The 57671-nt window shown below is 49.6% G+C and carries 48 protein-coding genes (1 of these 48 running past the window's edge); 22 read left to right on the forward strand and 26 right to left on the reverse strand.

Going from position 1 to position 57671, the window contains the following annotated elements; genetic code table 11:
• Window positions 1–131 precede the first annotated feature (131 nt).
• The 6 genes from BZG82_RS07210 (at window position 132) to BZG82_RS07235 (ending at window position 10308) form a co-directional block, all read left to right on the forward strand.
• Entirely contained in the window at window positions 132–2294 is a 2163-nt protein-coding gene (locus tag BZG82_RS07210) for a TonB-dependent receptor (RefSeq protein ID WP_077765489.1), read from the forward strand.
• 112 nt (window positions 2295–2406) lie between these two features.
• On the forward strand, window positions 2407–5073 hold the full coding sequence (locus BZG82_RS07215) for a GNAT family N-acetyltransferase (RefSeq protein ID WP_077765490.1): 2667 nt from the start codon (window positions 2407–2409) through the stop codon (window positions 5071–5073).
• A 10-nt stretch (window positions 5074–5083) separates the two neighbouring features.
• Window positions 5084–6403, forward strand: coding sequence for a lysine N(6)-hydroxylase/L-ornithine N(5)-oxygenase family protein (locus tag BZG82_RS07220; RefSeq protein WP_077765491.1), 1320 nt, complete (start codon window positions 5084–5086; stop codon window positions 6401–6403).
• On the forward strand, window positions 6403–7608 hold the full coding sequence (locus BZG82_RS07225; protein WP_077765492.1) for an MFS transporter: 1206 nt from the start codon (window positions 6403–6405) through the stop codon (window positions 7606–7608). Before BZG82_RS07220 ends, BZG82_RS07225 begins: the two co-directional genes overlap by 1 nt.
• Before the next feature lie 240 nt (window positions 7609–7848).
• Window positions 7849–8667 carry a phosphate/phosphite/phosphonate ABC transporter substrate-binding protein gene (locus BZG82_RS07230; protein WP_077662659.1) on the forward strand — a complete coding sequence of 273 codons (819 nt, stop codon included), beginning with the start codon at window positions 7849–7851 and terminating at the stop codon, window positions 8665–8667.
• A gap of 3 nt (window positions 8668–8670) precedes the next feature.
• The gene (locus BZG82_RS07235; protein WP_077765493.1) at window positions 8671–10308 is read left to right on the forward strand and encodes a HAMP domain-containing sensor histidine kinase; all 1638 of its coding nucleotides are present in this window, start codon (window positions 8671–8673) and stop codon (window positions 10306–10308) included.
• Window positions 10309–10320: 12 nt separating this feature from the next.
• Here the strand turns inward: BZG82_RS07235 and BZG82_RS07240 are convergent, their stop codons facing one another.
• The 7 genes from BZG82_RS07240 to BZG82_RS07270 form a co-directional block, all read right to left on the reverse strand.
• On the reverse strand, window positions 10321–11931 hold the full coding sequence (locus BZG82_RS07240) for an EAL domain-containing response regulator (protein WP_077765494.1): 1611 nt from the start codon (window positions 11929–11931) through the stop codon (window positions 10321–10323).
• A 5-nt stretch (window positions 11932–11936) separates the two neighbouring features.
• The gene (locus tag BZG82_RS07245) at window positions 11937–13244 is read right to left on the reverse strand and encodes an ATP-binding protein (RefSeq protein WP_077765495.1); all 1308 of its coding nucleotides are present in this window, start codon (window positions 13242–13244) and stop codon (window positions 11937–11939) included.
• Between the two features lie 79 nt (window positions 13245–13323).
• A complete protein-coding gene (locus BZG82_RS07250; protein WP_077662663.1) occupies window positions 13324–14466 on the reverse strand; it encodes an HDOD domain-containing protein in 1143 nt (380 codons plus the stop codon).
• Between the two features lie 268 nt (window positions 14467–14734).
• Window positions 14735–15742: a sphingomyelin phosphodiesterase gene (locus tag BZG82_RS07255; protein ID WP_077765496.1), complete on the reverse strand. Its 1008-nt coding sequence runs from the start codon at window positions 15740–15742 to the stop codon at window positions 14735–14737.
• 164 nt (window positions 15743–15906) lie between these two features.
• Window positions 15907–18180, reverse strand: coding sequence for a response regulator (locus BZG82_RS07260; protein WP_077765497.1), 2274 nt, complete (start codon window positions 18178–18180; stop codon window positions 15907–15909).
• 142 nt (window positions 18181–18322) lie between these two features.
• On the reverse strand, window positions 18323–19408 hold the full coding sequence (hppD, locus tag BZG82_RS07265; protein ID WP_077481002.1) for a 4-hydroxyphenylpyruvate dioxygenase: 1086 nt from the start codon (window positions 19406–19408) through the stop codon (window positions 18323–18325).
• 305 nt (window positions 19409–19713) lie between these two features.
• A complete protein-coding gene (locus BZG82_RS07270; protein WP_069586709.1) occupies window positions 19714–20058 on the reverse strand; it encodes a hypothetical protein in 345 nt (114 codons plus the stop codon).
• A 233-nt stretch (window positions 20059–20291) separates the two neighbouring features.
• Here BZG82_RS07270 and fabG point away from each other — a divergent pair, with 233 nt between their 5' ends.
• Window positions 20292–21023 (forward strand): 3-oxoacyl-ACP reductase FabG, encoded by a 732-nt coding sequence (fabG, locus tag BZG82_RS07275; protein ID WP_077662666.1) that lies wholly within the window; start codon window positions 20292–20294, stop codon window positions 21021–21023.
• A gap of 31 nt (window positions 21024–21054) precedes the next feature.
• The gene (locus BZG82_RS07280; RefSeq protein WP_077481006.1) at window positions 21055–21762 is read left to right on the forward strand and encodes an SDR family oxidoreductase; all 708 of its coding nucleotides are present in this window, start codon (window positions 21055–21057) and stop codon (window positions 21760–21762) included.
• 38 nt (window positions 21763–21800) lie between these two features.
• Here BZG82_RS07280 and BZG82_RS07285 read toward each other — a convergent pair whose 3' ends face one another.
• From BZG82_RS07285 to BZG82_RS07310, 5 genes are all read right to left on the reverse strand, one after another.
• On the reverse strand, window positions 21801–22490 hold the full coding sequence (locus BZG82_RS07285; RefSeq protein WP_077481008.1) for a hypothetical protein: 690 nt from the start codon (window positions 22488–22490) through the stop codon (window positions 21801–21803).
• 386 nt (window positions 22491–22876) lie between these two features.
• The gene (locus BZG82_RS07295) at window positions 22877–24085 is read right to left on the reverse strand and encodes an acetate/propionate family kinase (protein ID WP_077765498.1); all 1209 of its coding nucleotides are present in this window, start codon (window positions 24083–24085) and stop codon (window positions 22877–22879) included.
• A gap of 8 nt (window positions 24086–24093) precedes the next feature.
• Window positions 24094–25512, reverse strand: coding sequence for a bifunctional enoyl-CoA hydratase/phosphate acetyltransferase (locus BZG82_RS07300; RefSeq protein ID WP_077765499.1), 1419 nt, complete (start codon window positions 25510–25512; stop codon window positions 24094–24096).
• A gap of 46 nt (window positions 25513–25558) precedes the next feature.
• A complete protein-coding gene (gene fabI, locus BZG82_RS07305; protein WP_077765500.1) occupies window positions 25559–26332 on the reverse strand; it encodes an enoyl-ACP reductase FabI in 774 nt (257 codons plus the stop codon).
• 325 nt (window positions 26333–26657) lie between these two features.
• Entirely contained in the window at window positions 26658–27245 is a 588-nt protein-coding gene (locus BZG82_RS07310; RefSeq protein WP_077765501.1) for a nucleoside triphosphate pyrophosphohydrolase family protein, read from the reverse strand.
• A 224-nt stretch (window positions 27246–27469) separates the two neighbouring features.
• Here BZG82_RS07310 and BZG82_RS07315 point away from each other — a divergent pair, with 224 nt between their 5' ends.
• A complete protein-coding gene (locus BZG82_RS07315; protein WP_077480336.1) occupies window positions 27470–27979 on the forward strand; it encodes an outer membrane beta-barrel protein in 510 nt (169 codons plus the stop codon).
• Here BZG82_RS07315 and BZG82_RS07320 read toward each other — a convergent pair.
• From BZG82_RS07320 to BZG82_RS07345, 6 genes are all read right to left on the reverse strand, one after another.
• Complete coding sequence (locus BZG82_RS07320; protein WP_077480337.1) at window positions 27947–28723, reverse strand: NRDE family protein; 777 nt, start codon at window positions 28721–28723, stop codon at window positions 27947–27949. The two genes, BZG82_RS07315 and BZG82_RS07320, sit on opposite strands and share 33 nt — an antisense overlap.
• Entirely contained in the window at window positions 28711–29259 is a 549-nt protein-coding gene (locus BZG82_RS07325) for a hypothetical protein (RefSeq protein ID WP_077765502.1), read from the reverse strand. Before BZG82_RS07325 ends, BZG82_RS07320 begins: the two co-directional genes overlap by 13 nt.
• A gap of 90 nt (window positions 29260–29349) precedes the next feature.
• Complete coding sequence (locus BZG82_RS07330) at window positions 29350–30462, reverse strand: hypothetical protein (RefSeq protein ID WP_077765503.1); 1113 nt, start codon at window positions 30460–30462, stop codon at window positions 29350–29352.
• The gene (locus BZG82_RS07335) at window positions 30449–31045 is read right to left on the reverse strand and encodes a DedA family protein (RefSeq protein ID WP_077765504.1); all 597 of its coding nucleotides are present in this window, start codon (window positions 31043–31045) and stop codon (window positions 30449–30451) included. The genes BZG82_RS07330 and BZG82_RS07335 overlap by 14 nt, the downstream gene beginning before the upstream one ends.
• Window positions 31046–31117: 72 nt before the next feature.
• The gene (locus BZG82_RS07340; RefSeq protein ID WP_077480341.1) at window positions 31118–31864 is read right to left on the reverse strand and encodes an SDR family oxidoreductase; all 747 of its coding nucleotides are present in this window, start codon (window positions 31862–31864) and stop codon (window positions 31118–31120) included.
• Between the two features lie 16 nt (window positions 31865–31880).
• The gene (locus tag BZG82_RS07345; protein ID WP_077765505.1) at window positions 31881–33479 is read right to left on the reverse strand and encodes a methyl-accepting chemotaxis protein; all 1599 of its coding nucleotides are present in this window, start codon (window positions 33477–33479) and stop codon (window positions 31881–31883) included.
• A gap of 278 nt (window positions 33480–33757) precedes the next feature.
• Here BZG82_RS07345 and BZG82_RS07350 point away from each other — a divergent pair, with 278 nt between their 5' ends.
• Together BZG82_RS07350 and yddG are read left to right on the forward strand one after the other, a co-directional pair.
• Window positions 33758–37513 carry an EAL domain-containing protein gene (locus BZG82_RS07350; RefSeq protein WP_077765506.1) on the forward strand — a complete coding sequence of 1252 codons (3756 nt, stop codon included), beginning with the start codon at window positions 33758–33760 and terminating at the stop codon, window positions 37511–37513.
• 60 nt (window positions 37514–37573) lie between these two features.
• Window positions 37574–38485, forward strand: coding sequence for an aromatic amino acid DMT transporter YddG (gene yddG / locus BZG82_RS07355; protein WP_077765507.1), 912 nt, complete (start codon window positions 37574–37576; stop codon window positions 38483–38485).
• Window positions 38486–38526: 41 nt separating this feature from the next.
• Here yddG and BZG82_RS07360 read toward each other — a convergent pair whose 3' ends face one another.
• The 4 genes from BZG82_RS07360 to BZG82_RS07375 all read right to left on the reverse strand — a co-directional run bounded on the left by BZG82_RS07360 (window position 38527) and on the right by BZG82_RS07375 (window position 42202).
• Window positions 38527–39315, reverse strand: coding sequence for an iron ABC transporter ATP-binding protein (locus BZG82_RS07360; RefSeq protein WP_077480345.1), 789 nt, complete (start codon window positions 39313–39315; stop codon window positions 38527–38529).
• 5 nt (window positions 39316–39320) lie between these two features.
• On the reverse strand, window positions 39321–40268 hold the full coding sequence (locus BZG82_RS07365) for an iron chelate uptake ABC transporter family permease subunit (RefSeq protein ID WP_077454880.1): 948 nt from the start codon (window positions 40266–40268) through the stop codon (window positions 39321–39323).
• On the reverse strand, window positions 40261–41208 hold the full coding sequence (locus BZG82_RS07370) for an ABC transporter permease (protein ID WP_069586726.1): 948 nt from the start codon (window positions 41206–41208) through the stop codon (window positions 40261–40263). The genes BZG82_RS07365 and BZG82_RS07370 overlap by 8 nt, the downstream gene beginning before the upstream one ends.
• Window positions 41209–41287: 79 nt before the next feature.
• Complete coding sequence (locus BZG82_RS07375) at window positions 41288–42202, reverse strand: siderophore ABC transporter substrate-binding protein (protein ID WP_077765508.1); 915 nt, start codon at window positions 42200–42202, stop codon at window positions 41288–41290.
• Between the two features lie 517 nt (window positions 42203–42719).
• On the opposite strand from BZG82_RS07375, the gene BZG82_RS07380 reads away from it, so the two are divergent.
• The 5 genes from BZG82_RS07380 to BZG82_RS16385 all read left to right on the forward strand — a co-directional run bounded on the left by BZG82_RS07380 (window position 42720) and on the right by BZG82_RS16385 (window position 46389).
• Window positions 42720–42890, forward strand: a complete 171-nt coding sequence (locus BZG82_RS07380) for a XapX domain-containing protein (RefSeq protein WP_069586728.1) — start codon at window positions 42720–42722, stop codon at window positions 42888–42890.
• A 22-nt stretch (window positions 42891–42912) separates the two neighbouring features.
• Window positions 42913–43623 (forward strand): purine-nucleoside phosphorylase, encoded by a 711-nt coding sequence (gene deoD / locus BZG82_RS07385; RefSeq protein ID WP_069586729.1) that lies wholly within the window; start codon window positions 42913–42915, stop codon window positions 43621–43623.
• A gap of 18 nt (window positions 43624–43641) precedes the next feature.
• Complete coding sequence (locus tag BZG82_RS07390; protein ID WP_077765520.1) at window positions 43642–45108, forward strand: lactate dehydrogenase; 1467 nt, start codon at window positions 43642–43644, stop codon at window positions 45106–45108.
• 105 nt (window positions 45109–45213) lie between these two features.
• Window positions 45214–46068: an HTH-type transcriptional regulator HdfR gene (gene hdfR, locus BZG82_RS07395; RefSeq protein WP_077765521.1), complete on the forward strand. Its 855-nt coding sequence runs from the start codon at window positions 45214–45216 to the stop codon at window positions 46066–46068.
• Window positions 46069–46212: 144 nt separating this feature from the next.
• On the forward strand, window positions 46213–46389 hold the full coding sequence (locus BZG82_RS16385) for a hypothetical protein (RefSeq protein WP_157893189.1): 177 nt from the start codon (window positions 46213–46215) through the stop codon (window positions 46387–46389).
• Between the two features lie 200 nt (window positions 46390–46589).
• On the opposite strand, the gene nagZ is transcribed toward BZG82_RS16385, so the two are convergent.
• Complete coding sequence (gene nagZ / locus BZG82_RS07400; protein WP_077765509.1) at window positions 46590–47594, reverse strand: beta-N-acetylhexosaminidase; 1005 nt, start codon at window positions 47592–47594, stop codon at window positions 46590–46592.
• Window positions 47595–47908: 314 nt separating this feature from the next.
• Here nagZ and BZG82_RS07405 point away from each other — a divergent pair, with 314 nt between their 5' ends.
• Complete coding sequence (locus tag BZG82_RS07405) at window positions 47909–49021, forward strand: anhydro-N-acetylmuramic acid kinase (protein ID WP_077678076.1); 1113 nt, start codon at window positions 47909–47911, stop codon at window positions 49019–49021.
• 46 nt (window positions 49022–49067) lie between these two features.
• Here BZG82_RS07405 and BZG82_RS07410 read toward each other — a convergent pair whose 3' ends face one another.
• On the reverse strand, window positions 49068–51644 hold the full coding sequence (locus BZG82_RS07410; protein WP_077765510.1) for an EAL domain-containing protein: 2577 nt from the start codon (window positions 51642–51644) through the stop codon (window positions 49068–49070).
• 268 nt (window positions 51645–51912) lie between these two features.
• Between BZG82_RS07410 and BZG82_RS07415 the strand changes: the two genes are divergently transcribed.
• The 3 genes from BZG82_RS07415 to tkt all read left to right on the forward strand — a co-directional run bounded on the left by BZG82_RS07415 (window position 51913) and on the right by tkt (window position 56155).
• Window positions 51913–52944, forward strand: coding sequence for a sugar-binding transcriptional regulator (locus BZG82_RS07415; protein ID WP_077765511.1), 1032 nt, complete (start codon window positions 51913–51915; stop codon window positions 52942–52944).
• A gap of 182 nt (window positions 52945–53126) precedes the next feature.
• Window positions 53127–54077, forward strand: a complete 951-nt coding sequence (gene tal / locus BZG82_RS07420) for a transaldolase (protein WP_069586735.1) — start codon at window positions 53127–53129, stop codon at window positions 54075–54077.
• 83 nt (window positions 54078–54160) lie between these two features.
• The gene (gene tkt, locus BZG82_RS07425; protein WP_077640904.1) at window positions 54161–56155 is read left to right on the forward strand and encodes a transketolase; all 1995 of its coding nucleotides are present in this window, start codon (window positions 54161–54163) and stop codon (window positions 56153–56155) included.
• Window positions 56156–56246: 91 nt separating this feature from the next.
• Here the strand turns inward: tkt and BZG82_RS07430 are convergent, their stop codons facing one another.
• Window positions 56247–56435 carry a hypothetical protein gene (locus BZG82_RS07430; protein WP_077481892.1) on the reverse strand — a complete coding sequence of 63 codons (189 nt, stop codon included), beginning with the start codon at window positions 56433–56435 and terminating at the stop codon, window positions 56247–56249.
• Window positions 56436–56532: 97 nt separating this feature from the next.
• On the opposite strand from BZG82_RS07430, the gene soxR reads away from it, so the two are divergent.
• Together soxR and cspE are read left to right on the forward strand one after the other, a co-directional pair.
• Window positions 56533–57009, forward strand: coding sequence for a redox-sensitive transcriptional activator SoxR (soxR, locus tag BZG82_RS07435; RefSeq protein ID WP_077765512.1), 477 nt, complete (start codon window positions 56533–56535; stop codon window positions 57007–57009).
• A gap of 205 nt (window positions 57010–57214) precedes the next feature.
• Window positions 57215–57427 carry a transcription antiterminator/RNA stability regulator CspE gene (gene cspE, locus BZG82_RS07440; protein ID WP_069586739.1) on the forward strand — a complete coding sequence of 71 codons (213 nt, stop codon included), beginning with the start codon at window positions 57215–57217 and terminating at the stop codon, window positions 57425–57427.
• 153 nt (window positions 57428–57580) lie between these two features.
• Here the strand turns inward: cspE and BZG82_RS07445 are convergent, their stop codons facing one another.
• Window positions 57581–57671 carry the final stretch of a tetratricopeptide repeat protein gene (locus BZG82_RS07445; protein ID WP_077765513.1) on the reverse strand. The gene runs 1082 nt beyond the window's last position, so only the last 91 of its 1173 coding nucleotides appear in the window; the start codon falls outside the window, past its right edge; it ends in the stop codon at window positions 57581–57583.

The raw sequence follows: 57671 nt of genomic DNA on the forward strand, positions 1-57671 counted from the left end.
GGCGGCAAATATCAATAATCATAATGATATCCATTATCATTTAATGATAAGTGATTAGGTAGTGACGTAGACGTATCTGCAGGGACGCAGGCTCGCTGAGCCCTGCAGCTTTATGTTGTATAAGGATAATTATGAAGTCTAAAAAAGTAGTTGGCCTCTCACTGACCCCACTGGCCATAGTGATTGGCGCACACCTTGCCCATGCCGCCCCTTCTGCGGCCAATACCGAAACCATCATCGTAACTGGCAGTAAAATTCAGACCACGATCGCCGATTCCGCTAGCACCAACTGGGTGATCACCAATGAAGAACTAACCCGTGAAATTCAAGGCGGTGAGTCATTAAAAGGCGCGCTCGGGAAGCTGATCCCAAGCTTTGACTTTGGCAGCACTAACGCGCGTACCAATGCCTCACAGAATTTGCGTGGCCGCAGCGCGCAAATCATGATTGATGGCGTGGCGTTGAATGCCGCTCGCACCATCAGCCGCCAACTGGATAGTATCGACCCCTTTAATGTCGCACGCGTTGAGGTACTATCAGGCGCGACCTCCATTTATGGCGCGGGGGCAACCGGCGGTATTATCAATATCATCACTAAACGTGGTGAAGCGGGCGATGCGCAACTTGAGGTTCACACCGGTGTCACCTCTGGGTTTAACAACAGCGACGACCTGACCAAAAAAGCCGCGATTGCGGTATCCGGCGGCAGTGATAGCTTGCAAGGGCGCTTATCCGTGGCGTATGAAGGCAAAGGTGCGGCCTACGACGGCAATGGCGATCCTATTTTGCCCGATGTCACCCAAACCGATACCCAATTCAATGACAGCATTGATGTGATGGGTAGCTTAGATTACAGCCCTGACGACGAACAGCACCTCTCCCTGACTGCTCAATACTATGACAGTCAACAAGACAGTGATTACGGGATCTGGTTTGAAGATACGACCGATCTAAAAAGTGATGTTGAGCGTCGTAAAGGGCTCAAACTTGATGAGCAACCATTCACTGAACGTTTGATGCTCAACACCCAATATAGCCATACCAATGTGCTAAATCATGCCTTACTCGCGCAAGCCTATTATCGAGAAGAAACCTTCGGCTATTTCCCGTTTCCGCGTAACGGTCTATTTAGCGGCTCAGAGCAAAGCAACGATGTTTACGGCCTAAAAGTCTTACTGGAGAAAAACTGGGATAACCTCACGCTGAACTATGGGTTGGATTACAGCAAGGAAGAGTTCCGCGCCAAGCAATACGTCTATGATTCAACAACCAGTGCAACAAGTCATGGTTTAGAGTTTGAGAAAAAGGGCACGATCGGTCGTTATCCTGACTTTGATACCCAAAATGCCGGTGTGTTTGCTCAAGCAGACTGGGCCGTTAATGATAAGTTAAATGCCTTTGCCGGATTGCGCTACCAGTACACCAAGTACAAAGGCAGTGATTTTATCGGCTTTACCCAGCAAGCCTATATACTCCTCGGTTTATTACCCGATGCGGATGCCATCCCTGGCGGCACCACAGACAAGGACATTTGGCTCGCAAATGCGGGACTCAAATACGACCTGACCGACAACCAACAAGTTTGGGCCAACTTTAGTCAAGGCTTTAATATGCCGGACCCAGGCAAATTCTACGGCAAAGGCAAATATTCAGGCGGCACCCTCACCAATAGCGTGAGTGTTCAAAACACAGAATTGGACGGCGTAAAAACCAACTCCTTTGAGCTAGGCTGGCGAACCCAGCAACAAGACTACAACGCGCAAGTCGCCGCGTACTACTCAATTTCGGACAAGTCGTACAAATACAACAGCGATCTCGATGTCACCTTAGATAGTGACAAACAGCGTATCTATGGCCTCGAAGGGCAAATCAAATACTACCTCACTGACACTTGGTATAGCCGTGCACAGGGCCACTTAGTGCAGAGCGAAATCAAGAATAGTGGCCATTGGGATGAGCTGAGTATCTACAATGCGAGCCCTTCTACCGCGATGGCGGCAGTGGGTTACGATAACTTCGATTGGGGTACAGAGCTCAACCTCCAACACGTTGGCGATCTATCTGATGAAGATGGCGACCGCCTTGAGGGCTATGAGCTTGTCGGCCTCAATGGTTACTACACGTTGCCGGTCGGCCAAATTAATTTCGGCATCCAAAATCTGTTTGATAAAGACTATCAAACGATTTGGAGCCAAAAAGCTCAGAAAGTCTATAGCGGCCTCGCTAGCGCCGACATGTTTGACTACGCCGGTGTGGGGCGCACCTTTAGCTTAAGCTACAGCGCCACGTTTTAATCATATTCCTTTTCGCGCCCAGTCCTCGCTGGGCGCATTTTCTCCTAATTAGTTTCACCCATAGTTGCACCACAACATTGCCTTAGTAAGCCCGTGTCTGTAAGGAGTTGTCATGACACACCCCCTGAGTTTGAATGCGTTTTTCAATGCGTTGTTTGTCGAGCACCCGCACACGCGGGTGATAAAAGGTCGGCCTGACCACGCCAGTTTCCCGTGTGAGCAGGGCGAATTATTATTACCGCTTACCTACACCTCCGCTGCCGGCCGTCATCGTTATCAAGGGGCAATATTGTGGCGCGGTAGCGACGGTGAAACTGCCCCTACTACCTTTGCCGATGCGGTTTACCGTATAGCGCAATCAGTGCCTGAGGTTAGTGGCGAACGTCTCGACCGCTTTGCATCACGTGTTAGCCAGTCTGACGCCTATGTACAGCGAGCAGAAGCACATTGGCAACATACGTTCTCCGACCGCTGGCCACAGCGTTTTATCGAATCGGAGCAGTCTCTGACCGGCGGACATAGCATGCACCCAGCCCCCAAAAGCAATGAACCACTAACGCCTGAACAGCAAGAGGCGTATCTACCCGAATTTGCGCAGTCATTTGCGATTGAATGGTTTGCGGTTGCGCCGGGGCAATGGACAGGTGAAGGGGTTAACCATGATGTACGCGACACCTTGCAGTCGCTGTTTGTAGATAGCGTGGGCTTAACCCATGCGGCCAATTTGCCACGAGGCTGGCTTCCCTTGCCCATGCATCCTTTACAGGCGCAAGCGTGGCGTGACAGTGACGACGCACACACACTCAAAAACAGCGTGATTGATTTAGCCTTGACCAGTAGCGGCTGGCTGGCCACCTCATCGTCACGCGCCATCTATCATCCCGACCATCAGTGGATGTTAAAAGTCTCTCTGCCTGTCAAGCTCACTAACTCGGTACGACTATTAACCGCCACTGAAGCCAAGCGTGGTACCTTACTGAGTAAAATGCTCAACGCAGCCCCCGGAAAAACGCTGCAGCAGCGAACCCCCACCACGACCTTTATCGAGGAGCCGGTCTGGTGCACCATTTTGTCCGAGCAAGGTGAACCTTTATCACTGCCTTTGGTGAGCTTGCGCGACAATATTTTCGCCCACCAAGCCGATCAAGATGTCCACCTGCTCGCCAGTATCAACCAGCCACATGGGCAAGGCAGCCAAATTGGCGCACTGATCGCGCAAGCCGCACGACATCATCAATGGACACAGCACGACGCCGCGCATCATTGGTTAGCCGCCTTCTTGGACCATATTCTGTATCCCTTGTGTTTGGCACGCAGCGATTATGGCATCTTGCTACTGGCCCACCAGCAAAATATCTTGCTGCGTACCGCGCACGGTTTGCCTAGTGCCATGATGTACAGAGACTGCCAAGGTATTTGGGTCACCGACCCGGCCCCGACGCTGTTCCCCGACGCATTCAGTGAAGGGTTACCAAGCTGTTACGTCACAGCCGACAAGGTTGACCCATATCTGAGTTACTATCTGATCGGTAATACGCTAATCAATACACTTTCCGCGATCAGCGAAGCCACCGGTGTCACCGAGAAGCGTTTGTGGCAGGTCTGCCGTCAAGCTTTCGCAACGTGGCGAGCGAGCCATCCTGTGGATAGCCGCCTGTATGACTATCTTCTCGACTCGCCGACCCTGCACTGGAAACGGAACTTTCACACTTTCCTCGCCGATCACAATGAAGCGACACTGGCCGATCCCAGCCAAATTTACACGGATATCGATAACCCATTTTATGGTGATAACGCACTGGGCTCATGGATATTTAAACCGATCAATCTTAATCGCACCGTGGGACTTCGCAGCCACTTGCTCGACGCGTCGTATCACCTCATCGACGTGATGGAGTATGGTCAAGCCAAAGCGACCTTCGTACTGCACCAACCGGACAATGACACCGCGACACTAACCACGCGCTATTGCAATGATGAATCACTCTGGTGGTCGGCCGTTGAACACGCCTTTTATCAGCATCAGTGCCAAGCACTGCATGCCAGTGATTACCCTCACGCTCTGCAATCCGTCGTCTCCCCCGGCACTCCACTGACGCTGTCGCAGTTTAAACAGCACTGCCCGATTTGGCACCAAGCTCAGGCCCCCTCCAATGAGGGATACCAAACCGCAGACAACGGCTTAACCCACCCAACGCGGCCTGAAAAGCCACAAGGTGTGTTCTATCGTCGCTACTTTTATCACCTCAAACGCACCCTGACGCTGCGTCCGGTAGAAACAGAACGTGATCTTGCATGCTTTCACGCATGGCATAACCATCCGGATATTGCCCCGATTTGGGAATTAGAGGGCTCGCTCGACTTTCATCGCCAATATCTACAAAAGGTGCACCATGACGCACATCTTATCCCCGTGATTGGCGAGTTTGATGGACAGCCTTTCGGCTACTTTGAAATTTATTGGGTAGCCGAAGACCGGCTCGGGCCTTACTACGATGTCGATGCTTTCGATCGTGGTATCCATATGCTGGTCGGCAATCCTCACTTTTTGGGACGTCAGTTTTTTAGTACTTGGGCGCAATCGCTCATCCACTACTGCTTTTTAGTCGAATCTCGCACCTTAAATGTGATGGGAGAGCCGAATGCGGCAAATTGGCGTGTGGTACGCATTAGCCGTGGCGTAGGCATGAAAAAACAAAAAGAATTCGATTTCCCGCATAAGCGCGCCGCGCTATTGCAATGTGAGCGTCACGACTTTTTCGCGCAGTACGCGCAATAAGGATGTAGTTATGACAAGGCATTATTCTGTTTTAGGTATCGGGCTTGGCCCCTTTAATCTCAGTGCGGCGGCACTGCTGGCTCCCCACACTCAAACGATTTCAAGTTTGTTTGTTGAGCAAAAGCCACGCTTTGCGTGGCATCCCGGTTTATTGCTCGATGATGCAAAAATGCAAACCTCGTACCTGAAAGACATGGTGACGGCGGTTGATCCAACCAGCCCTTATACGTTTATTAATTATCTGGTTAAAAACAAGAAATTCTATCCTTTTACGGCGCGGGGCGAACAGACGGTCTCGCGGTTAGAGTTTTCAGATTATATGGCTTGGGTGGCTCACCAGCTTCCCAATACCCAATTCGACACACCCGTCGTTAACATTACGCCACACGGCTCAGGCTTCGCCGTGAATACGCCACACGGACAATTGACCTGTGATCATTTGATCCTTGCTACCGGTATCCAGCCGTTTATGCCTGACTGTGCTGAACCATTTATGGGTGAGCAGGTCTTTCACGCCAGCGAACTGGCACTTCGACAACCAGACTTAAGGGGTAAAAAAGTCGCCATTGTTGGTGGTGGCCAAACCGGTGCCGATGTTTTTCAGCACGTCTTTGATGGTGAATTTGGCAAAGTTGCGCATATTGATTGGGTCTCTCGTCGCCCTAACCTCCAAGGATTAGATGAGAACCCATTTACTGATCAGTACTTTATGCCTGATTATGCAGAGCAGTTTCACGGTCTCGACCCCAAAGTCAAACACACTCAACTTGCACAACAAAAGCTGGCCAGTGATGGGATCACCGAGAATTGCTTACAAGGGCTATACCAACGCCTCTATCATGATAAATATGTACGCCGGTCACCGTCATGGTGGCGACTGCTTCCGGGACAAACACTCACGGGTATGCAATCGCACCCATCTGGTTACCAGTTAACCACAACAGCAACGTTGACCGGTGACTCAGCGACAGTCGATGCAGACGTGGTTATCTTGTGTACCGGATTTTCTCGTGCCCTGCCTCAGTGTATCGATACCCTGCGCGATTGTCTCGAACTGGATGACAAAGGTCGGCCTAGTGTGAATGCGCACTACCGAGTAAAGATGCGTGAAGGCTACTCACAGGCATTGTATATGATGAATGTCGGCACGCATTGTCACGGCATTATTGAGCCGCAACTGAGTCTTGCGGCATGGCGAGCCGCCACCATTATCAATGCAATTAATGGTACACCGATGTACGATATTGCCCATCACCACGGCCTGCTTGATTGGACACTGGCGGCATCCTCCCCTGCCACACCTAAAATGCAAAAAGTAGCAGGTTGGTAATGGCCCACGCACACACACAAGCGGCGAGACAAACCGCCAGATGGCAACCGCTCACCTTGACCTTGATTGCTGCCTTGATGGGCATCGGTCAGAATGGACTCTTGGTCTCGCTCCCCCTGCTGCTAGCACAAGGTGGCTTTTCACTGTCAACATGGGCAGTGATTATTGCCGTGGGAAGCGTGTTGTTTCTCCCCGCCGCGCCATTTTGGGGACGAATGAGCGACCAACATGGTCCTAAGTTTGTGGTCCTGCAAGCGCTAACCGGCATGGCGATTAGCTTCGCGTTATTGCTTACTGCAACATTGGGCGCGCAAAGCAGCGCTACCCAATGGCCTTGGTTAGCGCTTGCGTTACTGGCACGGGTGATCTACGGCTTAACGGTCGCAGGGATGGTGCCGGCCAATCAGCATTGGGCCGTGTTACTCGCCGGTGAGGCACGCCGTATGCAAGCAATTACCTCCATCAGTATTGGCTTAAGTCTCGGCCGATTAGCTGGCCCGTTGATTGCCTCGGCAGTGCTAGTGATCAGTCCCTACGCGTCACTGACGCTGATGCTATTACTGCCACTATTAGGCGCAATCGCTATCAGCATGATGCCTCACTGCGCCGGTAAAAAGGACGAACCTCATTCATCCGCCAGTCTATGGCTCGCGCCAAAAGCCATTTGGCCCTACATGGGTTACGGCCTTGCCGTGTGTGCAGCGATTGCCCTGTTGCAATACAATCTCACCCCCATGCTCAATCACCTCACCGAATGGTCCGCCGATAAAGTTAGCCAAGCCATCGGCTATTTGCTGACGTTAAGCGGTATCGCCACTTTAGCCGTACAAGTGTTAGTGGTAAAAAGACAGCGTCTGAGCACCGAGCGTATGCTAAGCCTTGGCGCAATCAGTATGGTGACAGGTTATGCCCTGCTATTAGTGCCACATTTTGCTGTGTTAGTGATGGCAATGGTGGTGATATCAGCTGCCTGTGCACTTCTTATCCCCGCCTATACCAGCCAAGCGATGCAACGGTTCGACCATGAACCGGGGAAAGTCAGTGGTTATATCGCGATGGCGCATACGCTGGGTTATGGGTTCGCCTCCTTGTTAGCAACGCTCACGCTAAATTATCCGCCCCTGCCTACGTTAACTTGCCTGCTGCTTTCTTGCACCGTCGTCATTGGGGTACTGGTAATCAAACCTACGGCTTCGCCTCGTTAACTCACTCATAGAGCAGAGACACTGCCACTGCACACACCTCCTGCCACTTTTCTCGCCCTCGGACGCGAACATCAGCTTATCACCGAGGGCGAACAATGCTTTGAGATTAGAAAGAAGACAAAGGTTCTCAGGTTACAACCTGATTTCATTGAGTTAATCACACGGAGTGGCGTGGCAAGGATAGATGCAGCTAACTACACTGTCTAATAGATCGTCAGCTACTGAGTGAGAGATGCGCAAATGAAAGGAATCTTGTTGTCACTGATACTGGGCATTGCTTTTACCAGCCATGCACACGCGAAAGACATTACCTTTGGTATCGTGCCACAGCAATCTGCGATTACATTGGCCAATAACTGGGGCCCGATTTTAGAATACGTCTCTCAACAATCAGGTTACAACCTTGTCTTTCGCACTGCCAAAGACATTCCCGAATTCGAAGGACGTGTGCTCACCGGTGAATACGATGTCGCTTATATGAATCCTTATCACTACACCGTTTTCCACCAAAAGCCTGGCTACCAAGCATTTGCGAAACAAAAAGATAAACGGATTCACGGTATTTTAGTCGTCAAAAAAGAGGCGTCCATTACCTCCCTTGACGAGCTTGATGGCAAGCGCTTAGCGTTTCCCTCCCCCGCCGCGTTTGCCGCCAGTGTGGTGCCACGTGCCGCGCTGAAGAATCAAGGTATCAGCATTACGCCACAATATGTCTCGTCCCATGACTCGGTGTATTTGAACGTTGCACGAGATTTCTTTATTGCCGGCGGCGGCATTGAGCGCACCTTTAACAATACCAATGCTGAAGTGAGCGAGCAGTTACGCGTGTTATGGAAAACGCCCGGCTATACGCCTCATGCATTCGCGTTTCATCCCGACCTTGACCCTCAAGTAGCCGACGCGATTAAAGCCGCCTTCCTCTCCATGAATGACAGTGAAAAAGGCCGAACGCTGCTGGGTAATATCAGCTTCAAAGGGATAGAATCCGCGCAAGATGAGGATTGGGACGATGTGAGAGCGTTAAACATTACGCTGTTGCAACACTTGCTGAGTGAATAACCCATGTCCTTGCGATTAAAGACCATCTTAGGTGTCGCCCTGATTGAGGCGATCCTGTTGGCGATTCTGCTGACATTAACTCTCAATTATTTAGAAACCACCAACTATCAAGGGCTCAATCAACGCGCGAGTTCCACCACGCAGTTGTTCGCCTCCACGGTAAAAAATGCGGTGTTATCGTTCGATCTCGCCACCGTCGATTCTTTTACTCAAGAGCTACTCCATAACAGCGATATTATGTATGTCGCGGTTTTAGGCGATAACGGGAGAGTCTTATCATCGGCCGGTAACCTTCCTGATTCTTTCAATACAGCCATTCTTGAGATAAATGCCCAGTCCGTCACGGATGGGCTGTATGATGTACGCGCGACCATTTCTGAGTCTGGCATTGAGTTTGGGTCGGTCTGGATTGGCTTTGATCTGACCGGCCTGCTTGGCCAGATACAAGATGCCAAAAACTGGAGCATGCTGATTGTACTGGGCGAGATGCTATTAGTAGCGTTGTTTTCTTACCTATTGGGAAGCTATCTCACCCAGCGCTTATCAGAACTTAAAAATGCTGCCGATACCATCGCCAGTGGCGAGCGAGACGTACACATTTCAACCCACGGGAAGGATGAACTGGCCAGCGTGGCCGCCGCGTTTAGCAATATGATTCAAGCATTACGTGACTCCGAGAACAAAACTGCGACCTACCAAAAACGACTAGAAGAAGCCAACCAGACACTGGAAAGTAAAGTGGCGCGACGCACGGCCGACTTAGTGCGGTCCAATGATCAACTCCGTGAGATAAATCATCAACTCAAGAAAACGCAGGAAAAGCTAGTCGAAAGCGAGAAAATGGCCTCTATTGGGACCATGGCGGCAGGGGTTGCCCATGAAATCAATAACCCCATCGGCGCAGTGAAAAGTAACCTAAAAATGTGTCAAGAATATCTCGACACCTACCAAAAGTGGACAGACATTGCCGAGCGCGTCATTCACCAATCAGAGCCGCTCGAAACCCTCACGCACTGGAAAAAGCGTCACTATGCCGATGACCTTTATGATGATTTTAGTGATAGCCTTGTCGATGCCAACGACTGTGTGCAACGCGTGATCAATATTGTTTCCGCCTTACAGCAGTACTCCAGCTACAGCCAACAAACACGACAACACTTTCAAAGCATTGAGATCTTTACGGTGATTGATGAGGCGCTGAATACTCTCTCACCACCGACGAGCCTCAAGATATCGATCGCCGCTAACGTATATCAACTGCCTCCAGTCATGGGACGCTATGAGGAGCTGGTGATGCTGTTTAAAGAAGTGCTCAAAAATGCGTTGCAAGCCTGTGAGCGGGGCAATCCAGACGTTGCACACCGTATTGATGTGGAGGGGGAAAACAAGGGTGACTCGTGCACCATCACCGTGAAAGACTCTGGACCAGGATTACCGCGTGATCAGGCTCATCGTGTCTACGACCCCTTCTTTACCACCTTGCCGGTTGGACAAGGTATGGGGCTCGGGTTGACGTATGTTTATGATATTGTTCGTCATCACCAAGGAGAAATACAACTCACCTCATCAACTCACGGCACTATAGTCGCTATCACCCTCCTCCATCAGAGGGATCACGCTGTTGCGAATCACGCCTCATAACGACCGTCCGATTTAGGAAGGTGTTTTAAAATTCGCTAAAAATTCGAAAATATTATCTAGACTCAACGGTGCGCCAATGCCATAACCTTGCACACGCGTACACCCTTTTTCTCTCAAAAAGTCGATTTGGTTTTGATTCTCGACCCACTCAGCCACCACCTCGACGTTCATCAGCCGCGCACTCTGACCCACTGAAGTCAGGATCACTTCATCCATCTCACTGTGACCAATATTACGAACAAAGCGGCCATCTATTTTTATCACATCAAAAGGGAGGTCGAACATGGACTCAAACCCCGCAAAACCAGTCCCAAAGTCATCTAACGCACAGGAGATCCCAAGGGATTTCAAACATTCCATTTGCTGGCGCGTTAATGAAAAGTCATCAATCCGATCAGTTTCTACCAACTCGACTTCAAGATATGCAATCTCATCGGGGTAGTACGGCGAAAGGTGCTGAATAACATCAACCACAAACCCAGTCTCTAATTGTTTTGCAGTGACATTAACACTCACCGTTTTCGCGTAACCCGCCTGACGTAGTCGCCCAATCGCTTCCAGCGCTTGCTCAAACATCGAGGTGGTTAGCACATCTTCAAGTCGATATTGACTCAATAACGGCAAAAACTCCGCAGGGCTTTGGTAGTGTCCCGATGCGAGTCGACGCCTCACTAGCGCTTCAAAACCATCAATTTCATTGGTTACAATATTTAACTGAGGTTGAAAGAACGCCTCGAAGTGCTTGGCCTCAATATCGCGAATCAAGCTAACCAAACTGGCATCGTCTTGATGATCCTCAGGGCAAGGTAGCCAATAGAGCGCATCGTAGAGCGGTACTTTGTCGGCTTTACGCGCCTGAATGACCTCGAAAGACAATTCCTGCCAAGAGCGAAGCGCACTGAGCATTAATTGCATTGAAAGGTCTTTTTCCTCTTTTGCAGCATGCAAATGTTCAATCAGTTCGCTTAATAACCGGTGGCCTTCTGATGAATACTCAAACAGAGCAATAAATTTGTCGGCGATCCGATACCATTCGAATACCTCCAACTCATGCACGTGTTCACTCACCCTTTGCAGACGTTGATTCCCCAGCATCACCGACCCGGTGTCATTAAGACTGCTCGTGCCTTGGTTATCAATGATCGCCACAAGCCACGGTGTTTTTGCGTCTACCGCCATACCTTGAATTTTCTGGTTGAGCGCCTCTTTTGATAAGCAAGTAGTCAGGGTGTCGTTGGGCAAAGACGCGTGTTTATGGGTCAAAATGGTTTTCACCGTGTCGCACAACACATCGCGGTCCCATGGTTTGCTCACATACTGGCTCAACGCACCAGCATTAATCGCTCGAGACACCCCCGGTAGATCGGCTTGGCCGGACAACATAATGGTGGCGATATCGGGATAACGCTGATGGATGTTAATCAGTAACTCTGCGCCATCCATATTCGGCATGCGGTAATCGGAAATCACAAGGCCAATGTGATGTTTGGATAAAATATCGAGTGCCTGCTGGCCCGACTCTGCGGTATGAATATGCGCCACAAAACGACGTAACTCTCGCTTTAACGCACGCAAAATATGTGGCTCATCATCAACCAATAGAATTTCCGTGTACGCCATCATGCGCTTTAGTCTCCTCTTATACCTTCTGCATCAGACGGGGCAATTTCGTCGGCGCAGCCATCGGAACAAGGCAGCACGATAGTAAACGTGGTCCCTTTTCCCAGCTCACTTTTAACCGTAATCTGGCCACCATGAGCAGCGATAATATCGCGTGACACCGACAACCCAAGCCCCGTTCCCTGCCCCACAGGCTTGGTGGTATAAAACGGTTCGAAAATCGTCGTCAGCGCCTCATCAGGGATCCCCTGCCCGTTATCTTTAATTTTTATCATTAAGTGCTCATCATCAAGAGGCGCAACAAGGATGTTTATTTTTCCCTCGCCCTCAATCGCTTGAGCGGCATTAATCAACAGATTGAGAAAAACCTGATTCAATTGCATAGGCTGACAAATAATGTCGGGCGTCTGTGGCGAATAGTTTCTCTCGATCTCAATGGCATACTTAATTTCGTTGTGGATAATCTTCAGTGTCGAGTCGATACCGCGACGAACATCGGTTGACACCCATTCGCCATTATCAGCACGGGAAAACTCTTTGAGATCTTTGACAATCGTCATCACTCTCGAGATACCCTCTAACGACTCTTCAATGAGATCGCTGGCATCTTCGAGTAAATAATCTAACTGAATCTTATCTTTTAGCGCCTGCCTATCAGCGCTCAACACCTTGTTCGCCGTCGCATCAATCTTTTCATCCAACTGATGGACATAAGCGGAATATTTCTCTAAGTAGTCATACAAGGTGCGGATGTTAGACGAGATAAAAGCGATAGGGTTATTGATTTCATGGGCAACCCCCGCCGATATTTGCCCAATCGACGCCATTTTCTCAGACTGAAGCAATTGGCTTTGCAGCTGCTTAAGCTCTGAAACCACTTCTTGATAGGCATCCGAGCTTCGTTTGAGTCGCTGACTATCCGACATGGTGGTGACTGAGTCTTGCTTCGGGGCCGCCAACATTGTGGGTCGGTAAAAACAAATCGCAACCTGTGTTACCACACCACACGCTGACGGGATGGGAAGAAACTCAATGTCTTGCCACTTATGTGCGGCGTCGCTCCCCACTTCCAAAGATGTATCAACGATGACAGAGCCGGAGGAAAGTAATGGCGTTCGCGTCAAGAAAACCGAATCGATGTTTTGCTGTAAAAATTGACGATGGACTGGAAAGCATGCCAATAGTGAGCGTCCGACTACTGTACTTTGGTTTGCTGGTAAGCGATCAAGGAAGCTCGCGTTTGCACTCTCAATGGTGTACTCATGATCGACGATACATATCGCTATTGATAGTTGATTGAACAATGCTAGTGACATGTCGCTATTCTTCACGTTTTCCCCCCCTATTCAGTCGACAGGGAAAACCTATAGTAACGTCGAATACCAACCAGTACACTCAGATCGTCTCCTGATACGATTGAGTAAAAAACGCGCCAATATTCGCCGACCAAGACTGTAAAAGTTTCGCTTTCTCGATATCGTTCGCCCGAATCCACTGACGGCAGTAATGTAGGAGTGCACCATCACTGGCCTGCTCACTGTCAGATAGCAAAGACGCCTCACCGCTAGCTAAAACAATTTCTGCCAATTCATAATCATAGCCCCACAAAATAATGATATAGCTGGAGACCACGAGCGCGGTATCAAAGCGAGATGGCAAATCACAGATGGGGTTTTTGCCACTGTCACGACAACCGAGCTCTCGTGCCATTAGCTCGCCCAGCGACGACAAGACAGAAGCAAGGTATAAGCGCTCAGCATGTGCTTTGTCATGCCCTAAAAAAGCACCCAGTGATTTGCTTAAATTAGCCAGTTCGATATGTTCATCGACCACCGCATAGTGCTCTTTGGTCGACAAGTGCTGAAACGCATTGTACCCAACCATAGTGGCCGCAATGGATTCCACTGATTGAATACCCAATCGATTGATCGCCGTTTCTATGGACCAAGTTCGGTTGCGAAAGCCCAGATAGGCCGAGTTAGCCAGCTGCAAAAGTCGAGCAACCAGCGGCGGCTCTTCACTCACCACCCGCGCAATTTGTTCCATGTCAGAGTTTGGATTATTAATCGTGGCACGCAGTCGGCGGACACAATCAGGCAGAACGGGAAAATCCTCGATACCGATGAGACGATTACGCGTTTCACTATCAATCGGTAATTTGTAGAGACGCTCAACACTATTAAGCACATTGGCAAAGTCGTCTTCAGAAAACGGCTTGGGCAAGACAAAATGCACGCTGGGGGTTGCCAGCTCAGTGATCTTTTGCCGTGTATCTCCGGTGATCAGTGCTCGCACCGTCCCCGGATAGTGCTGACGAACCTGTTCTAGAAGTGCATCGCCCTTCAGTTCTGGCATCAGTAAGTCACTGATAACTAAAGATAGCGATTGATTCTTTAATACCCCTTTCTCCCACTGGATAGGATTTTTTACCAGACTAATCGTCCAGTCAGGTTTCAAGCGACGAATAACTCGACCAATTGCCTTCAATGTGAGTTCGTCATCATCAACATAAATGATGTGGAAACGCGGCTTATCCATGTTTTCCTCGCATTTATCCTCAAACTGCTTATCGTGACAGTCAGGCGGCAAATGGACGCATCACCAACGCAGCAATTCTGCTCCTCGGAAGACTATCCAAGGCCGGGAGTGCTATCGAATCCTCCCTTAAGCGTAGCGCATAATGCCAAATTTTCTTGGTACACAAAGAGAAATCAATCGTCTATTAATGGAAGGGAGGATAAGGAGCAAGGTGATGGGGGCTCAATATGATTGAGCCCTATATGGCAGTGAATTACCGAGAGTCTATTTACTCAAATTCAAACTGTACCATCACCGGATAATGGTCGGAGAGCTCATTGTAATAACCATCATGGTAGGTTTGTCCGGCTTCTTCTGGCCACTCACCCTCAAGGTAATCCCAGTACCATTGATCCTTTGCGGTTAATTGCACCACCTTCATCTCAGGTTCATTAGCTGGCATGGCATGATCGCGACTCCACAAAATATAATCTAACGTGGTGTTGTAGTTAAGATCATAGTCAAAGTAATAAGCGTTCGCTTTCGTAAACCAATTGTGTTTGGCAGAAAAAGACGTTACTTCCGGTTCGGTGAAGCGCAGGGCACCATTTAAGGTCGCTTTCATGTCTTTAATTTCATCTTGGCGACTCCACTCCACATTCATGTCACCACCAATGATCACAGGCTCGTCAGCGGAAATCGCTGCTTGGTCGATAAAGTGTTTGATTTCCCCTAGCTGACCCAGACGCACTTTATGCTCTTCGTCGGACATCCCATCATGCGTGGCTTGTAAATGGGTGCCGATCAGGTGAAAAATCTCACCATTTTTATCAATCTTGGCATACGCAAAACCTTTGTTAGCTTGATAGTCCCAGCTGCCCTTTAAACTGTGATGATAAATATGGGCCTTTTGGGTCAAAATGGGGTATTTAGACAAGATTGTCACGCCACCACGTACGACAAATACTGAGTTGGAACAATCCCCGGTGAGAGCGTCCCAGCCTTCGCCACTGCAGTCTTGCCCAACGTTGGGCGTTTGATAAGGGTATACACTTGCAAGCTGATTCATCGCTTGCTCGGCCTCAGCATTGAAGGCTTCACTGATCAGAATCACATCTGGTTGAGTGTCCATATCAGCGATGGCTTGCGGCAAACGGGCCGCACGCTCTGCTTGATCCCAATCTTGAAGGTTACTCAGCTGCATAATGTTGTACGCCATGACATTGAGCTGGCCCGCTTGAGCGCTAAGGCTTAGCAGCAACGCCGCTGCCGCTGAGAGCATTTTTTTTATTTTCATGTTTCCTCTTTTCGTTTTGCTTTCTAATTATTACGGAACAAGATTCCGATAAAACATTAGAAGCCTAACGAATAGAGGTTAGACCACTCTAAAAATCCGTATGATTTTTTGATAGTTTTGTAACTAAGATCACAATTGCGACTCCCTTCTCAGTTTTTTTAGGGTTATGACTTAGTAAGAAGTTGAGTCTCGCTGGTAAAGGTATGTTTTTTAAGCATTGTTGCGAGATCGTCTTTACGAACCGGCTTAGCAATATAGTCATCCATGCCCGCTTCTAGGCACGCATCTTTATCCTCTGCAGTCGCATTGGCTGTCAGGGCCACAATAGGGGTTCGATTAAAGCGTGTTTCCTGCTCACGGATACGTCTCGAGGCTTGGTAACCATCCATAACGGGCATTTGACAATCCATAAAGATCAAATCAAACGGCTGCTTTTGCCAATAGTCCAAAGCCTGTTGGCCATTTTCTGCCACGGTGACGCGCACACCCAGCTTGGTGAGCATTGCCTCAGTCACCCGCTGATTCACTTTGGTATCTTCGACTACCAAAACGTGCAACCCGGCTAACGACGAACTTTGTCCTGTGGACCGTACGACGCCCAATGTTGGTTGACGCTGCTGCAGAATACGCACAAGGTGGCTCTTCAAATCATTGAACTGATAAGGACGCCCTAGGTAGCCTTCAATACCAGCACGTTCAATGCGCGGTTTGTCGAGGCCATCGGGCGCAGCGGTTAACATCATGATGGCTGGACTTTCCTTTCCAAACTGCGCCCTGATCTTGGTCGCCAGTGAAAAACCATCCGTTTTGGGCATCAACTTATCTAAAATCACCACTTTGAATGGATACTGACTACTGATGCGCTCTTCAATCAGCGACATCGCATCGTCTGGATGCATACAGCAAGTGACTTGACAACCCAAGTTACTGAGCTGTGCCGTAGTTATGCGCATATTTAAACGGCTATCGTCTACCAGCAGCATAGGCGCTCCGGCAAATAAATAGGCCTCTACCGGCGTGGCGAGGGGGACGTTGCTTTTGCTAAATCGAACGGTGAAAAAGAAACGGCTACCTTTGCCCGGCTCACTCTCCAATCGCAGTGTCCCACCCATCAGATGCACAATTTGCTGAGATATCGCGAGACCGAGTCCCGTTCCTTGGCTCTGTGCCGTTGGGTCATCGCCTTGCTCAAATTTATTAAAGATGCGACTTTGCTGCTCAAACGGCACGCCTGGCCCGGTGTCTTTGACTTCAAAGCGTAAAACACAGCTATCATCGCTCTCGCTGACACTCGACACCACCACCTCTACCTCACCGCTCTCGGTGAATTTCACCGCGTTACCGACAAGGTTAATCATCACTTGTCGAAGCCGAGGTGCGTCGCCGATCAGCAAAGGAGATATATCCTTGTCGATATAACAGTGAAACTGCAGACCTTTCTCTTTGACACGTAACGTGAACAAATTTTCTAAGTCTTTTCCCAATTCAAAAATATTGAGCTCTAAAGGTTCTAACTCTAACTTTCCAGCTTCAATTTTAGAGAAATCGAGGATGTCATTAATAATATCAAGCAATGAGATTGAGGAAGTCTCAAGCATCTCAATGAATTCTTGTTGCTCGTCATTGAGATCCGTGCCTTTTAGCAGTGAGGCCATACCAATAATGCCGTTCATGGGTGTGCGGATCTCATGGCTCATGTTAGCCAAGAACTCACTCTTTTTCTGACTCGCCTGCTCCGCATACCGACGATCATCATCCATGCAACTCAATCGCTCTCGACAACGCGCAATCATGGCGTTGTAACGCGTCTCTAAATCACTCCACGCGTGTCGATTCTTGGGCGTGGTGAGAAAAGTCGGTTTATTGTCAGCATCCCAAACATTAATTTGGTGGCGCATTTTCGCTAGTGGCGTGGTAAGTTCTCGGCTAATGATCCAAAGCGATATGGCAATACCGGATGCGCATAGGCACAGCCATGCTGCCACTGTCCACATTAGATGTTCACTCATACTCGCTTTTGTTGCCGTATAGTTTGAGGCAATGTTCAAATCCCCCAGCATGTACTCGTTGCCCGCGTCGCGATAAACCAAAGGCCATGAATACTCGAGAGCTTGGTCTGAAGGGGCAACACCAAGCTCTACTCGGGTCCCGTCGCTATCAAAAACGCGCAAATAATCGATGTGAGGTTGCGCAATCAAGCGCTCAACTTGCAGCTCAAAGGCAGTGCTCTCCTCCCACCATAGGTGAGAAGCCATCACACTCAAGTCTTTTTCTCCAATCATCAACAAAGCACGCTTCACATCCGCTTTATGCTCTTGATAGTCGACATACAGTAACAGCGCAGCAACCATCGCGGTTAACAGTGCCCAACACAGGGTTAGTTTGGTGATCAGCGCAACCGATAAAGAGCTACGAGCAACGGCGGTATCTGCCTTCATAGTCACCTAGTCCGTTTAAATCTCCATTAAAATTAAGCATAGAGGCATTTTCCGCTTTCAGCGAAAATTGTCATGATAAGTAGACAAAAAAGGCGCTCTCAAAGAGCGCCTACAAGACGATAGATTAAAATCAACTGTCTGGTTAATCCAACACGCCACGACGCATTTGATCTAGCTCAATAGATTCGAACAAGGCTTTAAAGTTACCCTCACCAAAGCCTTGATTACCCTTGCGCTGGATGATTTCAAAGAACACAGGACCAATGACCGTGTTGGTGAAAATCTGCAGCAAGATACCACTATCCACATCGCCATCAATCAATACTCGCGTATCACGGAGCTCGTCGATGCTTTCTTCGTGACCTTTAACACGTTCATTAATCTTTTCATAGTAGGTATCTGGCGTGTCCATAAATGCCATACCTCGTTGACGCAACGTACGGACTGTCTCGTAAATATTGTCTGTCGACAGTGCGATATGTTGAATGCCTTCACCGTTATACTCTTTTAAGTATTCCGCAATTTGCGATTTATCATCGCTTGATTCGTTGATGGGAATACGGATTTTTCCACATGGTGCGGTGAGAGCTCGTGATTTCAATCCTGTCTTTTTCCCTTCAATATCGAAGAAGCGGATTTCTTTAAAGTTCGCGATACGGTCATAAAAGTCGGCCCAGACATCCATATTGCCGATGTCAACATTATGGGTTAGGTGATCAATCACTTTTAAGCCAGCGTCAGCCTCTTTGAGACGTGATTGCCAGTCGTTGTAAAAATCAAAATCGACTTCATAGATGCTTTGATCGCCATAGCGATCAACAAAGTAAAGCAGCGAGTCACCAATGCCATAGACCGCTGGAATGCTTAACTCCATCGGACCAATGCTTGGTTCAACCACCTTGGCGCCTTGCTTTGCAGCATAGGCAATCGCATGCACGGCATCTTGGACACGAAATGCCATCGCATTGACACTCGCACCGTGCTTTTTGGCAAAGCTCTGTGCTTGTGACTCGGGCTCACCATTGACAATAAAGTTGGTGTCGCCTTGACGATACAACCAAACCTGCTTGTGCTTGTGTTTGGCGATTTCCGCAAAACCCATCAATGAAAACAGATTCTTCAGTGCATCAATGCCCGCTTGATCCGGCGCCGTGTACTCAACAAACTCAAATCCGTCCGTGCCCAGTGGGTTAATGGTTTTGACGGGCGCTTGCATAGTGGTCGTCATAATTGCTTCCTCCTTGTTCATGCCAATAGGAATAGCACCGTCAAAGAGGAAGCACTAGCATGACACCACCGACAAAAGGTTACTTAAATGTTAACCAAAGTTGTCATCTTTTATGAACAGTCATGTGCCAATGCGATAATTAGCGGTTTATCTGGGTGATACACTCTCTTTAAAGTGTAAAGAAACCCACCCACGCAAACATTTCATTTACATTTATGCAAACTAAAACGCAAACACCGCTGTCCTAAAAAGCAAAAAGGCCGCTCATGTAGCGGCCTTTGACAGCAGAAAAGAGATGAAGAGTGTCACACTTTCAAACTGTAGCTTGTTTGTTGCGCATTCGGCGTGATCGTCTTTTCAACTTGCTCCATTAGCGCTTGCTGACGCTGGTTGTAAGCGTCCATTTTTGACTTTTGTGCTTCTTGCTCAGCAACGCGATCGATCAGCGACTGATAATCACGTTTTTCTTCGCGTTGCTCGCCGGATGCTGCGGCTTCTTTTTGTTCTTCACGCTCTTTGCGGATCAGTTCAGCACGCTCTTGCACGCTCATTGAGTTATTGAGACCGCCATTGACCTGATCGTCCTGACGATCGCGCTGACGCTGCATATATTGCTGCGCCAAAGGTTGCGAATTGATTGACGTCGGCATAGGTCCTCTCTCAAACAAGGTGACATCTTGATTAAATTTTAGCCTATCCGCCCACAAATTGATATGCCAATTTATCATAGACAGAGTAGTGCATGGCCTAGTTGTTGCAGGCTTATCGAATGTAAGCAGGGCCTTAGGCAATACAGACGCCCAAGAAATTACTGATCGATACCTCACCGTTTTGCGTTGTAGCTATAGAAGACGTGGGGTGTCACCCAAAAAGGAGCACACAGATGCTAGCAGGAAAACATTGTGTCATTACCGGCGCTGCCCAAGGAATTGGGCGCGCGATTGTTGAAACTTTCATTGCACAAGGTGCGGAGAAAATCTACGCCATCGATCTCAACATGGATGCAATGACCGATTGGCAAGACCATGCGATTACTCAGCCCATCGCGCTCAATGTGTGTGATCGTGACGCTGTTTCCAGTTGGGTGCAAACATTGCACCAACAAAATGCGCCTGTCGATGTGTTGGTGAACAACGCTGGGATTACCCGCGATAACCTACTCACCAAAATGACAGAAGGTGATTGGGATGCCGTCATTGATGTCAATCTTAAAGGGGTATTCTCCATCACCCAAGCCATTGCTCCGCTGATGCTAGAGCAAGGAAAAGGCGCGATTGTGACGCTATCATCTGTGGTGGGGACGGACGGCAACATCGGCCAAACCAATTATGCGGCCTCCAAAGGGGGTGTGATCGCCATGACTAAAACATGGTCCAAAGAGCTCGCCCGCCACGGTGCAAAAATACGCGCCAACTGTGTCGCGCCTGGTTTTATCGAGACACCAATGACAGCCAACCTGCCCGAGAAGGTGATTGATATGATGAAAGCCAAGACACCATTGGGCCGAATGGGAACGGCGCAAGATATTGCTGATGCTATCTGCTTTTTAGCCAGCGATAAGGCAAGCTTTATTACCGGTCAAACACTTAAAGTCGATGGCGGATTAGTCATATAATGGTGGCAACGCCAATCATTTAGAGGTATGCATGACGCCAACACTTTTCATTACGGGCGCAAACCGGGGAATAGGACTCGCGTTAACAGAGTTGTACCTAGAGCACGGCTGGCAAGTGATTGCTTGCTGCCGTTTTCCCGGCTCTGCCCCTCATTTAATGACACTTAAAAATCGCTACACCGCGCTCTCAACCCATGCACTCGACGTGACAGACCACACCGCCGTACAGCAGCTCGCATCAGAGCTGAGCGACGTCCCCATCCATTTGTTGATCAACAATGCTGGGCTCTATGGTCCCAAAGGCTACGCATTCGGTGAAGTCGACACGGCCGCATGGCGCGATGTTTTAGAAGTGAACACCATAGCACCACTCGTCATCGCCGAGCATTTTACGCCACATCTCACAAAGGCTCGTCACAGTGGTCACACGCCCATTTTTGCTTTTCTTTCCTCCAAAGTAGGTAGCATGAGCGACAATCAATCGGGGGGCGGTTACATCTACCGGAGTTCAAAAGCAGCGCTGAATGCAGTGATCAAAAGTCTTTCCATCGATCTTCGCGACCAAGGTATCCGTGCGGTTGCGTTGCACCCTGGCTGGGTACAAACACAGATGGGCGGACCCAATGCGCTGATTAACGCTCAAGAGTCCGCTCAGGGATTGAAGCAGGTGCTGGATACCCTGACCGATAGCCAAAACGGCAGTTTTATCGATTATCAAGGCAAAGAGATTGGCTGGTAAGGCTTTAGGCGGCGCCAAAGCCGCCTTAGACAATCCCATTAAATCGGGAAGAAAGTCATCGATGCCATGCTATGCACGACTTGATTGATATGGCGATTGGTACTGTCGGCGACCATGACCGCCATCATGTCCTGAATGAGGATCATCTGACTAAACAAGCGCTCATAGCTGTAATTGGGCACACCATTTTTACCCACACCGTTACTCAGTAAAAGCTGCTCGCCATTATCATCTTTCTCGTTGTTCAATAACCAAGCCACTTTTTCGAGATTGCGTGCACAGTTGTAAAGCTTTTGCTGATCAATATCGTCAAGTAAGAAAAATTCCAGCTGATGATTGTAACTCGCACTGATCATGCCAGTAACACCCGCCATCAACGCAAATACTCGATCGCCTCTAAACTCGCTAGAGAACGCCAGTGGTAACAGCGCAATCCCATCCATGCCTCCCAGTTCACGAAAGCCGTTTTCGGGACGTTTCTCAGCCATGAGCTGAGCAACACGCTTTTCGATCGTCATTCCCGGTACTTTTCTAAGCTCTCGCGGATTACGCTTGTAGAGTTTTACGATCAATTGCTCTGTCAGATCGCGAATTTCCGCTATATGGATATCCGTGATCAGATCCATGTCCGACTTGGCGAGATTCTTAATATCGAAGGGCCTGCCCAGTTTTTGCGCACACCCTGTGAGGCTGAGCACCACTAAGCCCATCCATACCCAGCGCATCATAAAAAACATCCTTGCGTTCTGTGCCCGGCGATAGAATACCGATTTAATTTTACACGGTGCGCATCAACAAAAAATCTTGTATGCAATGTCACACTTTGGTGTGTCTTGCTGACCCAGTTTTGATTAAATCATGTAAAAACAACTAATTAATCAACGCGCCAATGCAGTCATCGGTGAGGAATACCAACTCGATTATTTGGTTAGTCGCCTCGATACCAATCGCGTGCTCGAAAAGCAGCCACTCCTCTTTTCTGAGCCGATTAACGCCTACATAGTGCTATCAAAAAAATCTCACCATGCGGAGGCAGTCGCTCAGCTCAGTAACACAATTGCACAGATGATGGATTCTGGGCAGATTGAATCGATGAAGCGTGATTATTTACGTCCTAATGAGTGAGCGTCTTTTGATACATGGTAAGGCAGTCTTCTGCGATCACTTGCTCTTCATCGGTCGGGATCACCCAGACCCCGACTCGACTCGTGGTGCTCGAAATACAGGATTGGCTGGCTTGATTCGCCTCGCCATCTAAATCCACTCCCAGCCACTGGCAATGGGCCGCTACCTGCTCTCGTACTGGCGCGGCGTGCTCGCCAATCCCAGCAGTAAAGACAATATGATCTAACCCACCTAACGCTGCTGATAAACTGCCAATCTCACGCGCAATACGATAGCAATAATGTGTGATCGCTTGCTGCGCTCTGGGTCGGTCACTATTCAGCAAGGCACGCATGTCACTGCTAATGCCAGACAAGCCTAGAAGCCCTGACTCCTTGTAGAGCAACGTCGTCACCTCGTCAGTCGTCATTCCCTCTTGCGCAATCAAATGTAGCACCAAGCCCGCATCGATTGATCCGCAACGTGTCCCCATCGGTAAACCTTCCAGCGCCGTAAATCCCATGGTAGAAGCAAGGCTAGTTCCGGCTTGAATTGCACATAAGCTCGCACCATTCCCCAAATGCGCCACAACCACACGCGCGTCATGGTTAAAATCAGGGATAATGGTTGGCAAGCGCCGCGTGATATAGTCGTAAGAAAGGCCATGAAATCCGTAACGCTGAAAGCCTCGATCGAACATCGCGTAAGGTAAAGCGAATTGTTTTGCTTCGAGCGGCTGATGAGCATGAAACGCCGTATCAAAACACGCAATCTGCACTAGATCAGGCAATCGCTCGCCAAGTATCTTAATTGGGGCAAGGCTGTAAGGTTGATGCAAAGGTGCAAGCGGCGTTAACGCTTCCAACAAAGCCACTTTTTGCTCATCCAGCTGAGTCGCTTGATGGAAGTGCTGACCGCCATGCACGACTCGATGCCCAACGGCGATAATCTCGTCCAACAGCCCTTGGCGCTCTAACCAGATGAGTAACGACGCGACAGCAGCATGATGATCTGGCGCAGAGCCCGGGGAGACCGCACTGATCCCCGACTTATGACGGGTCATGGATACATCATAGCGATCGGTCCCAAGCCCTGAAAACTGCCCCTTCACTAAAACATGAACCGATGAACTGGGCCCCGAATCCACGGGGCCCGCTGTATCAAACAATGCAAACTTTAAGCTCGATGAGCCACTATTAATCACTAGTATTTTACCCATTGCACCGCCTAGACTCGGGTCTGTAATGTCTTTCTTTGATGCTCAGCCAATAATAAAGCTAACGCACTTGATGCAATTCGGGTGAGTGCATCATCCGCACGGCTGGTGAGCATAATGGGCACGCGTGCGCCCACGACAACACCCGCGCCGGTAGCATCAGCAAGATAGCTCAACTGTTTCATCAACATATTGGCCGCTTCGAGGTCGGGTGCGACGAGAATGTCCGCACAGCCTGCCACGGTGGAGTGAATATTCTTGGTCGCACGGGACACTTCAGACACCGCACTGTCAAACGCCAGCGGCCCGTCTAATTCGCCCCCAATAATCTGGCCGCGCTCTGCCATCTTGCACAACGCCGCCGCGTCCAAGGTGGAGTTAATTTTCGGGTTAATGGTTTCAACCGCGGAGAGAATGGCCACTTTAGGGTTGGTGTTGCCAATTGCATGGGCTAGCTCAATCGCGTTTTGAATAATATCGCGCTTTTGGGCAAGGCCTGGATAAATATTAATCGCCGCATCGGTAATAAAGAGAGGTCGCGGGTAGGTCGGCACATCAAATGCCATCACATGACTCAGGCAGCGTTCTGTTCTCAGTCCACCTTCACGCTTGACCACTTCATGAAGTAACTCGTCAGTATGCAATGCGCCTTTCATTAAGGCTTCAATCTCACCAGAGCGTGCCATCGCAACAGCTTTTTCAGCTGCTGCATGGCTGTGCGGTGCGTCGACAATGTCAAACTCACTGATATCCAGCTCGGCTTTGTCCGCGGCGGCCATGATTTTGTCGTGAGGTCCCACCAAGGTAGGAATGATTAATTGCTGTTTTGCCGAAGCCACTGCGCCACGGATAGCACTGTCATCCACCGGGTGAACCACGGCCGTGCGCATAGGATCAGGATGATCCGCCGCAGTTAAGATAGCATGTAGCTGCCCGCGTTCCGTCAGACGGATTTCGGGGAGCACAGCTCGCTGGCGCCGGACTTTCTTTGTGGGCGCAAGCACGCGTGCCTCGCCATCAATCACTACATCACCACGTTGGTTTTCACATCGGCAAGCGAACACAATGTGGTGACGTTTATCGTCCATTTGATCAACACGAACGGCAACGCGCAGCACGTCTCCCAGCATCACGGGTGCTTTAAACGCCAGTGTTTGGCCAAGATATACGGTCCCCGGCCCCGGCAACTGTGTGCCGAGCACCGTTGAGATCAGTGCACCGCCCCACATCCCATGAGCGATGATCTCTTGGAAACGGCTACTTTTGGCAAAATCATCATCCACGTGGGCCGGATTGACATCCCCTGACATGATGGCAAACAGCTTAATGTCTTCCATGGTCAGGCGCTTTTCTAAAAAGGCTTCATCGCCTACAGAAATCTCATCGTACGTCTTATTCTCGATGACCTCCTCGTTACGTGTCCCTGTCATAGTGGACTCCTTCAATGAATCGAATCAGTCGGGTAGTAAACGCTAATTAAAAACGTAAGTGGTGTCCGGCGTCTACGTAATGGGTGAGCCCGGTCAAAGCACGTCCCGCATCTGAGGCAAGATAAACTACTGCGCTCCCTACATCTTGCACCGTGGCTAAGCGACGCAATGGTGAACGCGTTTCACCGTCGGCGGCTAGGGCCTCGAATTCTTTAAGTCCAGACGCAGCACGGGTACGAATCGGCCCCGGTGAAATAGCATGGACGCGTATACCCTGCGGCCCCAACTCTGCTGCTAAATAGCGGGTGGCCGATTCTAAGGCGGCTTTTACCGGTCCCATCATGTTGTAATTATCCACCGCCTTGTCTGCCCCATAGTAGGACATATTAAAGAGCGCGCCGCCTTCTGGCATCAAAGGCTCCGCGCGCTTCGCCATCCGAATAAATGAGTGACAAGAAATATCCATTGCCAGTGAAAAGCCATCGCGTGAGCAATCCACCACACGACCATGTAAGTCGTCGAGCGGTGCAAAGGCGATAGAGTGAACCACAAAATCTATCCGCCCCCATTTTTGTTTGGCACGCTCAAATAAGGCATCGAGTTGGGCATCGTCTTGGACGTCACAAAGCATCAATTCCGGATCCCCCATCTCGCCGCGTAAAGGCTCAACGAAACGCTCCGCTTTCGGTGTACCATAGCTCACCAGCACCTCTGCGCCGGCTTGCTGCAATGCTTTTGCACAGCCAAACGCGATACTGTTCTCATTGGCAAGTCCAGCAACAATGCCGACTTTACCTTCAAGTGAGAATAGATTGGTCACAGTGTTCTCCCTACCTTTGTGTTGCAAGATTGGTTTAGTGCTCACTCAGCATTGAGTAATTGCACTAAACGGACTGAAAAATTTTATTTCAGTCGCAAGTTTTCAATTTAGACCCAAATCAGCGGATGTAGCAAAAGTCACGAAGAGAATAAGACGCATTTTACGCCAAAAAGGCAGACAGGTTTGCTAATTTTTGATGACAAACAAAAACGGCCACGTATTAGAACAGAGTCAATGCTCTAGTCAGATCAAGGGTACACCATGGACTAAATACAAAAACGCCACCGACAAGGCGGTGGCGTAATAAGGATTTGCTTAACAGAATTTAGGCTAGTTCTGCCATCACACATTTTGCGAGATCGGCAGGACGGTAGTAAACCGACTTCATGACCTTACCTTCACGGATTAATTTACCTTCGACCGTGACATCTTTGGCACACTTGGCAATAATGCCATCGGCCTTAGGGCTGGCGACCACATCAATGCCTTTGTTGGCATAAAATGCTTGGGTATCTGCAAATTCACCTTCGTTACGGCAGACTTTACTCATGTTGCTGCTGTGCACTTCATCCCAACAGGTCACAAAGTCAATACCGAGACGATTAGCGATTTGCAATAATATATCAATGAGGTAGCTCACCTCTAACTGGTCACGGTATCCGCGTGAGCCCATCTGCACTGCACGGCCCATCAGTACATACACGCTATCAACAATGGCATCTACCTGTTCAACCAATGAGTCCGCTTCCGCGAGCTCTGTCATTTCTTCCACCGCTAACGCCGTGTGCAGATCGTCCGCTTTATCGTCCAATGACACAGCATCGTTACAAGGAAGATCAAACGTGTTACGAAACGCTTCGATATCACGATAAAGGTGGTCGTATAGCGCTTGATCAAGAACAGCAAATTTCATTTCTCGGACCCTTTGATAAACAAATACGCATGATAGCCATGCCCGTACACAAGGGGCCATACAATAGCACTGCTTGCGGATGGATAAAATCGCTTGATCGGAAACTTTACGTTCGTCCTCACCTAGCGCACAAAATTCATTCAAGGTTTCGATACGATTGCCGTTAGCTTCTTATAATGGTGACAATCAGGCTTAGGCTTGCAACCTGTTAAAAGGATCTGACGATGAAAAAACTGATGCCGCTTGCCGTACTATGCACAAGCGCGCTGCTCGCAACCAGCGCAACCGCTCAAACCTCTCCGCTTAGCATTGGTGCGAGTGCCAGTACGACGAGTGTAAAATATGCAGGACAGACAGAAACCGGCCATACGTGGGAAGCGAACGGCACGCTCAGACTAACGGAGTACAGCAGCTTGTATACCGGGTACGGTCAAACCACCGCAGATTTTGAAGACAGTAATGGAATAGAGAGAACACTAAAGACATCATACATTCCTCTTAGTCTCCAGTTCACCGTACCAGGCGAAATGGGCAGCTTCTATTTGCGTGGTGGTGCCAACTACTACCGCACGGAGTTTGGCAGTGAAAAAGACATTGGCTGGGGAGCGACAGGAACGGTTGGGGTCAAGCTCAATACAACCACAGGGCCAGGGCTAGCCTTCGAACTGACCTATGCCGACCGCGGTGATGCTGAAACCAGTTCAGTGACCGTCGGTACCAGTATTGGCTTTTAAATCATAGTTTCTCGCAAGCGGTAGATACGCCGCTTGCGGTGTCTCAACTAGACATGGCGCTCCGTCGTAGTAATACATGGTGATACCATCGGCGCCGATGTGTACATGCGTCAAACTCACTGTGCTAGCATCCTCCCGGTGCATGCACACTGACGTACTACCGCGCTCGGGAAAATGGCTGCGGTGATACGCCAATAGTTGCTGTCGGGTCGGTACTGTGCCACTCATTTGCCTTAAATAGTAGGTTCGCGTGTTGGTAGTGGTTTCAATATCAATTGCAGAGGAAACTACCGGCGGCTGACAGTCAACACACCGCAACGTCTGACCGTTCCATCGCCAAGCCCGAGGAACAACCTCCGAGCCGTCTGTCTTATCTGATAGGCCATCGACTGCAAAACCGAGCAGCAAAAAGGGAGCAAAGTCGCACAACGCATCGATTGGCAGCGCGTTCGCCATGTCATCCAAACCGGTGCAAACCGCTAACGCTTTGACCAACTGCCCGCGGCTTAATCGTGGCGCAACCGTTTGGGCATGCTGGTAATCATTCAGTAGACAGACAATCACGCCAAACTCGTTGGCTGCAATCCATGTCCCCATACCGTCTGGGTCGATAGGCATCAATACCTGAGTCTGATCAAGTTGATAGGTCTTGGGCGGTAGCGCACGACTACGGCCTCGCGCTTCATCACGATTGAAGAACAGGTCTATCCCATCCTGTGAAGCCTGCCAAGTTAGCGTGCACATCGAAGCTGATCTCGCTCGTAGCTTGCGGTCGCAGCCGCGACACCAATATGTTCATCCAAGACTTCGCCGAGTTCATAGGCGGCACTGCGGATCATAGCAAAATGATGCGTGGCATGACTGGCGACCACAATAAGCTCGCGCATCAATGTGGTAGAAAGGCACACCGTATTGGTGGAATATAAGGTCACTTGGGTAGAAATATGCACGGGGCGATGCAGTTGTTGATGAGAGAGAGACTGTAACCACTCGGCAAGCCATTGCCACTCTTTGCGTGCCATCTGCCGGTCGTGCTCAACCAGATGCCCACGCCGACGCCTATCGGCATCGATATCACCACAGGCTTCCCCTTGTTTGAGTGCCACATACACATCAAGCGCATGACGCATATGCTGACCAATGGTGCTAGTAAAGCCATCGGCCTTCTTTTGGCTGTACGTGGTATCTGAGAGGCTGTCGAGGAGCTTCTGCGCTTGGCCAATCACGTCTAAGTTGCCGCGAATCACGGCGCGATCTTCTTCGTTAAGAGAACAATGCATACTCATCACCTTAGTACAGTTTGACAGTCAGTGGGACCTGTCATCCTGCGCTTTCCTGATCCCATCCATACCTAGCAGAAGTCATGCCGTTTAATCAGTTTGTGGATAGCGCGCCATCCATTGTCGTTCCTCGTGCCAAGCATTCAGCAGTACCCGTAACGAGGGCGGTGTATAACCTTGCCGCCGCCACGCCGCGCCAATCCGGTAAAGGTGGCGATACTGGCTCATCAAGGCACGTACTGCTTCGCAATAACTGCTGTCACTGTCCCAGATATGCGCAGGCTCGCTACTGGCACCATTGATTTCCACGATGCACAACGTCTCTCCTTTCATTAGCGACGGAATGTCGCGAAACTTGATATCAAAACGGCCAAAGTAAAAACCATCAATGTCGTTGGCAATCTCGTCCATCTTTGCCCGCAGTTCAGGTGTCACATAGTGGGCGCCCTGTTTAAATAACGCACCTCGACAGTGGCTACCAGAAAATGCCAAGGTCACTCGCTCTCCCTTTGCGATCACCGTATCGAGTCGGTGTTGATGACGAGCATGGTATAAGTGGGCACGTGCACCAATATCCGCATGCTGTTCAATCAGCGTTTTTAGCGTAGACACCCCATCGCCTATCACTGACGGCAAATACTTTAACCCCAAAGAGATAATCTCACCGGTCGCTTCTCCGGGGTAACGCAGGTAAAAAATCCCCGCCTCAGCAGGATAAGGGGCAAGCGCTTGAAAAATAATCTTACGGTGGGTTGGGAAGGCCTCAATGTAACGATGCAGTTTGCGCTCACTATCGATGTATTGCACACCGGCGCCTCGGCATCCTTTATCCGGTTTAGCAACCAATGGAACACTAATCGCTTGTTGCGCCAGCTTGTGCTGCAGTGACAACAGACATGTTGAATCCACACCTTCAGGCTTCTGCCAACACACATAAGGGGCGATATATTGGTGCGCCACATCCCCTGCAAGTGCAAAAATATCTGATTTCGCCTCCCCCACCATGCCAGATAAAAAAATGCCAGGGTTGGCCAATAAAGGGACAGTCACACTGCGGTAGTAGGCAGCAAGTACGATAGATTGCGCGACGACAGGGGTATAAAACGCCCAAGCGGGTAAGAATTCAAACCACCCCGACGTGCGTACAACAGGATAATCTGGCATACCCGTTTGTCCGGTCAGTACCGATTTAGGCTTGGTCATACTGCCTCTTTGTTAATTTTGGCAATGCTCTGCGGCGTAAAAATCGGTTCACCAGCACCAGTCCAACGGCTGCGACTAAAAACGCCCAGCCAGTCAGCTGCCGCTCTGCCAACCAAGGATTATGCTCAATCTCAAACGCTCCCCAGAAGATCAATACGGTCCAGCACGCTGTCGCCACACCAACCGCGAGGGCAAATATCCCTACCGAAATGGAGAGGAAACCACTGAGGCTATAGGCGACGGTCCGTAAACCTGGGATAAAGCGGATTAGGAATAAGTTGAGGAACCGTTGACGGCGGAGTGCATGGCGCGCTTTTCTTACCCCTTTTTGCGTCAGTAAGCGAGCCCGTAAACCTCGATACCGCCGCGCATAAAGACCCAGTAAGTACAAAGCCATATCACCGCTGGCAATGCCAATAAAGATTGCCAATAACGCAGACGGCCACGGCAGCAAGCTCTGTACCGCAATATATGCCGCCAACGCGATAGCAGCGTCTTCTAGTAAGTATGACGTGGCAATAATAAGAAAAAATAAACCCAGCGGCGACCATGTCGCCAAACTGGGTATCAAACTCTCGATCATCGGCGAACTCCTCTCTATTAAACATAGACAGCAGATAGCCACACTCGCCGACAAATGATTAGAAAAACGTGATTACATACCGCCTGCAACATCAAAGAGGCTGCCGGTTGAGTATGAGGCGCTGTCCGACAACAGCCAAGCGATCATCTCGGCCACTTCCAATGTTGAGCCCCCTCGCCCCAATGGAATATTGTCCGCGACGCGGGCGACGCGATCAGGCTCACCGCCGGCGGCATGCATATTGGTATCAATCGGGCCCGGGCGCACAGCATTAACACGAATACCTTCGCGTCCAACTTCTTTCGCCAAGCCAATGGTTAACGTATCAAGTGCAGCTTTCGTCGCCGCGTAATCAACATACTCGTTTGGCGAGCCAGTTTTTACCGCAGCAGACGATACATTAACAATCGCCCCGCCACGTCCACCACGCGATTGCGACATACGTAAGACGGCTTCACGGCAACACAAAAACGCACTGGTCACGTTGGCCTGAAACATCGCGTTGATACGCGCCGCATCCATCCCACTGACTGCAGACTGAGGCTGCATAATACCGGCGTTATTGACCAGCGCTGTGACATTACCCAAGCGGTTATCCGCTTCGCTGAACAAACGTGTTACGCCTTCCTCGGTCGAGACATCGGCTTGAACCGCAATTGCGTTTACACCAATGGCTTGGAGTTCATCAACCAACTCAAATGCGGATTCACTGTTGCTTAGATAGTTAATACAGATGGCATAGCCACGCTGTGCTAACAACTTTGCGGTCTCTCGGCCGATGCCGCCACTTGCCCCGGTTACAATCGCAACTGGATTCATTGCTACTCCTTTTCGCTTAATCCGCAGACACAGGCGGATGATACCCCATTCTCACCGCTCCCCAGTGTCGACCACCGACAAAAAGAGGAACAGACAAGTCATGCATCACTTCACCTGTGTCACGTTTATAGGTCTGCAACAGCATGGTATCAGTATGTTGCCCACAACGCCTACCTGTTCGGTCATCAAATAAGCGTTTTGTACGGTTACCGGCGATATCTTGCGCATAATCACCGGTAAGAGGCTGACAAAATCGCTGATTATGTGTAGGTACATAGCCATTGGTATCATTCGCAATCACATAAACAATGTGGTCATCTTGCTCTAAAATCGGCTCTTGAATGGGGGGTAAGAGGCGATCACAAAAGGCATCAAAACGCGTGGTATATTTTTGCGGGTCCGTATTGGCAACAGGTTGATACTGACGGTCAAACAGATCGGATTGGCTAATCGTGCCACTGCGAACCGCCTCCTCAAAGGCCTCTTGAATACGATCACGACACGCACAGGCGGCAGCAAAGAAACGCTGGTGAGGGCTGGCATCCGATAGTTCTGCAAATACTGCATTGGTCATCTCGGCAGTATCCATCAAGCTCTCCGCTTCTTTGGTCAATGCACTCACTTGCTGATCACTACTCTCCAATCCGCTTCGCACTTGCGTGAGTGATGCAGCGATTTGTTCTAAGCTAGCACTGTTAGTGCTCGCCCCCTCAGCAATTTGTTTCACCGCCTCTTCTACAGTATCGGCACTGCTAGAAAGCTGCTGTAATAGCTGACCCACCTTTTCGACATTACTGGTTCCAGTATCCACATCTGTTGAAAGCGCTTGAATATACTCCATCACCTCACCAGATTCTGTCATGATCTGACGAATGATACTTGCAACTTCCGTAGTACTTTCAGAGGTTCGTTGCGCAAGTTGGCGGACCTCATCGGCGACTACGGCAAAGCCTCGCCCCTGCTCGCCGGCACGTGCGGCTTCGATAGCTGCATTGAGCGCCAACAGATTGGTCTGCTCTGCAATTGCATCAATAACGTTGGCGACATCACTGACCTTATTCACGTTGGCATCTAACGCTTGAATGCGTGTGAGTGTGGTCGCTGTTTTTTGGTTGATTTGGCGCATTTCATCAATCGACGCGCTCAACTGATGGTATCCCTGTAAGCTTTGCTCACGCATTGCGCTAACTTGTTCCACCGCATCGGTTTGCGCTTGGCAATTTTGTGCTAAGGTTTGCTCGATATGCTGTGCTGTATCAGTAATTTCCACCACAGCCGCGTACTGCTCTGCAAGGCGCGTATTGAGAATATCAACCGAATGCGACACTTCCGCCGCTGCCATCGCATTGGTCGTGGCACGATTGGCTAAACGTCCGACGGTTTCCACCGGTAAGGCATGCGTTTCAGACTCTTTCTCATCATCCATTACCTTTTGGCCATGCCGTCTTTCCAACCAAACCACCAGCATGCTGAGCAATGTTTGTAACCCCAAGGCAACGAGCATCATTGCGGTGGAGATTGGCGCCGTGAGCCAGAGTCCAAACGCAATGATCACCGTTATCATCGCCATCGGGACGATCATCTTTATCAGCGGAACTGTATCCTTGTTTGTCATTCGTCACCTATCCCTGTTAAGTCATTCGCCATCTGTGGCTATATTCTGTTGCCATAACTAAAACATCCGACTATGTCTCACCTTACTTTTGTACATAATTTCATACTAATTACATGCTTTTTTTGGCAAATTCGGTGAATGAGATCAAATTTAGACCAAAGCCGTATAGGCCAAAAATAACTGAGCTCTCACACAGTTGGAAAAACCTTGTGTTCCCATCTTAATCACGTAAAAGTGGTCTAAGCTGACCATAGGTTGTTGTTATTAACGAGAGACTCATGATTTTTAGTCGGCGAGTACGTCAATCTACCCATGCATTTTTGGCGCTTGCAGTCACTGGCTTTACCCTCGTGTGGTTTTCACTTGCCGTCCTCCCCGACAGCGAGCAATTCGCCATCATCTGGTACGCCTCCGCAGCCGGTGCTTTTATGCTCACCTGCTATCCTCGCTATGCGTGGCCGATTGGTCTGCTTGGCTTCGTTGTTGGCATCTATTATGCCGATACCTTAATGGGCATCCCCCCTTCACTGAGTGTTAGTCTGGCCTTGGTCAACGGCTCGACTGCCTTGTTGGGGTGTTTTCTATACCGCACCATGCGGGTGCGTTTTGGCAATGCCTTGGAAGGCATGTGGCCGTTTATTCGCGGTATCGGGCCCACTATCGTGCTGTCACCATTGCTCGGTGCGGTTTTAGGTGCCAGCGTACTCTCCTTTCACGACGCGATGCATGTCGACTACGCCCTAGGACGCTGGTATCTAAGCGAATTGATCGGCTTTGTTGCCCTCTTTCCACTCTTGTTAGTGATCAATGCCGAACGCCGTTCTAAACGACAAAATGCACTGATAGTTCACACATCACCCAGCTATTTATTAGCCAGCTGTGTGGCCTTATTCGCACTGATCACTGCGGTGCTCTACGCTATTCCTTATCCATTTATCGCATTGACTGGGCTCTTTTTCCTCGCCGCCACCTTACAAAGCCGTTTGATTGGCCTGAGTACGATCGCGTTGGCGGTATTAAGCTTTGACGTGCTGAGTGCAATGGGGGTATTGACCTTTCACCTAGAAAGTAGCTACCAAGCCTCCATCCCCATGCTGGCCACTGCTGCGAGCACGCTCGTTATTGGGGTATGCATGACACAACTGGCTTATAGCTATCGCCAGCATCAACGCCAACATACTCAGCAACACTCCTTATTGACTCAGGCCATGCACAATTCATTAATTGGGATGGCGATTCTCGACTCTCGCGGCTATATCCAAGATATCAACCAGAGCCTTGCAACCTTTTGGGGCTACCGACAGCCCAAACTGCGCGGCGTCCATGTTTCTCGCTTTACCCGAGAGGAAGATCAAGATGAGTTGAAAGCCTATTTAAACGAGCTGATCATTGGAAACATTGACAACAAACGGATGGAGAAGCGCTTTGTCCGCAGCGATGGCTATGTTGTTTGGGGGCGGCTCTCTGTCACTGCAGTGCGTGACAAACACGCCGGACACGTTACCCACCTGATCAGCCAAGTGGAAGACATCAACCAACTGAAAGCAGCACAGCGCGAACAAAAACGTTGGCTTGCGCGCTGGCGGTTTGCACTTGATATCAACAAACTCGCGGTGTTCGAATTAAACACCCAAACTGGCTTACTGATCTTTTCTGATTGGTCTGCCCCATTGCTCGGCATCCAAGCCAAGAAAATTCGCACCTATCCCGCTTGGCTCGCACGCATTCATCCCGAAGACCGCCCTGCACTTGAACAAGCTATGAAGCTGCTTGTTGATGGGCATACCGAGCGTGTTATTGAAGTATTCCGCTTTCAAAATGCATCAGGTGAGTATCGTTACCTTCGCCAATCATCCGCGCGCCAAGACGATGATCCTCAAACCGTACTCAGCACTGCAATTGATATTACCGAACAGTACTTAGCAAATGTGCAAAACGATACGCTAAGACGACGGCTAGAAGCCGCCACACAAGCAGCCAACATCGGGATTTGGGAATATCACGTACAAGAAGACCGCCTCGAGTGGGATTCACAAATGTATCAGCTCTACGACATTGCGACAGGCGCCGGCTGTGAAACACTCGCTACCTGGCAACAACATATGCATGGTGACGACTTGCCACGCGTTCAGGATGAACTCGCGCAAGCCTTAGCCAATCTGGCACAGCTTGATACGCAATTTCGTATCATCGATCGGCAAGGGCACACGCGGTATTTGCGTGCCTTAGCGACGACGCAATTTGATGATAACGGCCAGCCCATCCGCATGATTGGTGCCAATTGGGATAATACCGAAATTAATGAACTGAACGCCACGCTTGCCACCGAGCGTGAACAACTCAATGTGGTGATGAACTCCATCAACGATGGCGTGATCACAATGGATGAGAAAGGGCATGTGGTCTATCTCAATAATACCGCCCTAAAACTTGCCAATTATCGTGAGCAAGCTCCGATTGGCCAATCGGTCGATGATGTGTTTTATCTTTTCCATCATGGAGAGCCCGTTCGCTTATCGTACCTTAGTGAACAACAGCTCAAAACGCATTTCGAAACCCATATTCAAGATGCCTACCGACTCGTGCTCAATGATACCAAACAAGTGTATATTTCTGTCGCCATCTCACCCTTGTTAGGTGATAACGAGCAACAATCACATCGAGGTTATGTGGTGGTATTGCGAGATGTGTCAGAGCAGCACGCCTTAATGGCACAGCTCGATTACAATGCCAACCACGATCCTTTAACCCAACTACCCAATCGACGCGCATTTGAAACCATGATGGAACAGCATCTGGTGCAGGCGAGAACGCTGAACATACCCTCTGTCTTGGCGTTTATCGATCTCGATTTATTTAAAATTATTAATGACTCGGTGGGCCACCACGCGGGAGACGAAGTGCTGTGCCAAGTCTCCCAAGCCTTAGCCGATAATATTCGTAGTGACGATGCGGTCGCACGGCTAGGCGGGGATGAGTTTGCGATACTGCTGACCAATTGCAATATGCATGATGCTAAACGCACGATCAAGGCGCTTATCCATCGCTTAGAACAATTATCCTTCCCATATGGGGAGCGTATTTTCTCTATCAGTGCCAGCGTTGGACTTGTCAATGTCACCGATAATGCATTGTCCCTTTCTGATTTGATGAGTCGTGCAGATGTGGCGATGTATTCAGCCAAATCCGCAGGCCGCGGCCAGATCGTGGAGTACGATGATATTTCAGGCTCAGCACAAGGGCGACATAATGATATGCAAATGGTCGGTAAAATTACCCGAGCGTTAGCGGAAGACCGATTCACACTCTATGGCCAGCAAGTTGCTCCCGTTGAAGGGCCAACAGTCGAACACTGGTACGAGTTACTGGTCCGTATGGTGGATACCGATGGTAGCATTGTCAGCCCTGGGGAATTTATTCCCGCCGCAGAAGCCTTTGGCCATATCCGCGAGATTGATGAATGGGTAGCGAATTATGTCCTGACTACTCGCGCAAAAGAGCTCGCAGATTCTGGGCTAAGATTCAATATCAACCTGTCTGCCCATTCGATCAGTGACCCCAATTTCCAGGCCCGACTCAAGCAATTGGTCGCCGAGTCCATCTTCCCCACCGATAGGCTATGTTTTGAGATCACGGAATCGGCGCTGATCAGCCATCTTAACTCTGCGATTTCTTTCGTTGACGAGCTGCGGGCCTATGGCGCCCATGTGGCGCTTGACGATTTCGGATCAGGACTATGCTCCTTCCACTATCTCAAACTGTTTAACGTCGATGTGGTCAAAGTTGATGGCCAATTTGTGGCAAATTTGGCCGACAAGGAAAATAGAATTGATCGCGTGATTATCGAATCTATCGTCAGTATCTGTAAGACGATGCAATATAAAACCGTGGCTGAATGGGTCTCTGATGAAGAAAAACTCGCCTTGGTCAAAGACATTGGCATCGATTATGTTCAGGGATTCTTAATCGATCACCCTACGCCACTCGATACATTACTTGCCAAACAAGCATTGCAGAAACAAAAAGATGTTTGATGGGGTTGCGTGATGCCGAAAAGATAGGCAATTTAAGCGTTTTTGCTTGGACTGCCTGTTATGAATCAATACACGCTTGCGGGGTGTGGCGCGATCCTACTGTGGAGCAGCAATGTCGCCCTGATTCGCCACGTGACCGAACTGCTTGGCCCTTTGGGTGGCGCTGCTGCTATTTACTCTATCGCAGCGCTCTGCTTAGTACTTTTTGTCGGGACACCTAAACTCAGTGACTTTCCGCGTCGCTACTTGATTGTTGGCGGCGTGTTATTCGTGGTCTACGAATTATGCCTTTCGTTGTCGTTAGCGTGGGCCAATACGCGGACACAAGCGATCGAAATGGGCGTGATTAACTATTTGTGGCCATGTCTAACCGTGTTTTTTTCCGTGCTCATCACGCGTCAAAAAGTCAGTCTTTGGCTTTACCCTGCCTTGATGGTCGCCTTTTTAGGCGTCGTTTGGACCGTCGGTGGCAAACAGGGGGTGTCTTGGCAACATTTAGTCGCCAATATTCACTCTAATCCATTGAGCTACACACTGGCGTTCAGTGGTGCCATCATTTGGGCAATATACTGTAATCTGACTCGCATGAGTGCGCAGGGAAAAAATGGCATCACGTGGTTCTTTATCGCCACCGCCATCACACTCTGGATCGGTTTCGCGCTCTCTGACGCGCCAGCACTTTCCGCTGCTTGGTCAGACGTTGGTTATGTCCTATTAGCCGGTGCGGCAATGGGGGGCGGTTACGGATTATGGAACCTTGGCATCCTTAAAGGCAACTTGGTGTTTTTGGCGACCTTGTCTTATTTCATCCCGATTTTATCGACATTTTTGTCCGCCATTCTTTTGTCGACCGAACTAACGCTCACCTTCTGGCAAGGCGTGACGATGGTGACACTCGGCTCACTGGCCAGTTGGTGGCTGACTCGTGCACCAACCAGCCACAACACACCGAGTACCGCAAAATCGCACTAGTCACACGGTAGTCTCCAGTCGCGTTCGTGACTGGAGACCGTTTACTGAGCCAGCGCCAATGCCGGTGTCGGGGCGCCGTAATAAAGGCAAATACGTTGACCATTGATGTCTTTCACATCAAATTCAATCTCATAAATGCTTTCCATCACCGGCTTCGTCACCACCTCGTTCACCGAACCACTGGCAACCACTTCGCCGTTTTTCATCGCGACCATATTGTCGGCGTAACAGGCGCTAAAGTTGATGTCATGCATCACCACCACCACGGCTTTATTATGGCGATGTGCCAAGTCACGAACCGTCTGCATAATGGCGACAGAGTGGCGAATATCAAGGTTATTTAACGGCTCATCCAAAAAGATGTAGTCAGTATTTTGCGCTACAACCATCGCAATGAAGGCCATCTGGCGCTGGCCCCCACTCAGCTCATCGATAAAGCGGTCTTGCAGCTCCTCCAAACCAAGCTGCGCGATAGCATCATCGATGATCCGATTATCGTCGTCACTTAAACGGCCTTTTGAGTGAGGAAAACGACCAAACGCGACCAATTCACGAATACGAAAGCGCATATTGATATTATTGGACTGGCGCAACACCGCAAGACGTTTCGCCAATGATTCATTGCTCCACTCGGCCAACGGCTTCTCACCAATTAAAACCTGCCCCGCATCACTGTCAGTCAACCGACTTGCCATCGATAACAAGGTACTTTTCCCAGCGCCATTGGGCCCTATGATTGCAGTCACTTTTCCCGGTGGAAACAGCACGCTGGCTTGGTCAACTACCTTGGTTTGCCCATAGGATTTAGAGAGTTCGATCAGTTCAATCATAATGGTTAAAACTTATTTTTGGTCAGCAGGTACAGGAAGTAACTCCCGCCAACAAAGTTGATAATGACGCTGACAGTGGTTTCAAAGCCAAACCACTGCTCAACAACAAACTGACCGGTTAGCAACAAGAACACGGCCAAAATACTGGTAGCGATAATCAAGAAACGGTGCTGATAGCTGATGAACATTTGTCGCGCAAGGCTAACCACAATCAAGCCAAAAAATAGCACTGGGCCGACAAGCGCCGTTGAGACTGCAATCATCACCGCGATGATCATCATCACTTTAAGGGTAAGGCGACGAATATCGACGCCAAGACTAATCGCGTTGTCTTCTCCTAGCCAGCACACATCCAACTGATTGGCATAGCGATAAAGCGCGAGCAAGCACAATGCGAGCACCGGAACACTCATATACACCAAATCACGGTTCGCATTGTTAAAGCTTGCGAACATCGCATCTTGCAGCACCGCAAACTCACTCGGGTCGACCAGCAAAGTAAAAAACTGACTGATGCTGCCAAACACACTCCCCAGCACGATACCAATCAAGAGTAAGGTGTAAATGTTCGCGCGTCGGCGTCGAAAATACAGCGTAAATAAAACCGTGGCGCTAATCGTCATTAAGATCACGCATACCACAAAATTTAAGTACGGATTAATCAGCAATACGCTGGATGCGCCAAACACCACCAGTAAGGTTGTTTGCAACAACATGTACAAGCTATCGAAGCCAAGAATCGACGGTGTGAGAATGCGATTATTAGTAATGGTTTGGAACACTAACGATGACGCCGAAATAGCCACCGCAGCGAGGGCGATCGCCAATACTTTCGGAGTACGACGAGAGAGAAAATAGGCGTAGTTATCCGCAGTAAGGCCATGACCCAGAAAGTATCCAGCGACGGCCAACGTACCGAGGAAGACAAGAGAGAGTTTAACCACATCACGCATTGGCTTTATCCCTCATGACTAAATAAATAAAGACCGCGCCCCCAAGAATGGAAATGATCATTGCGATCGGCACTTCATAAGGAAAAATCAACACTCGGCCTAAAATGTCACAGCTCAACACCAGTACAACGCCCCAGAATGCAGTCCATGGCAGGTTGCGTTTAATGTTATCGCCCATAAATAAGGACACCACGTTGGGAACAATCAGGCCCAAGAAAGGGATCACCCCGACAATCATCACCACAGCCGAAGACAAAAGCGCTACGACCATCACGCCAAACAACACCACTTTTTGGTAGTCCAAGCCAATATTTTTAGCGAAGCTTTCGCCAATACTGGCGGCGCTGAATTGGCTGGCATAGGCGTAAGCAATGGCACAAACAGGCACAGCGACAAATAAGATTTCGTAGTTACCCGACAGCACGGAGGAAAAGTTAGCGACCGTCCACGCCTGCAAGGTCTGAATCAGGTCGTATTTGTAAGCAAGAAACTGAGTGAGCGAAGACACCACGTTGCCGTACATGATGCCAATCAGTGGCACCAGTACCGTATTTTTAAATTTGAGGCGCTGCAGAAAACGAACGAATAACCATGTGCCCGCCATGGCGGTCCCGACAATCATGGCCAAGTCCAGCCACTGGCTCGCGCCGGCAAATACCACCAGCGTCAACACATAACCCAGCAACGCACAATCGATGGTGCCAGTAGTATCAGGCGAGGCAAACCGGTTTTGACAAATCTGCTGCATGATTAAGCCGGCAACACTGAGGCCGGCACCCGCCAAACAGATGGCCAATAATCGTGGAATTCGACTGGTGGTAAAAATGGTCCACGCTTGCGCATCGCCTGCGAGTAAATTTTCAATCGATACGTGCGCCACCCCTATCGAAATCGATAACAGCGCGAGAATCACGAGGACGGGTATAGAAAGGTATTTCACAACACAACTACCGTTGAGACGCTTACAATCACAAAGACCCGGGGAATGCCCGGGTCAATATTAGCCAGTTATTTAGCGGTTAGAGAACGCGATTTACATCGTCGATCATCTTATCCATCGCCGTCATGCCCGCCATGGTGATGTACCACGCCGTTGGGTCTAGATAGCTAATGCGATTATTCTGGTGGGCTGGCGTTTTGTTAACGAGTGGATTATCAAAGCGCGCTTTCGCTTTTCCTACACCTTCCCCGATGGCTTGCTCACGATCTAGCACGAGCAGTACATCCGGATTGGCATCGGCAATATACTCGAAAGAAATCAAGTTGCCATGAGAGCCGGCGACCTCGACATCGTCGCTTTTCGCAGGTTTTAGGCCGAGCTCATCAAACACCATACCAAAGCGGCTTTTCTCGCCAAACATCGCCACTTTGCTACCGTTGCTCATCACCATCAACGCATTAAAGTTATCCGCAGCAGCTTTGTTACGTGTGCTGGCAATTTTGGCATCCATCTTTGCGATGATTGCTTCCACTTTGTCTTGTTTGTCGAAGACTTGACCTAGCATACGCCAGTTTTTCTGCACGCTCTGCCAGTATTGGTTGTAGTCTGCTTGGAACATAATCGTCGGGGCGATTTCTTCCAACTCTTTCATCAGGGAGGCCATACGTGCTTCAGCAATAATCAGGTCCGGCTTGGCCATGAAAATAGCCTCATAGTCCGGCTCTTTTACCGTACCCACCGCGACGTACTTTTCATCTTGGTACTTGTCCGCAAGATAGTCGGGCATCAGTGACTTGACCACACCCACAGGCTCAACACCAATACGATCTAACACGTCTAAGCTACCTTGGCCCAACACGACCACACGTTGTGGCACACCATCTATCTCGATTGTACCCATCGCATGCTCAATGGTTTTTGCCGTAACTTGGCTACCAAATAGTAAAGATGTCGTTAAGATAACAAGTTGAAAAATTGAACGAAAAGCTCGCATCGCTAGTTCCTCATCAAGGTTGATGGCAGCATGCTAGCGCAATTAAAAAACGAAGTCACGAATAGAAGTGAGAATCGTTCATATTTATAATTATATTGATATTGCGCAAGATAAGAGACATCAATCTGTGTTTGCTATCCGAGCAGCGATCAACAGCAAAAGTGACTCAGTGAAGGCTGATGCCTACCTTGATCTGGCGCAAAAGAACTGTTTTTGTTTGCGCCACTATCCCCTCACACACCATCAAAAATGCCTACGTGATCACACGCCATGCTCTGAATGACCAAAAAGCAAGCGATTGCATCGACACTATCAACATATTTGGTAACCATTAGGGGGTATTCGCGGTAATATGCAGATAGTTGTGATCGGGATCGCGCGTTACTAGGGCGTTGTTACATACACTGAGTCCATCTCATCCGGCGCCAGAGCAAAGACAATAAAGACAGTTAGAACTGTCGCAAAATCGGCACCGACATGAGTTTGACTGCACCTAATAAGTTGTTTGAGGGTTACAATGAACGAGATTTTACTTGCGGTCGTCGCTGGTGCCATCGTTGGCTTTTTCTTCAGCGCGATCAAGCTACCACTGCCTGCACCCCCAGTACTATCGGGGATCATGGGCATTGTTGGTATCTACCTTGGCGGCATGGCCTATCAGGCCGTGATCGAACGCTTTTTCTCTTAACTTAAGATAATTGGAGCACATTATGGCTACCCCACATATCAATGCCGCAGATGGCGCCTTTGCTGAAACCGTCCTGATGCCAGGTGATCCACTTCGTGCGCAATACATTGCCGAGAACTTCTTGGAAAACGCAGAGCGTGTCACTGACGTACGTAACATGTTTGGCTACACCGGCACCTATAAAGGGAAAAAAGTGTCAGTGATGGGCCACGGTATGGGTATTCCATCTTGCTCAATCTACGTGCATGAGCTGATCAAAGACTACGGCGTGAAGAATATCATTCGCGTTGGTAGCTGTGGCGCTGTGAAAGACGATGTAAAACTGATGGATGTGATTGTTGCACAAGGTGCATCAACCGACTCTAAAGTGAACCGCACGCGTTTCGCGAACCACGATTTTGCTGCGATCTCTGACTTCCATCTGCTGGAAACGGCAGTAGGTGAAGCGCGCAAACAAAACGTTTCTGTTCGTGTGGGTAACGTCTTCTCTGCAGACTTGTTCTACAGCCCTGAAGCGGATCTGTTCAACACCATGGACAAGCTTGGCATCCTCGCGGTTGATATGGAAGCGGCAGGTATCTACGGTGTGGCCGCTGAGCTGGGCGCGCGCGCACTGACCATTTTGACTGTGTCTGACCACATCATCCGTGGTGAAGCCTTGAGCTCAGACGAGCGTCAGAAATCATTTAACGAAATGATGACTGTATCGCTTGAAACAGCGATCAACCTGTAAGTGTTGATCGGAGGAAACGTGTCTAGCGGCAAACTGCCCCCAGCTGCCGGTGACTTGCAGCTGAACTTTTGTAAAACGCTCACTTGCCCAAACTTTGGGTCCACTGATGAGCAGCATTACTTGGTTCAGCACACCAATCCGACACGCCCAACCTTGGTATGCCGCGAGTGTGGTGCGTTTCCTCCATTGCTCAATAACCACCAAGTGCATGCAGAGCTGATCACTCAGCGCCAACTGCATGCCGATGGTTTATGCGCCTGCACCAACCCAGATTGCGAACATCTGGGCAAACCCGTACTCACCCACCGAGCCTGCTACCATGCGTTTGGCTACAGCGGTGATAAACAACGCTATCGCTGTAAAGGGTGTCAAAGCACCTTCGTCGATCGCTGGTCGGGGGTGAATAAAAAAAGTGAGTTACAGCAAAAGTTGTTGGCTTACCTGTTCACAGGCCACACGGTGCGAGAGATTTGCCGCCGTCTAACGCTAAACCCCAAAACCTTTTACGATCATCTCAACCATATCGCCGCTCGCTGTCGACAAAAACTTGCAGCTTATGATACGCGCTTTTTAGGCGAAACCACCCAAGGCCACCTTGCCAGCGTACACGCGCCCTTGCAGCCACACAGTCAAAATGGCGTGCAATGGCTCGCTACGGGGGAAGCACATAGCGGTTATGTGTTGCTGCAAGACGTGAATTATCATTCGTACGATCACCCAGTGGTCAATGCTCAGCACGATCCCTATCAAGATAATTGTCGATTTATCGCCAGTGCGCCTGATGTCGACCGAAGCGAAACACTCGCGACACCCGAGGGATTACTCGGTCGCGTGGATGCAAAATATCGCGCGGTTTTCGCCCGCTCGAATGTGGAAGACCCGTATACCCAGCCACTACATTTTATCTATCCCAACCGTGGCACATTGATACGTCCACAGTACACAACCTATGCCCACTACCTAAACCTCAAGCCATTATTGGCGCATTGGCAAAACATTGTGGTGTTTTCACCGCAAGAGCCTTTGCTCCGCTCCGCCTGCTTATCAGTCTTTGAAGCTGACATTCGGGATAAACGTGTCAGTCATGTATACGTTGAACAGGACGCATACTGGCAACCTGGTGCAGAGCCTGAGAAAATCGATATCGTATTACTCAGTTGGTGGCGCGATCGCTGGGCGTTTACGCGCAGTGGTGAAGGCACAAAAGCCATTTGCGATCATGGCCAAGCAAAAGGTAAAGAAGCCTACTGGTTAACCCATGCTAGCTGCGATGCATTGAAGAAATATCAGCAACATTTTCATCAGCAATTTGCGCTGTTAGTCAATGAGCCTCGTCGACGTTTACGTCCTGGCGGCCTGCTTCCCCTGCTTGATATTTATCGCGCATGGCACAACTTATGTTGGCAAGACAAGCAGCATCAAACACCGGCTCAGCACCTTGGTTTGACCGACCGACCGCTGACGTTGGCCGATTTACTCCTTTAACCGCGGTTTCCTTTCCATTCCCTTGATAAATAGAACTGTGTGACTTGACGCGTATCGCTTTTTGTTGCCTAAATAAGGCTGTGATTTGTTTGCAGGGTGTTTTATTTGGATATTCAACTTCTTCGTACCTTTATCGAGGTCAGTAAAACACGTCATTTTGGCCACGCGGCCGATAACCTCTATTTGACGCAATCGGCAGTCAGTTTTCGAATTCGTCAGCTCGAAACCCAACTCGGTGCCCCTTTATTCATTCGTCAACGCGGGAATGTTCGGCTCACAAGTGCCGGAGAACGTATGCTGCCTTATGCGGAAACCTTGTTACAGACGTGGCAACGGGCTCAGCAAGATGTCACCTTGACGCAAGCCGCCAACGAGCAGCTCACTATTGGCGCGTCCCCAACACTTTGGGAATTAGAAGGGGTCAGTGACTGGATTAATCGTATATGTGCCAATCAACCTGATTGGGTGATCCGCGCTGAAGCTACGCCTCGACAAATGCTGGCGCGTCAATTGATTGAAAAGCGCATTGATGCCGGTCTGACGTCTGAATTACCCAAACTCGAAGGATTGCACTCCCATCACCTCGGCGATTATCAATTGCAATTGGTCAGTCACCTACCCGATGTGGCTATGGCAGACATCCAAGACTTAGCGATCGTCTATTTGGATTGGGGAACCCGCTTTGCTGTCGAGCGAAGTCGTATTGAGGCATTGCAACGTCCACCCGTCCTCCACACTCAATCATGTCACCTTGCGCTTAATTATTTACTCACCCACGGCGGCATAGCATTTCTACCGTCTCTGGCTATTCAACCATACATCGACCGTGGACAACTGCATCTGGTAGGCACCAGCCCAGCATTGGTTCATCAGCTTTATCTTGTCTGGTTAGATGGCAGCGATAAATCACATTTAATCAATGAGTTACAAAACTCTACTGGCCAGCTTATCCCAGAGTAAAAAAAACACGTTTGCAATGATAATTTCACTAGTCGGCGGTGAATTTTTGGGCTATCTTAACCTTTAAGGGTGACGCGCGCGTTGCCTGAATATCCGGCTGCACACACAGCCACGTAAATACATTAGCGTTAGGAAAGCACCACCATGGCACAGTGGGATCAATGGTTAAAACATGGCTCTCAACACAAAGAGAAGTTCAAGTCCCGACACCACGACTATTTTGATGACGAGGCACCACGCGGTAAAAAAGGTAAGAAACGTCAGCAGAATAAGTCGCGCCGTCAACAACACGATGATGGCTTTTTCGGAGATGACCGTTGACAAACAGTCGCTAGCCCCCAAACAGATTGCATGACACGGTGGTCACACCGCCCTGCAGCAACAAAACGGGTTGAGGCGCATAGCGAGATAGCACACGCACAGCTAAATAGAATATAAGTAAAAGGGCAACGTCTTTCGGCGTTGCCCTTTTGTGTATTGCAAGCCACAACGGCCATCAATGGCGTACTGAAGGATATGTATTACGCCGTTGCCGCCTCCCACTTGGCCTGATGAGCAGTGACCTGAGCTCGGGCTGATTTCCAACGCGTATCAAGCTGCAAATCTACCCAGTTGATCGTTTTTGCTACACGCAATTGGCTGGCCGCGGGGACATCGGTGATAGGCAAGGTATCGAGAACGGCAACCGCGCTATCCCGGTCGTTACAGACCAACACCATATCACAGCCTGCTTCCAAGGCTGCGCGGGCGCGAGCCGGTGCATCGCCTAATACATGTGCCCCACCCATACTGAGATCATCAGAGAAAATCAGTCCTTTAAAGCCCAGCTGCTGGCGCAAGATCTGGGTCAACCAGAACGCGGACGCACTGGCGGGCCGCGCATCATGATGTGGATACACCACATGAGCCGGCATCATGGCATCCAGTAAGCCTTCCTCGATGAACGCTTTGAAGATGGCGAAATCCGACGAGTGCAACATCTCACGCGGATCATTCGGCGTCACCAGATGGGAGTCTTCCTGTACCCCTCCGTGACCCGGAAAATGCTTGCCCGTACTGGCCATACCCACCGTACGCATTCCTTGGGTGAAGGCGCGCGCATAACGAATAGCCTCCGCGGAATTGTCACCAAAGGCGCGATCTTTAATCGCTGCGCAGGCAAATCCTAAGTCCAATACTGGTGCAAAGCTTAAATCAATCCCATGCGCGATAAGCTCGGCGGCCATCAACCATCCGGCTTGCTCGGCAACGCTGACATCCGCCTTGAGGGCCCCATAAGACTGCGCCGCAGGAATACGCGTGAACGGCGCTTTAAAACGCTGTACACGCCCTCCTTCTTGATCGACACCAATCAGAATGTCGCGCCCCGCTGCTGCACGGATCTCCGTAGTGAGCGCCTGCAATTGCTCACTGTCATGATAATTGCGTGCAAACAGGATGACACCGCCCACACTAGGGTGCGCTAAGATCTCTTTTTCTTCACTGTCGATACGCTCTGCGTGAACATCCAACCATACTGGCCCCATCATATCTCCTTCATTCTGTTGTCAACCGACTGCCACGCAGGCACGTTATAGTGGCGCAAAGGCATTACCGGAACGTGAATGACTTGGCAATTGAAAACTTTATGACGTATTCATGCTGTGCGTCTGCCACGCTGACAGCCATTATCACAACAGAATAATCAAGCACTTTGCCTAGATTCGCAATCTGTTTATACTCGTGCCATGAAAAGGGAGTTCGATAAAGTAGCGCCCTATCAGGGATCCCCTAATCTGTCCGCGCAGGGTGTCAATAACGCCCAGTGGTTGCGCAATTTGTGCATTGATAAGGAACACACATGCCTCAACCCGCAGCAGATATATACATCGGTGTGATGTCTGGCACCAGTTTAGATAACATTGATGTCGTGGCAGTACGCTTTACACAGGCAGGGCACGTTGAGCCCATTGCACGCCATAGTGAAGCCATGCCGCAAGACATTAAAGCAACCGTGATCAGTTTAAGTCGCGGCCATCCAGTTGCAATCACTGCGATTGGGCAGTTAGATCGCCGCCTTGGCGAGTGCTACGCCAATGCCATCAACACCTTGCTAGAAATCGCAAGCTTGCGCCCCAAACATGTCGCTGCAATCGGTTGTCACGGACAAACTGTGTATCACCAACCCAGTGGTGATTATCCGTTTACCATGCAACTGGGTGACGCCAATGTGATCGCAGCGCGAACAGGCATTACCACGGTTGCCGACTTTCGCCGCAAAGATATGGCATTTGGCGGCCAAGGCGCGCCACTCGTACCCGCATTCCATAACGATTTATTTTCCGATGCCAAGCAGCCAACCGCAGTGGTCAATATTGGCGGTATTGCCAATGTCTCCATGATATGTCCCGACCAACCCTTATACGGTTATGACACGGGGCCGGGAAATATGCTTATGGACGCGTGGATACAACGTCATAAAGGTCAAGCTTATGATAAAGACGGCGCCTGGGCTGCCAGCTGCTCCGCCTACCAGCCATTACTACAGCGTTTGCTCTCTGACCCTTATTTTTCACGCCCCGCGCCAAAAAGCACTGGGCGAGAATACTTCAACCTTGACTGGCTGGATCGCCACTTACTGGCGTTTTCACTCTCCCCGTCACAGGTGCAAGCCACACTACTTGCACTGACGGCACAAAGCATTGCCATGGCGATACAGCCTCATGAGCAAGGTCGCGTGTTTATCTGTGGTGGCGGCGCACACAACCAAGCGTTGATGGCAGCACTGCAGGCGGCGCTGCCTCAGTGGCATATTGCGCGTTCAGATGACGTGGGGATCAGTTGCGACGACATGGAAGCCATCGCGTTTGCATGGTTAGCCCGCCAAACCCTCTATAATCAGCCGGGCAACGTGCCCGCTGTCACCGGTGCTAGTCAGGCCTGCTGTTTGGGTGCCATTTATTTGCCCTTTTAGAAGGGGTATGAAGGAAATAGAGTGAGGCTTATCCGGCTGTATATGGTTAGCCGGATGAGCTTAAGCGACCTTGCCGTAAAATCGTGACAGGTTGGACGTTGTCCATACGCTGAACGTAAGCCTGATACTGATTGAACGGTAAGGGGCGCGAGTAGTAAAAGCCTTGGCCAACGTCCACGCCATAGCGTCGCAATAGCGCTTCCGCTTCTTCACACTCCACCCCTTCAGCAACCACCATGACCCCAAGTGAGCGCGCCATATCTGTCGTCGCGCGTACAATGCTTTGATGGCGACCACTTTGGGGTAAATTGCGTACAAAGCTGCGGTCAATTTTCAACTCAGTAAATGGCAGCTGTGAGAGAAAATACAGCGATGAATAGCCGGTGCCGTAGTCATCAATTGATACCTCAATACCACTTGCCGACAGCTCACTGATCAAGCGCTTCAGCCAATCGTAGTCTTCAACCATCACCGATTCAGTCAGTTCAAGAGAAACCAGATTCGTTGGTACATCGTATTGGCTTGCCAGATCAACCACTCGCGCCGCTAAGTTCGGGATATAAATGTCGGACGCACTGATATTGATGGACAGGCGCCGACAGTGACCGCTAGCAATTAACTGTTGCTGCTGTTGGAAAGCACGTCGAATCACCCATAAGGTCAAGTTGTTGATAATACCCACATCCTCAGCCATGCGCACAAAGACATCGGGGGAAATCTGCCCAAAGCGTGGATGCATCCAGCGTGCGAGCACTTCAGAACCATGAATGGAGCCTGTTCGTAAATCAATTTGAGGCTGGTGATAGAGTTCCAGCCCATCGTTTTCAATTGCCTCACGCAGATCTGCTACTAACGAAACATGAAGCTCATGATACTTGTGTTCGTGGTTGTTAAAGTGGGTATATCCTCCGAGCACGGAACGATGTTGCTGCAGTGCTTGCATGGCGCGATTGATCAACAGGCTTGGGTGCGCGCCATCAGACGGATAATGACACACGCCGATTCGCGCATTGATGTGGGTAATAAAAGACCCGATGGCAAGTTCACCGTTAAGTCCCTCAATGACGGACTCTAAAATATGGTTACATGTCTCTAAATCCGCCTCCTGAATCAAGAAGGTAAATACCCCCTCTTTGAGGCATCCGAGTTGTTGGAAAGGGGTGTCTGATTCCGTATCAATCTGATAAATCTGTTCAACATCCAAGGCTTCTAGAATTCGATCAGCGATCGTATTGATATACGACTTGCGCGTATCTTCATCAAGGTAGGGCAATAGATTATTGTAGTTGTCAATGGTTACACAACATAGGTTGAAGCTAATATTACGAGCAATGAGCTCATTGATCGCAATGTGAACCACATTGGTATTAGGCAAGCCGCTTAATTTATCATGCGTTAAGGAGTCCATGGCGTTCATTCGCTGGAACCGGAAACGCTCGGCTAAGGCAACCGAAAACAACATCATGGTGAGGCCCATGGAAAGCATCAACGCATAACGGCTCATTAAGGTGTATTCGCTGTAGCCGAGCAGCAGCGCATAAAACGCTAATCCACCCGCCATTGCAGGTAGCCACGACAACCCAAATAACAGCAACCAGAATTTACCCGGTTGCCACTGTTTGATTAAAAAATAGATGACTAACCCGTAAATGGGCACTTGAGACAGTAACACTAACGACGCGGAAATATACGGTGGAGTGATAAATGTAAGCAGCGCCAAGCCAGCTAAAGCACCTGTCGCCATCAAGAACATGGAACGGACACGTTGGTAGCCGCGACTGCGCTCAAAATCGAGGAAGAAGTAGGTGAACCACAGCGCAATGGTCAGCAAACATACAGCAAATGCTAGGATATGGTTACTGACAAAAACCTGGGCCCAATCCGGTAAAAAATAGCGACTGAAACCATGATTAGCGCTAATCAAAACCGTCGCCATCAATGTGTTTAAAACATAAATCAAGTACACACGCTGTCGGCTGTAAACGTAAACTCCAACGCTATAAAGCGTGACTAACAACATAAAAGTGATAAAACCGCCCCACAAAAGATGAATGGCTTTGGCGAGTTGATCGTAGGCTTGATGTGACATCACCCAAAGTGGCATGGTTGGCATATCACTCGATGTCACTTTGATTAGCAATGTATTCGCTTTATCAGGTAGGAGCGTGACCGGTACTGAGGCAGGAAGAGACATATTTGCTAATCGCGATTGAGTAACATCGCCTCCCTCATACTTAGTCACGATCTGATCGCCATCAACCAGGTGATACGCATCCAAGTAATCAATCGTCGTATTATCGGTCAGAATATGGAGATGACGCTCAGTTAACCCTTTATAGTCAAACTCCACTTGTATCCAAAAGGTCTGATATTCGAGCTTCCAGGGGATTGCTTCAGGGTTTTGTACAGTGGCAAACGGCGCGTGCTCAATCACGTAATCGAGCGGTAACTCATTAGTCTCGTCAATAAAGTAACGGTATTCCACATCGAGCAAGGGATCATTGAGCTGTGAGACACGGGTTAGGCTAGCGATACCATAAAAAACAGACGCCACAAAACCAACGGCGAGTGCAATAGTGGTCCAGATGAGTGCCTGTCGCGATTGCAGAGCCTGCATTTGCATCTTCACTCCAAGTTTTATCGTGATTGACCCAGCAGACCAGTCCAACCCTGCCAATCTGTCATGGTTTTTATGACACCGTGAATAATTTTCAAGACTATCATTTGTAAATCTAGATAGACATGGCTAATTTTTCAAACACAGATCTCATCTTTATTACCTCGTCAGCCCACAGCGAGTGAACACTTAACTTATCTTTGAACATTTGTTCATTACAATGTTCGCCGCTATACTGCAATCAATTCCATTCAGGGCAGCGCCCTAGTAGCCAATGAGTACACCGATAATGACGATGCAAGCCTCACCAGACGCGTTGCAAGAAGACACCGATTTATTGACTGAAATCGCTATTCTTTACTACCAACAAAGCGCCACACAAGAGGAGATCGCACGTAAGTACAAGATCAGCCGCCCCAAGGTCAGTCGATTACTGCGACGAGCACGAGAGGAAGGGATCGTCGAAATCACAGTGAAGTTTCACCCCGTCCATAGTGCGCAGCTTGAGCAGCGTTTAATGGACAGGTTTAATTTAAAGCGCGCACTTATCTCTCTCGATCAACCCAGTGCCCAAGAGCAACGTATGCAGGTTGCAACACTCGTCTCAGCTTACTTGGATGCCAACCTGAACGACGGTATGGTCGTCGCGGTTGGTCAAGGACAAAATGTCGCGGCAGTCGCAGACCACCCAGGTGTGGTGTCTCATCGCCAAGCACGCTTTGTCTGCGCCATTGGTGGTACGCACCGTAGTGGTGATGCATTTAACGCTGACCATATTTGTCGGCGTCTAGCCAAAAAGTTTGGTGGAAGCAGCGAAACCCTCTACGCTCCTGCCTATGTCGACAACGAAACCATTCAACAAGTCTTTGTTTCTCACCCCAACATCAGCGAAACCTTGAACCAAGCCAGAAAAGCAGAGTTTGCGCTGGTGGGAATTGGCGATATGGATGAAAATAGCCACATGGTAAAACTTGGCTGTTTTAGCGCCCGAGAATTTGTAGAAGCACGGGTTAACGATGGTATTGTCGGTGACATTGGCGGCTTTGATTTTTTCCGCATGGACGGTCAACCGACCGATAATCTGATGCGAGGCCGTGTAGTGGGTCTCGCTATGCCAGATTTGGCGCGTATTCCTAATGTGATTGCCATGGCAAGCGAAAGCCGCAAAGCGTTGTCCATCTTAGGTGCACTGCGTACAGGTGTCATTGACGTGTTAGCAACCAGTGCCAGTTGCGCCATGGCGCTATTGAATATGTCAGAACCAGCACCGAACGAGAAACAGATCACATTTCAACAGCAAGAGTAAACCACATACAAAGAAGTGAGATGTATCGCGGGTTTATTTCGCAATACAATTGACAATCGACGTTAAAAACACAAAGATCGTCACATCATTTGCTCAGGCGCGTTGCATCTGTTCATATTCAGAGCAGGCGCTAACCCGCAAACGTGGCGTCTGAGCCTATCACGCAGAAAAGGTGAGTGAAGATGAGCAACAAACTGGACCAACTCCGCGCCCTGACCACCGTTGTCGCTGACACTGGTGACATCGAAGCGATCAAAAAGTACCAACCACAAGATGCAACGACAAACCCGTCGCTGATCCTGAAAGCCGCGCAAATCAAAGAATATGCGCCGCTCATCGAAGAAGCGATTGCTTACGCCAAATCACACAGCAACGACGCTGATCAACAAGTGGCAGATACTTGCGATCGTCTTGCCGTCAATATCGGTAAAGAAATCCTCAACGCTATCCCTGGCCGTATTTCAACCGAAGTGGATGCACGCTTATCTTACGACACTGACGCCAGTGTGGCGAAAGCTCGTAAATTGATCAGCATGTACAACGAGGCTGGGATCAGCAACGACCGTATCTTGATCAAACTCGCCTCAACCTGGGAAGGTATTCGCGCTGCAGAGATCCTAGAAAAAGAAGGGATCAACTGTAACCTGACGCTACTGTTCTCTTTCGCGCAAGCGCGCGCCTGTGCCGAGGCTGGTGTTTACTTGATCTCACCATTCGTTGGCCGCATCATGGACTGGTACAAAGCGAAGGAAGGTCGTGATTTCACACCAGCAGAAGACCCGGGCGTGAAATCCGTCACCACCATCTACAACTATTACAAGTCACATGGCTACAATACTGTGGTCATGGGCGCAAGCTTCCGTAACACCGGCGAAATCTTGGAGCTGGCAGGCTGTGACCGTCTAACCATTAGCCCACAACTGCTACAAGAGCTCAGTGACGCAGAAGGTGACGTGCCAGTGAAATTGCAAGACACTGGCGCCACAGAGCAGCGCCCAGCGCGTATGACCCATGCTGAGTTTATGTGGGAACATAACCAAGACGCGATGGCCGTAGAAAAACTGGCTGAAGGCATCCGCAATTTCGCGGTTGACCAAGGCAAGCTCGAAGCCATGATTCGCGAGCAACTGTGATTTAACACAATAAAAGCGGCTTAGGCCGCTTTTATGATTAACGTCGATACCGTATTCAACCTGTTCAATCTGTAGGTATACACATGGAACGCAAAATGCTAGCCAACGCCATTCGCGCCCTTGCGATGGACGGAGTTCAACAAGCTAACTCGGGACACCCAGGTGCCCCAATGGGTATGGCTGATATCGCCGAGGTTTTGTGGCGCGACCACATGAACCACAACCCACAAAATCCAGACTGGGCAAACCGCGATCGCTTTGTGCTATCAAACGGCCACGGCTCAATGCTGATTTACTCACTGCTGCACCTTACGGGTTATGATCTTGCCATTGACGATCTGAAGCAATTCCGTCAATTGCACTCAAAAACACCGGGTCACCCAGAGTACGGTTATGCCCCTGGCATCGAGACCACAACCGGTCCGCTTGGCCAAGGTATTACTAATGCCGTCGGTATGGCCGTAGCTGAGAAAGCACTGGCTGCTCAATTCAACCGTGACGGCCATGATATTGTCGATCATCACACATACGCGTTCCTTGGTGATGGCTGCCTGATGGAAGGTATTTCTCACGAAGCCTGCTCGCTAGCCGGTACCTTGGGCCTAGGTAAATTGATTGCGTTTTGGGATGACAACGGCATCTCAATCGACGGTCACGTTGAAGGTTGGTTCTCTGACGATACACCAAAACGTTTTGAATCTTATGGCTGGCAGGTTATCCCTGCGGTCGACGGCCACGATCCTGCTGCGATTCAAGCAGCTATCGAAGCGGCAAAAGCTGAAACCGGCAAACCAACGCTTATTTGTACCAAAACCACCATTGGTTACGGTTCGCCAAACAAAGCCGGTAGCCATGACTGCCACGGCGCACCGCTAGGCGAAGACGAAATCAAAGCGGCACGCGAATTCCTTGGTTGGGAGCACGGTCCGTTTGAGATCCCACAAGACATTTATGCACAGTGGGATGCAAAAGAAGCCGGTGCCGCCAAAGAAGCGGCATGGAACGAAAAATTCGCAGCCTATCAGGCGCAGTACCCAGAACTCGCGGCGGAATTTACCCGTCGAATGAACGGTGACCTGCCTTCAAACTGGGACAGCGAAACCCAAAAGCTCATCAAAGACCTACAGGCTAACCCAGCGAAAATTGCCTCACGTAAAGCGTCGCAAAACGTACTAGAAGCCTTCGGCAAACTGCTACCTGAACTGCTTGGCGGTTCGGCGGATCTGGCGCCATCAAACCTGACCATGTGGTCTGGGTCAAAAGCCATTACCGCTGACGATGCAAGCGGTAACTACCTACACTACGGTGTTCGTGAGTTTGGTATGACGGCCATCATTAACGGTATTGCATTGCATGGCGGCTTTGTACCTTACGGTGCGACCTTCTTGATGTTTATGGAATACGCGCGTAACGCGATGCGTATGGCGGCCCTGATGAAGGTGCAAAACATTCAGGTTTATACTCACGATTCCATCGGCTTGGGCGAAGACGGCCCAACTCACCAGCCGGTCGAGCAAATGGCTAACCTGCGCCAGACACCAAACATGAGCACTTGGCGTCCATGTGATCAGGTAGAATCAGCCGTTGCGTGGAAGGCAGCCGTTGAGCGTAAAGACGGGCCAAGCGCGTTGATCTTCTCGCGTCAAGGCCTTGCCCAACAAGAGCGTGATGATGCACAGCTTGCTAACATTGCCAAAGGCGGCTACATCCTGAAAGATTGTGCGGGCAAGCCAGAGCTTATCTTAATTGCAACTGGCTCTGAAGTTGAGCTAGCCGTTGATGCGGCGGCACAACTGAGTGAGTCAGGCAAGCAAGTGCGTGTGGTTTCCATGCCAAGCACGGATCTGTTTGACAAGCAAGATGCAGCCTATCGCGAATCTGTATTGCCATCAGACGTAACCGCGCGTATCGCGATCGAAGCCGGCATTGCCGACTATTGGTACAAGTACGTGGGTCTAGACGGTCGTATCATTGGCATGACGTCTTTTGGTGAATCAGCACCGGCTGGTGAGCTATTTAAGATGTTTGGTTTCACCGTTGAAAACGTTGTGGAAACCGCCAACGAACTACTCGCCTAGTTCCTTATAATCAGCGATTAGCACGCTAACGCGCACAAAGGCCAGTCTTAGACTGGCCTTTTTTATGCCTTTTCATCGCTGCTTAGTAAAATCAGTAAAGAAAGCGACTGGCTGATGGACGACGATGATACGCAGCCCTCACACCGAGATCGTGGCGAAGATGTTCAGAGAGCTCATCTGTTGAACAAACGTTCAACATTTTATTAGATCGCGTAATGCCAACCGTGATAGTGACAACCTTCATCACAGTGACGGTAAAACCTTGTTCCGTGATTGCCATCAGTGATTTCCCTCTCATTGTTTTTTCAACCTACTCGCCATCATAAAACCTCAAGTTATATTGAGGTAAATGAAAATCACAGCAACGGGAGCAAAAAATGACCATGAGTGTCGGGCAAGTGGCTAAGCGTGCGGGGGTAAAGGTCTCTACCCTGCATTTTTACGAACAAAAGGGGCTTATTGTGAGCCAACGCAACGCGGGTAACCAACGTCGTTACGACCGTGCAGTGCTGCGTCGCCTTGCCGTGATCAAAGCGGCGCAAAATGTTGGCCTGTCACTGGATGCGATTGGCAAAGCACTCAGCGAGCTTCCTTCACACCAAGCCCCCACTCAAGCGCAATGGCGTAAAATGGCAGAGCACTGGGATCAGACTCTGAACGACCAAATTGCGCGACTTCAACAGCTACAGTCAAGCCTCAGTGGCTGCATCGGTTGCGGCTGCCTCTCTATGAAATCATGTGCGCTCTATAATCCCAATGACGTGGTGGGCGAAGCCACCAAAGATGACAACGTGCTCAACCACCCAAAAACCAATGTGTCTGATCTTTTAAAACACTGGGGACAAAATAAGTAATAAACGCTTTACATGAACTGGGATTGCTGTATGGTGGACACAGCTCTGGAACATGGAGCATCAATGATTCATCAAGTAAAAGTCGACATAAGCTACGCTATTATCAATATTATAGAGTTTCTAACGTTACCCACTTTCGCTTTTAGACATTTCATCGACTCCGTTCAAAGCTACCCTATTTATTTTAATTTAAGAGAGAATGATTATGTCTAATCAATCAACTGGTATCGTAAAGTGGTTTAACGAAGAGAAAGGTTTTGGTTTCATCACTCAAGACAGCGGCGAAAAAGACGTGTTTGTACACTTCCGCGCGATTGTTGGTGAAGGCTTTAAAACCCTTACCGAAGGCCAACGTGTAAACTTTACCGTTGAGCAAGGCCAAAAAGGCCCACAGGCATCTAACGTTTCTGTTGCATAAGAAACCTTGTCTGACTGATTGTAGGGCGCCGTTGGCGCCCTTTTTTGTGCCTGTCGTTCAGATACCCGCGATAATAAAAAGGCCCCACAAGCACTTGCTGTGGGGCCTTTTGTAACCTTGACCATCAATTAACATTGATTAGCTTTGCATTGATTAGCTTTGTTGCATCTTCTGACGTTTTTTCAAAAAGGAGAGCCAGCTTTCGACGGCTTCATCCGGCGAAATACGTTGCGCGACTTTAGCT

This window comes from Salinivibrio sp. PR5 (genome assembly GCF_001996085.1).
Taxonomy (GTDB): Bacteria; Pseudomonadota; Gammaproteobacteria; order Enterobacterales; family Vibrionaceae; genus Salinivibrio; species Salinivibrio proteolyticus.

What these genes read in the sequence shown, in the direction of transcription:
- BZG82_RS07210 (WP_077765489.1), top strand. Translation starts at nt 132, where the DNA reads ATGAAGTCTAAAAAAGTAGTTGGCCTCTCACTGACCCCACTGGCCATA.
- BZG82_RS07215 (WP_077765490.1), top strand. Translation starts at nt 2,407, where the DNA reads ATGACACACCCCCTGAGTTTGAATGCGTTTTTCAATGCGTTGTTTGTC.
- BZG82_RS07220 (WP_077765491.1), top strand. Translation starts at nt 5,084, where the DNA reads ATGACAAGGCATTATTCTGTTTTAGGTATCGGGCTTGGCCCCTTTAAT.
- BZG82_RS07225 (WP_077765492.1), top strand. Translation starts at nt 6,403, where the DNA reads ATGGCCCACGCACACACACAAGCGGCGAGACAAACCGCCAGATGGCAA.
- BZG82_RS07230 (WP_077662659.1), top strand. Translation starts at nt 7,849, where the DNA reads ATGAAAGGAATCTTGTTGTCACTGATACTGGGCATTGCTTTTACCAGC.
- BZG82_RS07235 (WP_077765493.1), top strand. Translation starts at nt 8,671, where the DNA reads ATGTCCTTGCGATTAAAGACCATCTTAGGTGTCGCCCTGATTGAGGCG.
- BZG82_RS07240 (WP_077765494.1), bottom strand. Translation starts at nt 11,931, where the DNA reads ATGATGGCGTACACGGAAATTCTATTGGTTGATGATGAGCCACATATT.
- BZG82_RS07245 (WP_077765495.1), bottom strand. Translation starts at nt 13,244, where the DNA reads ATGTCACTAGCATTGTTCAATCAACTATCAATAGCGATATGTATCGTC.
- BZG82_RS07250 (WP_077662663.1), bottom strand. Translation starts at nt 14,466, where the DNA reads ATGGATAAGCCGCGTTTCCACATCATTTATGTTGATGATGACGAACTC.
- BZG82_RS07255 (WP_077765496.1), bottom strand. Translation starts at nt 15,742, where the DNA reads ATGAAAATAAAAAAAATGCTCTCAGCGGCAGCGGCGTTGCTGCTAAGC.
- BZG82_RS07260 (WP_077765497.1), bottom strand. Translation starts at nt 18,180, where the DNA reads ATGAAGGCAGATACCGCCGTTGCTCGTAGCTCTTTATCGGTTGCGCTG.
- hppD (WP_077481002.1), bottom strand. Translation starts at nt 19,408, where the DNA reads ATGACGACCACTATGCAAGCGCCCGTCAAAACCATTAACCCACTGGGC.
- BZG82_RS07270 (WP_069586709.1), bottom strand. Translation starts at nt 20,058, where the DNA reads ATGCCGACGTCAATCAATTCGCAACCTTTGGCGCAGCAATATATGCAG.
- fabG (WP_077662666.1), top strand. Translation starts at nt 20,292, where the DNA reads ATGCTAGCAGGAAAACATTGTGTCATTACCGGCGCTGCCCAAGGAATT.
- BZG82_RS07280 (WP_077481006.1), top strand. Translation starts at nt 21,055, where the DNA reads ATGACGCCAACACTTTTCATTACGGGCGCAAACCGGGGAATAGGACTC.
- BZG82_RS07285 (WP_077481008.1), bottom strand. Translation starts at nt 22,490, where the DNA reads ATGATGCGCTGGGTATGGATGGGCTTAGTGGTGCTCAGCCTCACAGGG.
- BZG82_RS07295 (WP_077765498.1), bottom strand. Translation starts at nt 24,085, where the DNA reads ATGGGTAAAATACTAGTGATTAATAGTGGCTCATCGAGCTTAAAGTTT.
- BZG82_RS07300 (WP_077765499.1), bottom strand. Translation starts at nt 25,512, where the DNA reads ATGACAGGGACACGTAACGAGGAGGTCATCGAGAATAAGACGTACGAT.
- BZG82_RS07310 (WP_077765501.1), bottom strand. Translation starts at nt 27,245, where the DNA reads ATGAAATTTGCTGTTCTTGATCAAGCGCTATACGACCACCTTTATCGT.
- BZG82_RS07315 (WP_077480336.1), top strand. Translation starts at nt 27,470, where the DNA reads ATGAAAAAACTGATGCCGCTTGCCGTACTATGCACAAGCGCGCTGCTC.
- BZG82_RS07320 (WP_077480337.1), bottom strand. Translation starts at nt 28,723, where the DNA reads ATGTGCACGCTAACTTGGCAGGCTTCACAGGATGGGATAGACCTGTTC.
- BZG82_RS07325 (WP_077765502.1), bottom strand. Translation starts at nt 29,259, where the DNA reads ATGCATTGTTCTCTTAACGAAGAAGATCGCGCCGTGATTCGCGGCAAC.
- BZG82_RS07330 (WP_077765503.1), bottom strand. Translation starts at nt 30,462, where the DNA reads ATGACCAAGCCTAAATCGGTACTGACCGGACAAACGGGTATGCCAGAT.
- BZG82_RS07335 (WP_077765504.1), bottom strand. Translation starts at nt 31,045, where the DNA reads ATGATCGAGAGTTTGATACCCAGTTTGGCGACATGGTCGCCGCTGGGT.
- BZG82_RS07340 (WP_077480341.1), bottom strand. Translation starts at nt 31,864, where the DNA reads ATGAATCCAGTTGCGATTGTAACCGGGGCAAGTGGCGGCATCGGCCGA.
- BZG82_RS07345 (WP_077765505.1), bottom strand. Translation starts at nt 33,479, where the DNA reads ATGACAAACAAGGATACAGTTCCGCTGATAAAGATGATCGTCCCGATG.
- BZG82_RS07350 (WP_077765506.1), top strand. Translation starts at nt 33,758, where the DNA reads ATGATTTTTAGTCGGCGAGTACGTCAATCTACCCATGCATTTTTGGCG.
- yddG (WP_077765507.1), top strand. Translation starts at nt 37,574, where the DNA reads ATGAATCAATACACGCTTGCGGGGTGTGGCGCGATCCTACTGTGGAGC.
- BZG82_RS07360 (WP_077480345.1), bottom strand. Translation starts at nt 39,315, where the DNA reads ATGATTGAACTGATCGAACTCTCTAAATCCTATGGGCAAACCAAGGTA.
- BZG82_RS07365 (WP_077454880.1), bottom strand. Translation starts at nt 40,268, where the DNA reads ATGCGTGATGTGGTTAAACTCTCTCTTGTCTTCCTCGGTACGTTGGCC.
- BZG82_RS07375 (WP_077765508.1), bottom strand. Translation starts at nt 42,202, where the DNA reads ATGCGAGCTTTTCGTTCAATTTTTCAACTTGTTATCTTAACGACATCT.
- BZG82_RS07380 (WP_069586728.1), top strand. Translation starts at nt 42,720, where the DNA reads ATGAACGAGATTTTACTTGCGGTCGTCGCTGGTGCCATCGTTGGCTTT.
- deoD (WP_069586729.1), top strand. Translation starts at nt 42,913, where the DNA reads ATGGCTACCCCACATATCAATGCCGCAGATGGCGCCTTTGCTGAAACC.
- BZG82_RS16385 (WP_157893189.1), top strand. Translation starts at nt 46,213, where the DNA reads ATGGCACAGTGGGATCAATGGTTAAAACATGGCTCTCAACACAAAGAG.
- nagZ (WP_077765509.1), bottom strand. Translation starts at nt 47,594, where the DNA reads ATGGGGCCAGTATGGTTGGATGTTCACGCAGAGCGTATCGACAGTGAA.
- BZG82_RS07405 (WP_077678076.1), top strand. Translation starts at nt 47,909, where the DNA reads ATGCCTCAACCCGCAGCAGATATATACATCGGTGTGATGTCTGGCACC.
- BZG82_RS07410 (WP_077765510.1), bottom strand. Translation starts at nt 51,644, where the DNA reads ATGCAAATGCAGGCTCTGCAATCGCGACAGGCACTCATCTGGACCACT.
- BZG82_RS07415 (WP_077765511.1), top strand. Translation starts at nt 51,913, where the DNA reads ATGAGTACACCGATAATGACGATGCAAGCCTCACCAGACGCGTTGCAA.
- tal (WP_069586735.1), top strand. Translation starts at nt 53,127, where the DNA reads ATGAGCAACAAACTGGACCAACTCCGCGCCCTGACCACCGTTGTCGCT.
- tkt (WP_077640904.1), top strand. Translation starts at nt 54,161, where the DNA reads ATGGAACGCAAAATGCTAGCCAACGCCATTCGCGCCCTTGCGATGGAC.
- BZG82_RS07430 (WP_077481892.1), bottom strand. Translation starts at nt 56,435, where the DNA reads ATGGCAATCACGGAACAAGGTTTTACCGTCACTGTGATGAAGGTTGTC.
- soxR (WP_077765512.1), top strand. Translation starts at nt 56,533, where the DNA reads ATGACCATGAGTGTCGGGCAAGTGGCTAAGCGTGCGGGGGTAAAGGTC.
- cspE (WP_069586739.1), top strand. Translation starts at nt 57,215, where the DNA reads ATGTCTAATCAATCAACTGGTATCGTAAAGTGGTTTAACGAAGAGAAA.